At 41.2% G+C, this 57,671-nt stretch carries 46 protein-coding genes, 4 tRNA genes and 1 pseudogene (2 of these 51 running past the window's edge); 23 read left to right on the top strand and 28 right to left on the bottom strand.

Features of this window, described 5'->3' with window-relative positions:
• On the bottom strand, positions 1–773 hold the 5' portion of the coding sequence (locus LXL81_RS09215; RefSeq protein ID WP_234646455.1) for a sulfatase. It extends 763 nt beyond the left edge of the window; only the first 773 of its 1,536 coding nucleotides appear in the window; it begins with the start codon at positions 771–773; the stop codon falls past the left edge of the window.
• A 288-nt stretch (positions 774–1,061) separates the two neighbouring features.
• On the opposite strand from LXL81_RS09215, the gene LXL81_RS09210 reads away from it, so the two are divergent.
• The 5 genes from LXL81_RS09210 (at position 1,062) to LXL81_RS09190 (ending at position 5,652) form a co-directional block, all read left to right on the top strand.
• Complete coding sequence (locus LXL81_RS09210) at positions 1,062–1,952, top strand: helix-turn-helix domain-containing protein (protein ID WP_234646452.1); 891 nt, start codon at positions 1,062–1,064, stop codon at positions 1,950–1,952.
• A gap of 74 nt (positions 1,953–2,026) precedes the next feature.
• Complete coding sequence (locus LXL81_RS09205; protein WP_234646451.1) at positions 2,027–2,761, top strand: SDR family oxidoreductase; 735 nt, start codon at positions 2,027–2,029, stop codon at positions 2,759–2,761.
• Between the two features lie 548 nt (positions 2,762–3,309).
• Entirely contained in the window at positions 3,310–4,107 is a 798-nt protein-coding gene (locus LXL81_RS09200) for a glycosyltransferase family 2 protein (RefSeq protein WP_234646449.1), read from the top strand.
• On the top strand, positions 4,091–4,939 hold the full coding sequence (locus LXL81_RS09195) for a glycosyltransferase family 2 protein (RefSeq protein WP_234646448.1): 849 nt from the start codon (positions 4,091–4,093) through the stop codon (positions 4,937–4,939). Before LXL81_RS09200 ends, LXL81_RS09195 begins: the two co-directional genes overlap by 17 nt.
• Before the next feature lie 5 nt (positions 4,940–4,944).
• On the top strand, positions 4,945–5,652 hold the full coding sequence (locus tag LXL81_RS09190) for a glycosyltransferase (protein ID WP_234646447.1): 708 nt from the start codon (positions 4,945–4,947) through the stop codon (positions 5,650–5,652).
• Positions 5,653–5,654: 2 nt separating this feature from the next.
• Here the strand turns inward: LXL81_RS09190 and LXL81_RS09185 are convergent, their stop codons facing one another.
• Genes LXL81_RS09185 through LXL81_RS09175 form a run of 3 tightly spaced genes read right to left on the bottom strand, consistent with a single transcriptional unit; the run spans position 5,655 to position 7,911 of the window.
• The gene (locus LXL81_RS09185) at positions 5,655–6,521 is read right to left on the bottom strand and encodes a glycosyltransferase family 2 protein (RefSeq protein ID WP_234646446.1); all 867 of its coding nucleotides are present in this window, start codon (positions 6,519–6,521) and stop codon (positions 5,655–5,657) included.
• 11 nt (positions 6,522–6,532) lie between these two features.
• Positions 6,533–6,907 (bottom strand): FdtA/QdtA family cupin domain-containing protein, encoded by a 375-nt coding sequence (locus tag LXL81_RS09180; RefSeq protein ID WP_234646444.1) that lies wholly within the window; start codon positions 6,905–6,907, stop codon positions 6,533–6,535.
• Between the two features lie 2 nt (positions 6,908–6,909).
• Positions 6,910–7,911, bottom strand: a complete 1,002-nt coding sequence (locus LXL81_RS09175; protein WP_234646442.1) for a glycosyl transferase — start codon at positions 7,909–7,911, stop codon at positions 6,910–6,912.
• Between the two features lie 176 nt (positions 7,912–8,087).
• Between LXL81_RS09175 and LXL81_RS09170 the strand changes: the two genes are divergently transcribed.
• A complete protein-coding gene (locus LXL81_RS09170) occupies positions 8,088–8,876 on the top strand; it encodes a methyltransferase, TIGR04325 family (RefSeq protein ID WP_234646441.1) in 789 nt (262 codons plus the stop codon).
• An 85-nt stretch (positions 8,877–8,961) separates the two neighbouring features.
• Here LXL81_RS09170 and LXL81_RS09165 read toward each other — a convergent pair.
• Positions 8,962–9,243, bottom strand: a pseudogene (locus tag LXL81_RS09165) (ABC transporter permease); the annotation flags it as partial.
• 137 nt (positions 9,244–9,380) lie between these two features.
• Between LXL81_RS09165 and LXL81_RS09160 the strand changes: the two are divergent.
• The 6 genes from LXL81_RS09160 (at position 9,381) to ilvB (ending at position 17,221) form a co-directional block, all read left to right on the top strand.
• Complete coding sequence (locus LXL81_RS09160; RefSeq protein ID WP_234646440.1) at positions 9,381–10,253, top strand: AraC family transcriptional regulator; 873 nt, start codon at positions 9,381–9,383, stop codon at positions 10,251–10,253.
• Between the two features lie 121 nt (positions 10,254–10,374).
• Positions 10,375–11,739 carry a TolC family protein gene (locus LXL81_RS09155; protein ID WP_234646439.1) on the top strand — a complete coding sequence of 455 codons (1,365 nt, stop codon included), beginning with the start codon at positions 10,375–10,377 and terminating at the stop codon, positions 11,737–11,739.
• Positions 11,740–11,754: 15 nt separating this feature from the next.
• Complete coding sequence (locus tag LXL81_RS09150) at positions 11,755–12,804, top strand: HlyD family secretion protein (protein WP_234646438.1); 1,050 nt, start codon at positions 11,755–11,757, stop codon at positions 12,802–12,804.
• Positions 12,801–14,393, top strand: coding sequence for an MFS transporter (locus tag LXL81_RS09145; protein ID WP_234646437.1), 1,593 nt, complete (start codon positions 12,801–12,803; stop codon positions 14,391–14,393). The genes LXL81_RS09150 and LXL81_RS09145 overlap by 4 nt, the downstream gene beginning before the upstream one ends.
• 230 nt (positions 14,394–14,623) lie before the next feature.
• Positions 14,624–15,409, top strand: coding sequence for an isocitrate lyase/phosphoenolpyruvate mutase family protein (locus LXL81_RS09140; protein WP_234646434.1), 786 nt, complete (start codon positions 14,624–14,626; stop codon positions 15,407–15,409).
• 225 nt (positions 15,410–15,634) lie between these two features.
• Positions 15,635–17,221, top strand: a complete 1,587-nt coding sequence (gene ilvB / locus LXL81_RS09135; RefSeq protein ID WP_310589560.1) for a biosynthetic-type acetolactate synthase large subunit — start codon at positions 15,635–15,637, stop codon at positions 17,219–17,221.
• Between the two features lie 237 nt (positions 17,222–17,458).
• Here ilvB and LXL81_RS09130 read toward each other — a convergent pair.
• Positions 17,459–17,545, bottom strand: a tRNA-Ser gene (locus LXL81_RS09130).
• A 414-nt stretch (positions 17,546–17,959) separates the two neighbouring features.
• Positions 17,960–18,811: a neutral zinc metallopeptidase gene (locus tag LXL81_RS09125; RefSeq protein ID WP_234646432.1), complete on the bottom strand. Its 852-nt coding sequence runs from the start codon at positions 18,809–18,811 to the stop codon at positions 17,960–17,962.
• Between the two features lie 596 nt (positions 18,812–19,407).
• On the opposite strand from LXL81_RS09125, the gene LXL81_RS09120 reads away from it, so the two are divergent.
• Positions 19,408–20,193 (top strand): mechanosensitive ion channel family protein, encoded by a 786-nt coding sequence (locus LXL81_RS09120; protein WP_234646430.1) that lies wholly within the window; start codon positions 19,408–19,410, stop codon positions 20,191–20,193.
• 43 nt (positions 20,194–20,236) lie between these two features.
• Complete coding sequence (locus tag LXL81_RS09115) at positions 20,237–21,595, top strand: Gfo/Idh/MocA family protein (RefSeq protein WP_234646429.1); 1,359 nt, start codon at positions 20,237–20,239, stop codon at positions 21,593–21,595.
• 28 nt (positions 21,596–21,623) lie between these two features.
• Here the strand turns inward: LXL81_RS09115 and LXL81_RS09110 are convergent, their stop codons facing one another.
• The 10 genes from LXL81_RS09110 to LXL81_RS09065 form a co-directional block, all read right to left on the bottom strand.
• The gene (locus LXL81_RS09110) at positions 21,624–22,553 is read right to left on the bottom strand and encodes a Nif3-like dinuclear metal center hexameric protein (RefSeq protein ID WP_234646428.1); all 930 of its coding nucleotides are present in this window, start codon (positions 22,551–22,553) and stop codon (positions 21,624–21,626) included.
• Between the two features lie 309 nt (positions 22,554–22,862).
• A complete protein-coding gene (locus LXL81_RS09105; protein WP_234646427.1) occupies positions 22,863–23,066 on the bottom strand; it encodes a KTSC domain-containing protein in 204 nt (67 codons plus the stop codon).
• 12 nt (positions 23,067–23,078) lie between these two features.
• Complete coding sequence (locus LXL81_RS09100) at positions 23,079–23,777, bottom strand: lipid-binding SYLF domain-containing protein (protein WP_234646426.1); 699 nt, start codon at positions 23,775–23,777, stop codon at positions 23,079–23,081.
• A gap of 279 nt (positions 23,778–24,056) precedes the next feature.
• Positions 24,057–24,344 (bottom strand): HU family DNA-binding protein, encoded by a 288-nt coding sequence (locus tag LXL81_RS09095; RefSeq protein WP_234646425.1) that lies wholly within the window; start codon positions 24,342–24,344, stop codon positions 24,057–24,059.
• A gap of 355 nt (positions 24,345–24,699) precedes the next feature.
• Positions 24,700–25,863 (bottom strand): PepSY domain-containing protein, encoded by a 1,164-nt coding sequence (locus LXL81_RS09090; RefSeq protein WP_234646423.1) that lies wholly within the window; start codon positions 25,861–25,863, stop codon positions 24,700–24,702.
• Positions 25,864–25,924: 61 nt separating this feature from the next.
• The gene (locus tag LXL81_RS09085; protein ID WP_234646422.1) at positions 25,925–27,124 is read right to left on the bottom strand and encodes a hypothetical protein; all 1,200 of its coding nucleotides are present in this window, start codon (positions 27,122–27,124) and stop codon (positions 25,925–25,927) included.
• 56 nt (positions 27,125–27,180) lie between these two features.
• Positions 27,181–29,553, bottom strand: coding sequence for a TonB-dependent receptor (locus LXL81_RS09080; RefSeq protein ID WP_234646420.1), 2,373 nt, complete (start codon positions 29,551–29,553; stop codon positions 27,181–27,183).
• Positions 29,554–29,705: 152 nt separating this feature from the next.
• A complete protein-coding gene (locus tag LXL81_RS09075; protein WP_234646419.1) occupies positions 29,706–30,917 on the bottom strand; it encodes a DUF4374 domain-containing protein in 1,212 nt (403 codons plus the stop codon).
• Positions 30,918–30,930: 13 nt separating this feature from the next.
• Positions 30,931–31,596 carry a hypothetical protein gene (locus LXL81_RS09070; RefSeq protein WP_234646418.1) on the bottom strand — a complete coding sequence of 222 codons (666 nt, stop codon included), beginning with the start codon at positions 31,594–31,596 and terminating at the stop codon, positions 30,931–30,933.
• Positions 31,597–31,677: 81 nt separating this feature from the next.
• On the bottom strand, positions 31,678–32,217 hold the full coding sequence (locus tag LXL81_RS09065; RefSeq protein WP_234646415.1) for an RNA polymerase sigma-70 factor: 540 nt from the start codon (positions 32,215–32,217) through the stop codon (positions 31,678–31,680).
• A gap of 229 nt (positions 32,218–32,446) precedes the next feature.
• Here LXL81_RS09065 and LXL81_RS09060 point away from each other — a divergent pair, with 229 nt between their 5' ends.
• The 4 genes from LXL81_RS09060 (at position 32,447) to LXL81_RS09045 (ending at position 37,858) form a co-directional block, all read left to right on the top strand.
• On the top strand, positions 32,447–32,635 hold the full coding sequence (locus LXL81_RS09060; protein WP_234646414.1) for a hypothetical protein: 189 nt from the start codon (positions 32,447–32,449) through the stop codon (positions 32,633–32,635).
• A 159-nt stretch (positions 32,636–32,794) separates the two neighbouring features.
• The gene (locus tag LXL81_RS09055; protein WP_234646413.1) at positions 32,795–34,546 is read left to right on the top strand and encodes an SMP-30/gluconolactonase/LRE family protein; all 1,752 of its coding nucleotides are present in this window, start codon (positions 32,795–32,797) and stop codon (positions 34,544–34,546) included.
• Between the two features lie 134 nt (positions 34,547–34,680).
• Positions 34,681–37,194 (top strand): phosphocholine-specific phospholipase C, encoded by a 2,514-nt coding sequence (locus tag LXL81_RS09050; protein WP_234646412.1) that lies wholly within the window; start codon positions 34,681–34,683, stop codon positions 37,192–37,194.
• A 100-nt stretch (positions 37,195–37,294) separates the two neighbouring features.
• Positions 37,295–37,858: a hypothetical protein gene (locus LXL81_RS09045; protein WP_234646410.1), complete on the top strand. Its 564-nt coding sequence runs from the start codon at positions 37,295–37,297 to the stop codon at positions 37,856–37,858.
• Position 37,859: 1 nt separating this feature from the next.
• Here LXL81_RS09045 and LXL81_RS09040 read toward each other — a convergent pair whose 3' ends face one another.
• The 10 genes from LXL81_RS09040 to LXL81_RS08995 all read right to left on the bottom strand — a co-directional run bounded on the left by LXL81_RS09040 (position 37,860) and on the right by LXL81_RS08995 (position 51,303).
• Positions 37,860–38,933 carry an asparaginase gene (locus LXL81_RS09040; protein WP_234646408.1) on the bottom strand — a complete coding sequence of 358 codons (1,074 nt, stop codon included), beginning with the start codon at positions 38,931–38,933 and terminating at the stop codon, positions 37,860–37,862.
• A 17-nt stretch (positions 38,934–38,950) separates the two neighbouring features.
• A complete protein-coding gene (locus LXL81_RS09035) occupies positions 38,951–39,718 on the bottom strand; it encodes a TatD family hydrolase (protein ID WP_234646407.1) in 768 nt (255 codons plus the stop codon).
• 10 nt (positions 39,719–39,728) lie between these two features.
• A complete protein-coding gene (locus LXL81_RS09030; RefSeq protein ID WP_234646406.1) occupies positions 39,729–40,730 on the bottom strand; it encodes a glycosyltransferase in 1,002 nt (333 codons plus the stop codon).
• Between the two features lie 59 nt (positions 40,731–40,789).
• The gene (locus LXL81_RS09025) at positions 40,790–41,413 is read right to left on the bottom strand and encodes a polysaccharide deacetylase family protein (protein WP_234646405.1); all 624 of its coding nucleotides are present in this window, start codon (positions 41,411–41,413) and stop codon (positions 40,790–40,792) included.
• A gap of 161 nt (positions 41,414–41,574) precedes the next feature.
• Complete coding sequence (locus LXL81_RS09020; RefSeq protein WP_234646404.1) at positions 41,575–43,083, bottom strand: glutamate synthase subunit beta; 1,509 nt, start codon at positions 43,081–43,083, stop codon at positions 41,575–41,577.
• A gap of 92 nt (positions 43,084–43,175) precedes the next feature.
• Positions 43,176–47,759, bottom strand: coding sequence for a glutamate synthase large subunit (gene gltB / locus LXL81_RS09015; protein ID WP_409013872.1), 4,584 nt, complete (start codon positions 47,757–47,759; stop codon positions 43,176–43,178).
• Positions 47,760–48,155: 396 nt separating this feature from the next.
• Positions 48,156–48,578 carry an anti-anti-sigma factor gene (locus LXL81_RS09010; protein ID WP_234646402.1) on the bottom strand — a complete coding sequence of 141 codons (423 nt, stop codon included), beginning with the start codon at positions 48,576–48,578 and terminating at the stop codon, positions 48,156–48,158.
• Between the two features lie 51 nt (positions 48,579–48,629).
• Positions 48,630–49,565: a phosphoribosylaminoimidazolesuccinocarboxamide synthase gene (locus LXL81_RS09005; protein ID WP_234646401.1), complete on the bottom strand. Its 936-nt coding sequence runs from the start codon at positions 49,563–49,565 to the stop codon at positions 48,630–48,632.
• An 18-nt stretch (positions 49,566–49,583) separates the two neighbouring features.
• Positions 49,584–50,303, bottom strand: coding sequence for a tetratricopeptide repeat protein (locus LXL81_RS09000; protein ID WP_234646400.1), 720 nt, complete (start codon positions 50,301–50,303; stop codon positions 49,584–49,586).
• Positions 50,304–50,340: 37 nt separating this feature from the next.
• Positions 50,341–51,303, bottom strand: a complete 963-nt coding sequence (locus tag LXL81_RS08995; RefSeq protein WP_234646399.1) for a VWA domain-containing protein — start codon at positions 51,301–51,303, stop codon at positions 50,341–50,343.
• A gap of 130 nt (positions 51,304–51,433) precedes the next feature.
• Between LXL81_RS08995 and LXL81_RS08990 the strand changes: the two genes are divergently transcribed.
• From LXL81_RS08990 to LXL81_RS08980, 3 genes are all read left to right on the top strand, one after another.
• A tRNA-Ser gene (locus LXL81_RS08990) sits at positions 51,434–51,520 on the top strand.
• Between the two features lie 86 nt (positions 51,521–51,606).
• Positions 51,607–51,680, top strand: a tRNA-Pro gene (locus tag LXL81_RS08985).
• Positions 51,681–51,765: 85 nt separating this feature from the next.
• Positions 51,766–51,842: transfer RNA gene (locus LXL81_RS08980), tRNA-Arg, on the top strand.
• Between the two features lie 217 nt (positions 51,843–52,059).
• Here LXL81_RS08980 and LXL81_RS08975 read toward each other — a convergent pair.
• Positions 52,060–52,968 (bottom strand): AraC family transcriptional regulator, encoded by a 909-nt coding sequence (locus LXL81_RS08975; protein ID WP_234646397.1) that lies wholly within the window; start codon positions 52,966–52,968, stop codon positions 52,060–52,062.
• Between the two features lie 205 nt (positions 52,969–53,173).
• Between LXL81_RS08975 and LXL81_RS08970 the strand changes: the two genes are divergently transcribed.
• The gene (locus LXL81_RS08970; RefSeq protein ID WP_234646396.1) at positions 53,174–54,658 is read left to right on the top strand and encodes an arabinose isomerase; all 1,485 of its coding nucleotides are present in this window, start codon (positions 53,174–53,176) and stop codon (positions 54,656–54,658) included.
• Between the two features lie 47 nt (positions 54,659–54,705).
• On the top strand, positions 54,706–57,671 hold the 5' portion of the coding sequence (locus tag LXL81_RS08965; protein ID WP_234646394.1) for a TonB-dependent receptor. The gene runs 145 nt beyond the window's last position; 2,966 of the gene's 3,111 nt are visible here — the first part of the coding sequence; it begins with the start codon at positions 54,706–54,708; the stop codon falls past the right edge of the window.

The raw sequence follows: 57,671 nt of genomic DNA, 5'->3' as shown, positions 1-57,671 counted from the left end.
TATCCCGGAACCTTCTCATAATCAAGATGCACTTTCAGGTCTTCCTTCAAGCGCATCGTTTTTTCAATGCTCATGTCCTGGTCTTTTGCCGCAGCTCTTCCCACATAATCGTCATAAAAAGTTTCGGGCAAGGGGAAATTGATATCGTCATAAGCACCTAAATCCTGTAAATCCGGATACCACTCGCGGTGCACCGATTTTTGGCCAACAACAAGGAAAAACGGCTTTTTCTCATCCCGTTTGTTTATCCAGTCAAGTGAGCTTTCCGTGATCAGATCAGCCACATAACCTTCTTTTCTGATGGTATCGTTTGGGGCGGTGATAAACTGGGGATTGTAATAAATGCCCTGGTCGGGCAAAATATTCCAATAATCAAATCCGGTTGGAAGACTATTTAAATGTAGTTTCCCAATCCAGGCTGTCTGGTATCCACCCTTTTGAAGCAGGTCAGGAAAGAGCTGCTGGGTGATGTCAAACCTGGTTCTGTCATTGTTTTTATATCCATTGATATGACTATATTTTCCGGTAAGTAAAGTTGCGCGGCTTGGCCCGCAAATGGAGTTTGTTACCAGGTTATTTTTAAGTAAAGCGCCTTCCCTTGCTATCCGATCAATATTTGGGGTTTTGGCAAGTTTGTTCCCGTAAGCGCCAATGGCCTGGTAGGCGTGGTCATCGGAGAATATAAAAACAATATTAGGACGCTCTTTTGTCTGCGCAAAAGTGCCGGACGAAAAAGTTATGAGACTCAATAAAACTAAAATTGATTTTTTCATTCTTTAAAATTTAGGAATACAAATTGAAGAAAAGGTGAATTGAAAGGTTGTCATTAGTAACGCCAGTAATAAAATAAAAGTAATTTGGTACAACAATCCACTAAACTTGTAGACAAAGTAAATATGTTAAATGATAAGAATCTAATTTGTAATTATAGTAAAACGACTTTTGGATTTAGGGTAAAGATGCGGCATAAATAATTCCTGCGTCAAAAACAAAGTGTTAAGTTTTGATATAGTGATAAAAATCTGATTGCGTAGTATTAAAAATAATGACTAGTTTCAGTGATGAATACAATAAACTACACCCAACAATTACCAATTTATTCCCTGGAACCGGATGAGATTACGGGCAACAAAAATTTCAGGGTTTATAATTTTGAAGGTGATTTTCCAAGTCTGTCGGATCTTCTGATACCACACCGTAAGAACCATTATCTGTTTGTTTTTATTAAAAAAGCGGAAACACGGCAATGGATTGACATGATGCCATATAAACTTAAAGAGAATACCGTTTACTTTACCGGTCCCGGTCCGGTTATCGTAAAGGAGGAGTTCAATCAGTTATGGAGTAAAGGTATTGCGTTTACAAGTGAGTTTTTATCGTTTCAGGAAGGTGCTTCGCTAAGCAAATTGCCACTGATATTAAATCCTTTTAAAGGTTATGAGCTCTTACTTAATGATGCTGATGTCCGCTTTGTTGAAGATATGATTGATAAAATATCGGTGGAATATCATCGTCCAGGCGAATGGCAACAACGTATGCTGACTGCTTATCTGACCGTTTTGCTTACCTATTTAAGCAGAATTTACACAGCACAATACAATGACCAGGAACCTTCGGCAGAAAAGCTGCTACTGAGTAAATTTCAGGAAAAAATTAATGAGTATTTTCTTGAATGTCATGAGGTAGGGGACTATGCTTCTATGCTCAACATCTCTGCCGGACATTTGAGTGAGGTAGTGAAAACCCAAAGTGGGAAACCTGCCATCAAACATATCCATGACCGGTTGGTGCTGGAAGCCAGAAGAATGCTGGTTCACACGGATAATTCTTTAAAGGAAATAACCTATTATCTGGGTTTTTCAGATGCCTCTTATTTCAACCGTTTTTTTAAACGCGAAACTGGTATAACGCCCGCCGAATACCGGACAACCATCCGTGAAATGTACCATTAATACCGATTGATGTGTCACGTCCGGATGTAATGCTTACGGTACATTTGTACTGTTATAAAATTATAAACTTGGATATGAAAACAGTACTGATAACAGGGGCAAACAAAAGTATCGGCTTCGAAACGGCAAGACAATTACTTCAACAGGGATATTATGTATACCTCGGATGCCGTGATCTTCAAAAGGGTGAACAGGCGGTGAATCAGCTTCATGCGGAAGGTCTAAATCATGTTGAGGCGATTACCATTGATGTTGACGATGTTGAATCAATAAAAACAGCGCGCGAATTTGTGGGTCAGAAAACAAAAGTACTTGACGTTCTGATTAATAACGCAGGAGTGCATGGTGTGCCACAGACGGCTCTGAACACCGATGGCGGTGTTTTCAGAGAAGTTTTTGAGACTAATTTTTTCGGGGTTATAGCAGTTACGCAGGCTTTTATTGATCTGATGAAGCTTTCTTCGGAGCCAAGAATTGTAAATGTTACTTCAGGACTTGGCTCTCTTACGTTGCATAGTGACCCGGAATGGAAATATTATGGAGTGAAACCGGCAGCGTACGTAGCTTCCAAAGCCGCCCTGAATGCTTATACGATTGTCCTGGCTTATGACTTGCGCGATTCTTCGTTTAAGGTAAACGCGGTAGATCCGAGTTACACCGCTACTGATTTTAATAATCATTCCGGCCCCGGAACTGTGCCAGATGCTGCGGCCCGTGTTGTGAAAGCGGCTGTATTAGGTCCGGACGGGCCGACGGGTCAGTTTTTTAGTGACGATAATGTTCCGGAAACAGGAATTAGTCCATGGTAATCATTTCAATTTAGTTACTTATTGACCTTTCATTTGATATGAGAAGCAGATAATCAGAGACGAACTATCTCAAATTTACAGACATACCGGAACATTCTCCGGTATGTCTTTTTTTATAACCTGTGGCAAGGAGAAAAAAAATTAAAAAATTATTCTGTGGTAATTCGTGTACTTTTTAGATATTTACGTAGTCTCTACGTTGAGAAGAATTTTATCCCTAACAATCATAACTCATGCCTCTTAATTATTCCCCGCAATCCCAATTCCTGTTGGTGGCCCAGCTGCTAAAAGAACGAACGTATACACACATATGTAACCAGGTGTTTCTAGATTAATTCGGGGTATTTATCCCAACGCTTTATTTCTTCCCAATTCACAATGGTAACCTGATCAAGCAAATCAATGTTTGATTCCGTTACGTTGTATCTGCGCATTTTTTACAGGTCTGATGTTCCCCAATGTATATCAGGCGCTGAAAATGAGTAGTGTTTTGGTGTGAAAAAAGCTGTATGGATTCAGTTTAGTCACAACACAACTTGCAATTACACATGATCTCCGTTCCGGCGACATCGCTTATTATCGCTACCTATAACTGGGCAGAGGCTTTGCACTGCTGTCTTTTAAGTGTGGCCCGGCAAAAGATTTTGCCAACAGAAGTTATCATTGCCGACGATGGTTCAGATGTCAGAACCCAGGTTGTGATCAGTAAGGCTCAGGAAAATTTTCCTGTTCCGATCATTCATGTCTGGCATGAGGATCAGGGTTTCAGGAAAACAATGATACTCAATAAGGCCATTGCCAGAAGCAGCGGGGATTATTTGATTCAGATAGACGGGGATGTTTTGTTGCACCCTTCATTTATTAAGGATCATCTGGCAGCGGCAGAGGCAGGAACGTTTGTTCGTGGAAGTCGCGCGCGGTTAACCGCTTCTCAAACAGCGACTATGCTGAAAAATCGCAGGACGGCTGTCGGGTTTTATTCTACCGGCGTTTATAACCGGCTTAATGCAGTCCGCCTCCCTGTTTTAAGATCACTTGGCCAGCGCAAGGAAATGGCCAGCAGAAATGTTCGTGGAAGCAATCTCGCTTTTTGGAAGGAAGATTTTCTGCGTGTAAACGGTTACAACAATGCATTGTGCGGCTGGGGGCATGAAGATGAAGAACTGGCGGCTCGTTTTATTAATAACAACATCATTAAAAAAATTGTGAAGCTAAGCGCAGTCCAGTTTCATTTTCATCATCAGGATTTATCCAGGTCAAATGAAGGCTATCACAGCCAGATAATCCAAAATACGTTAGCAACCAAGGCAAAAATCTGTCTAAATGGATATGAAAACCTCTACTAAAAGTTCTCTGATTATTTCAACATACAATTGGCCGGAAGCACTTCGGCTTTGTCTGCTTAGTGTGATAGCGCAGTCGGTTTTGCCGGATGAGGTAATTATTGCTGACGACGGATCGACACAACAAACCATTGAAATCATTGATGCAATGCGGCCAGTTTTCCCGGTCAGGCTGGTGCATATTTGGCATAAGGACGAAGGATTTCAGCTATCAAAAATCCGTAATAAAGCGATTGCGACAAGCGCCTATGACTATATTATCCAGATTGACGGCGACTTGATCCTGCATAAACATTTTATAAAAGACCATCTTAATTTAAGTAAACCTGGTTCTTTCATCACCGGCAGCCGGGTATTGATGAGCCAGCAACTATCCGAAAGACTGCTCCGTTTGCAAAAAACCAATATACAGATTTTTGAGCCGGGTCTAGGCAATCTTTTTAACCGCGTAAATGCCAGCTGGTTGAGCAGATATCTTGCCGATCGTTACAAAACACGGGATATATTTTCGTTACGTGGCTGTAATATGGCATTCTGGAAAGCAGATCTTGTCCGGGTAAACGGTTACAATGAGTGTTTTATAGGATGGGGAAGAGAAGATAATGAAATTGCTGTCAGACTGCTCAATTCGGGGCTCCGGAAACGGACAATCAAATTTGGCGGTATCGTTTTTCATATCCATCATCGGGAAGCAGACCGGAAAGGCTGTCAGGAAAACGAAGGCTATCTTACCTATGCCCTTCAGAATAAATCCGTGTATTGCAGCCAGGGACTCAATCAGTATTTTACAGCATACAGCGAAATAGAGCAGGCTGAAAGTGAATTTAGTATTTAACTTCAATGATTAAGGATCCATTAATTTCAATCATTTTAGTTACCTATAATGCGGAAGAATTTTTACAAAGGTGCCTGGATAGTATTTATATTCAGGCATATACGCCCAATGAGATCATTATTATTGACGGTGGAAGTACGGATAAGTCAATAGAAATTATTCGGGATAATGCCGATAAAATTGCTTTCTGGAAAAGCGAGAAAGATGATGGGATTTATGACGCCATGAATAAGGCTTTGGATTATACCCAGGGCCAATGGATTTATTTTATTGGTGCGGATGATACCCTGACACCAGAATTTTCGGAACTGGCAAAAGAATTGAAAAACGCTGACTGCATTTACTACGGAAGTGTTTACAAAGCCGGTAAAAAATATTTAGGAAAACTTTCACGCTATCACCAGGCCAAAACGGGTATCAATCACCAGGCCATTATTTATCCGTCTCAAATATTCGCTGATAACCGATACGATACCAGTTATAAAATTTCAGCTGACCATGTTTTTAATATGGGTTTCAACCGGCATGAAAAGTATCATTTTGAGTTCAAAGATTTTATTATTGCCAACTTTAATGATACCGGAATCTCATCGCTTCAAAAAGACGCTGTTTTTGAAAGTCGAAAAGGAAGACTGATTATTAAGTATTTTGGCCTTAAAATTTATCTCCGTTTTCAATTTAAAAAGCTTAAAGCAAAGCTATTCAAAAGCTGATGTTATCTTTTGCTAAAAACAAATCCTTCATTTCTGTCAAAGATTATTTTGGGAGGTAATTGAAGGATATTTGCAATGATCTTCTCCCGCCATTTTCGTTTTGGGATTAATTTTGTCAAGCTGATTAACAGCCTGCAAAACCGCAGATGTAAGTTGGGACTGATCTTTTTCTCTTGATCTGTTAACGCATAAACCTGCTCCAAATATTGATTTCTCTGATTAAAACTTTTCTGGTTTTCATTCCTGAACCGAAATCCGGAAAGCATGAAAGACGTGCTGTAAAGCTTCTCGTATCTGAAAAACCGGATCCATAATTCAAAATCGGCTGCCAATGAATAATCTTGCGATATAAAACCGCCTGCTTTTTCCCACAAACCCCGCCTCCAGAATACAGATTCCTGTTGTATAAAATGACCGTTAAATAGCAGTAAACGTGTTTGAGACCAACGTTGCGCATACGGCTGATCATCATAAGTAAATGGATAACCGCTTTCGTCAAAGAAGGTATTGCTGCCCATGAGCCAATGAACCTCTTTGAATTTTTCAAAAAGGTCTACAACCAGAAATAAAGATTTCTTATGGTACATGTCATCCGCATTTAGCCAGGCCATTATTTCTCCGGTAGATTTTGCAAAACCTTTTTGCAGACCATGATACAATCCTTCATCTTTTTCACTGACCCAATACGCAAGCTGGTTTTCGTATTTTTTGATAATCGCCACAGAGTCGTCCGTGCTGCCACCGTCAATAATGATATATTCCAGATTTGGATACCCCTGGCCCAGTACCGACAAGATGGTATCTTCCAGGTATTTTCCCTGATTATAAGAAGGTGTAACAATGGTTATTTTAGGGAAATCTGCGGTCATATTCAAGGAGCTTAAACCGCAGGTAAATAAGACTCATATATATAATCGTCCGGGTCAAAATGCTCAGAGGCCAGTATCATGAGTATGGTCCCGTCTTCAAAGTCGTACATTTTGTGCCAGTCACCTGGTTGGAGTATAAGACATTGACTGGCAGAATTTAAAGTAAATTCCTGCTCTTCCTGACCGGTGTTATTAAAAATCTTACAACTTCCTTTAAGACATATCGCCGCCTGAATGGTTGTTTTATGTCTATGCCCGCCCCGGACAGAATCATCGACACCGTAGATATAGAAAATTCGTTTGATTGTAAATGGAATTACACGCTCGATCACGGTCAGGTTTCCGCGGGTATCAGCGAATGTTGTCAGGTTAATTAATTCGGCCAAGGCTATTGAAGATTGGATTGGAGTGTATGTTTTTTTGAATAATTTTTGTATCGGCCTTTCAACAGATAATGAATCTGTCTTGATAAACTGATCTTAATCCAGGTTAGTTGCAAAAGATTTTCATGGAAAACAGCTGACTTATCTGTGAGTAAGATTTTGGATTCTGCATCACGAAGCGCGTTAGCATAGGCCCCATATATCAATCGAATGGCATCACTATTCAGCAAATATTGCTCAGCTGTAAGTCTGAAACTCTCGCTGGCACTATACCTGAAATCGTGAAAATGATAAAATACAAGTGGAACAGCTTCGGATCCCGGACTTTTAACCATAATCTGACCGGCAATGCGTTCATAGCTATACGTTTTACAATTCCATGGAGCTACGCCGCCACCGGTATGTTGCATTACATGCACACCTTCAAAGCGGGTTGTCCAGTCGTCCAGATATTTTTGGTCGCCAAATTTGCCATCTTCAAAACGGTTATAACACCAGGTTATACAGGCCTTTCTCCACCAATCGAGGACCTTTAAACCTTGTTCAGTATTTTTAAAAGTTATAAACTGAACACAATAGATTCCACTTAATTCCGATTGGTCATAATCCGGATTATACCTGTGTTCGGTAATCAACACGGCATTATTCCCCATTTCATCCGTCAGTATTTTTGGATCGGAAAAGAATAGCAGATCTGCATCGATATAAGTGCAATGGTCCAGGGAAAAAGTATGAATGCAGTGCCAGATCGTAGAGGCAGTACAAGTCCAGCAATATTCACCCGGCGTCCGGCTGGACTTTATGGCAAGTAATTCCGGCGTTTCAAATTCATTGAGTGAAATGATTGTGGCATTTGAAAGATCCATCTTCGAAAGTGTCGCATGGCAATCATCGTCAAATGCAAAGATATATAAGTGGAAATCACTGCTTTGTTTCAGCAGTGAATAATACATCGCCAGTCCCCGTGAGAGATAGAACGAATTGAACAGGGTGCAAAAATTTTGCATGAAAAAATGTAGCGCTGTTAGGGGGTTATGAACTACAAAGATCAAAGAATATTATCATTAAATTCATGTGGTCAGGAATAATAAATTCGAAAAAGACAACATTTCTGACCTGTTGCGACATAATTTGAATTGGAGCCGTATATCTTTAAATTGCGAAGAATCCTTAAAGTGGGCACATGTCAATATTCAGATTTAAAAAGAAAGAGAAAAAGAAAGACGGCTGGTTTGGAAATTATGAAAACTGGGAAGACTTAACGGCCATGTCAGGCGGGTACCAGGCACAAACGATTCTGAATATTACGAAAAATTCTCTGCTCAAAGTTAAAAACGGAGAGGCCGTTTACGAACGGGATTCCGTTTTGTTTGACAAAAAATTATATCCCTATTCCATTATTTCCGCGCTGCTTTATGCCGCTGTTGAATGCGATGGATCTTTGAATGTGCTGGATTTTGGCGGATCACTGGGCAGCACCTATTATCAGGTCAGAGACTTGATTCCTGCTTCGGTAAAACTTCACTGGAGTGTGGTTGAACAAAAGGAATATGTTGCCTGCGGACAAGATTTATTTGAAGATGAAATTCTTAAATTTCATTATACCATCGCCGAAAGTATGTCTTCAAAAAAAGCAGATGTTTTAATCTTATCAAGTGTGGTTCAATATCTGGAAAAACCACATGACTTTCTGAATGAGATTATGGGATACGGTTTTAAGTATATCATCCTTGACCGGACCTCTTTCATCAAAAATAACCAGCCTGACCGGCTGACATTGCAAATTGTACCGACACATATCTATGAAGCGCAATATCCGGCCTGGTTCTTTAATGAAAAAAAGCTGATGCAGCATTTTACTGAATACCATATAAAAACTGAATTTGAATCTTATGTTCCGGGCGAGCAGGATATCGAAATTGATTCAGTAAAAATGGGATATGACAAAGGGTTTTTCCTTGTTAAGAATTGACATTGTACATGTATTTTTTTCTGATAGGACGGAATTTCTGGCTGCATGCTGCAATAGGTTTAAATAGCAGCTGTAAATAAAGTGCTTACTCATTTCGTAAACTTTTTATAGGATTTAGCAACGCGGCTTTTATTGCCTGGAAGCTGACCGTGGCGACAGTGATCAGTAAGGCACCAAGCATTACCAGTGGAAAAATCCACCAAGATAAAGAAGTACGGTAGGTATACTGTTGTAACCAATCCTGCATCAGATAGTATGCAATCGGCATAGCCAGCAGACCTGCGACCAGGACCAAAAACACAAAATCCTTTGACAACATCTGCCACAAATTGCTCACAGAAGCGCCCAGCACTTTTCGAATGCCGATTAGAGAGACAAGGCATTAGCAGTGCAGGAAAAAATATCTTGTTTAAATCATATTTGATATATGATCTGTTACTTGTTCTATTCAAGAAAGACCCGGCTCAAAACAAACAACACACTAAATATTATAATTTTGTGGTGATGGAAGATATAAAAACTTTTACGCTGTCGAGGCATAGCCGGCTTTTCTCTGTCCCTGAAAATGGGAAGGAATATTTGTTTGTGGGATCTGGTGACCATCCGTATCATGAGGAGCCTTACCGGGCAGAAAGTTATGCCATTGCGTATATCAAAGAGGGTGGGGTAAGACTAAATGTGAGCTTGTCTGCCTGGGATGTTGATGCCCCTTCGATTATTACCCTCGCACCATCAGATATTCGGTATTTCAGTAAAAGAAGTGATCTGTTGAAAATGGATGTTATTTTTTTTAAGGATACGTTTTTGCTGGAACGTTATGCAGATCTTTTTTTTCTGTTTAAATATGATTTTTTTGGAAGCAACGATCTTCACGTTTTGCCTCTCACAGACGCATATTTTGTTAAAATCAATAAGATATTTGAGCTGATCCGACTGACGCAGGAAGCGGGGAATTATCATAAGGCCGAGCTTGTGCGCAACTATATTTTTGCGCTTGTTTATGAAATTGATGCCTATTATCGTCAACATCATCCGGAGTCATCTTTTAAAAGAAAAGGACATCTTTTATTCTCGAAATTCAGACAGTTGTTGCGGAGTAATTATATGCGCGAGCGCAAACTGGATTTTTATGCAAACCTGCTTAATTTGACGCCAAAATCTCTTTCGGCAGCCATTAAAAAACAAACAGGCAAATCTGCTGGAAAATGGATTGATGATGCCATTATTCTTGAAGCCAAGGTTTTGCTGCAAAATGAAACGCTTACTGTATCACAGATCACTGGTATGCTCAATTTTTCAGATCAATCGGTTTTTGGTAAATTTTTCAGAGCAAATACAGGTATGTCCCCGGTTGAATACCGGAGGAAATTTAATTGAGCCTCCTCCTTATTCCTGAATCAGACTAAGCCATTTCGACGAACATTAGGGTTATCCGGCCTATTTTTCGCAGTTCTTTTGCTGGAAATTTGTCCTGTTGAAACTTTAACAAAGTTTGAAAATGGGAAAATCATTAATTGATATCTTACGGGAAATCAAGGGAAATTTATCGTTTTTATTGTCAGTTTTCCTTATCGTAAACGCGACAGTGGCAAAGGCGCAGAGACGCACAGGAAATGTTTACAAACTCACTATTTCGGAAGCAGTAGCATTCGCTAAAAGTGAAAACAAATGGGTGAAGGCGGCAAGTCTTGAAGAGCATGCTGCCGGTGAGGACCGGAAAGATGTCTATAAAAGCTTTCTACCGATTATCAATGTAACCGGTTCTTATCAGCGTTATTCAGGTCTGACTCTTTTCACGGACGGATTGAATCACGCGAGCACAAGTCCCAGGAAACCTACGCCGAATGCAGCAGGTCTGGGTGTTGATGCTTTATACAGCATTTATAACGGTGGCAGACAGCGGGCACTCCGGGAAGAGCAAAGTGCACGATCCCGGCTGGCAAAAGTAAATACCCTGGATCAGTCGGGGAATATCGGGTTTGAGACAGCCAGTGAGTACCTTAATCTGGTACGACTGAATGAGCTTCAGAAATTTATCACAGACCAATTGAAAAGGGCACACGCGCGGTTAGAAAATATCAACGCATTGTATAAAAATCAAAAGGTTACTAAAAGTGACGTACTGCGTGCAGAAGTTAATTTGTCGGGTGTGGAACTTTCTATGATGCAAAATGAAAATGACATCAAAATTGCTAATCAAAAACTGGTCGTTTTACTTAATATCCCTGATTCAGTGGTAATATGGCCAATTGATTCAGCAAATATGCCCAAGCCGGAAATGCGGTCGCTGATTCCTCTTGTTGAAACGGCTGGGACTTCATCCTACATTCTGCAAAAGGCAGCCGAAAATGTGGATATACAACAAGCAAGACTTAGGCTTGTCCAAAGTGGCAGTTTACCAAATTTGAGCTTTTATGGTGCTTATGGCGTCAATTATCCAAATTACATTTTCTTTCCACCGGTTGATCAGGCATATGCGATAGGTTTTCTCGGCCTCAAAGCACAGTACAGTATTTCTTCACTTTATCATAACAAAAGCAAGAAAATAGCAGCAGCATTGAGAATGAAAGAAGCAGAAGTGCAGCGCGAGGTCTATGGTGATCGGGTGCGCACAGAAATAAATGCTTTTTATATAAAATATGGTGAAGCACTCACCAGGATCTCTGTCAACGAGCATTCTGTGGAACAGGCCAAGGTCAACTACCGCATCGTCAATACAAAATATTTGAATCAACTTTCCCTGTTGACCGATCTGCTCGATGCGGATAATCTTTACCAGGAATCAAGGTTCAATCTGATCAAAGCGCAAACAGACGCTCTTGGTATTTATTATCATATTCTTTACAGCAGCGGTAATTTATAAAAATGTAATTGAAAGATGGAAAAGCTAAATCACAAAATACACCCGGGTAATATTGTTGTCACGATGTTGGCGGTAGTGGTAATAATTGCGGGATCAGTGTACTTTTTTCAGTATTGGCAGTATAGTGACCATTTTGAAGAAACCAATGATGCGCAGGTGGAATCTTATATTAATCCTGTTTCTGCGAGGGTTGGAGGGTATATTGATCAGGTTCGTTTTAATGAACATCAGTTGGTTAAGAAGGGAGATACACTTGTGGTTCTTGACAGGAAAGAATACAGTGCTCAACTGGCGGCAGCAGAGGCTGGGGTAGAAGATGCGCACGCCCAGCTTGATGTACTTTCCGCAGGTATTCTTTCGGCTCAAAATGGTATGCTCGTAAATCAGGATCAGATTAATGGAGCCCAGGCGCGATACGTGCAGCAACAAAAGGATATCAGCCGATATACGAATCTGGTTCATGAAGAAGCAGCCACAGGTGCCGAATTGGAGCAGGTCAAGGCACGGTACGATGTCGCCGAAAGCGATTTTAGTGCTGCGCGAAATAATCTGAAAACCAGTTTGTCCCGGGTTGCTGAGCTAAAAACGCATTACGGTGTCTTGCATGCGGATATTAAACGAAAGGAGGCGGCATTGGAACTGGCAAAACTTAATTTGTCATACACCATTATACGAGCTTCGTATGCAGGAAGGGTAGGGCGGAAAAACATTTTGGAAGGACAGCAAATCCAGCCTGGTCAGCCATTGGTCAGCATTATTAACGAAGCTGAAAAATGGATCACTGCGAACTTCAAAGAAACACAGGTTGAGGGAATGTATTTGGGCCAGCCGGTGGAAATACGGGTCGACGCTATCAGTAAAAAGATTTTCAGAGGCAGGATTGTAGCTATTGCAGGTTCTACGGGTTCTCGTTTCTCACTATTGCCACCAGATAATTCCACCGGCAATTTTGTCAAAATTATTCAACGGGTGCCGGTGAAAATAGAATTTACCGATGAACAGAGCGGAAAAGTAATTCCAGGTATGAATGTGAGCGTGGCTGCCAAAAAACGAGTAAAGTTATGAAACCGGATTATTTTAAAAATTGGGTAACAAATTGGGAATGGGGAGCAAGAATCGGGTTATTTCTCATGCTGCTTTCCGGACTGGTTCACCTGGGAATGTTCGTAATGACGCAGGGTTACCTTATTGCATACCTGGGAGCGCAGCAAGAGGACGCAGTTTTTGGTATTATGTCAACGTATGCAGGAATTATAACAGCTTTGCCCATTCAATTCCGTTTTTTTAGATTTTTTCAAATCCGGAGCTGTCTTTTGGTAAGCATGATGTTGGGCATAATACTCAACTGTCTTTGCCTGCACTGCCAGGATATCAATTTATTTTTTGCAATCAGGTTTGCGCAAGGAGTTACAGCAAGTAACATAATTGTTTTTACACTGCTATTGATCTTCACGCGTATACGGGCAGAACGGGTTCAAACGATTGCACCGGCCGTCTTTTACGGTACCATGCTCGGTAATTCTGTATTGATCGGCCTGGTAAGTGGGATAATCGTCGAGTCGGCGGATTGGAAAGTGACTTACTATTATCTGATTATGTTTGAGCTTTTGACCATAATCATCGTATTACTGTTGTTGAAGCCGTCATCCGGACATAAACGTTATCCACTTTATCAAATTGATTGGGCCGGGGCAATTCTATTTTCCATTTCCGCACTAACAACAGCTTATACAGTTATTTACGGCTCAAAATATTATTGGTTCGCGGATTCACGGATTGGTTTCAGTAGTACCACTGCTGTGGTTGGATCATCATTGTTTCTGTATAGGCAATATATGGTGAAAAGGCCTGTGATCCATCTCAGTGTTTTCAAATCGATGAATTTTGTGAGTATGATCTGCCTGCTGGCACTTTATTATGGAATTAAAGACAGTATCAATCTGGTTTATAATTATGCTGGCGGGACACTTCGGTGGAGTATACTGGACGTTATTGAACTGGGTCTTTGTAATATTGCAGCGATGGTTGGAGTTCTGGTGATTTGCATTCGACTTTTACTCGCTAAAAAAGTTGAAATTAAATCGCTCCTGATATTCGGATTTGGTTTAATGAGCGTTTTTAACCTTTGGATGTGTATTTTATTAACAACGGATCTGTCATTTAGAGATTTGTTGTGCCCCATACTGATTCAAGGTGCAGCGTCAGGATTCATATTCGTTCCTGTCATGATCAATGTGCTGTCTTCGGCTCCGGCAAATACGGGAATGAGCGGACTGATCATCGCAGCCTGTACCCGTTTCATCGCCACTTTGCATTCTTTCGCTGGATTTTATAACCTCCAGCTGTATTTCAATCAATATTTCAAAGAAGGTTTCCTTGGTTACCTCACATTGGAAAACCAAAACATGATTAGCCGTTTGGATATGTATCGTTCTGTTTATGCTTCCAAAGGTTTTACAACAGAGCAGGCATCCGGATTAGCCCAGGCGGCAATTTCGCAAAGTTTAAACCAGCAGAGCCAACTTTTAACAAACAGGTCTTTGTTCATGATATTTGGATTATTATCGCTCGGTATTGCTGCGTTACTCATGATCATTCCAATTATCAAAAAATGGATCATCGATTGGAATAAAACTGTTCTGCTGACTCAATAAGAAGAAAGGGGCACTGCTATATTTAACAAATTCAATTGTTTGTCAGAAACTACCGGGAATACTTCCCAAAGAAATTTTGGCAAAGTATATTTTGCTGTGAGTCCATATATTGAAAAAATGAAATTTAAAAGAACGATGGGGCAGGAGGATAATTTTGACTGTCTTTACCCTCTGTTTATCTGATTTACAAATTATAAGAATGAGAAATTATGAGCCCGGAATTAAATGATATGACAAATTCTCAATTTACGAAAGGGGAAGTTTTTAAAAAACTGCATAAGAGCCCAGCACTATTTGTGTTGCCCAATGCATGGGATACAAATTCTGCTAAGTTATTAACAAATATGGGATTTTCATCGCTGGCGGCAGCGTTTGTTGGTGGGGAAGATGCTGTGAGAAAGCCTGGGAAGGAGGGAATTGTTACAAATAGAGATCAGACGTTGGCTTCTATCTCTAAAATAGTCAGTGCCACTGGTTTGCCTGTAACGGCTAATCTGGGAAATGGATTCGGAGACAGGCCAGAAAATTGCATGGAAACAATCATGCTGGCGTCAGAAGCTGGTTTGGTAGGTGTTTCAATAGGTGATTCCAGCGGCAAACCGCATAGGCCTGTTTATGATTATATCCATGCTGTTGAACGAATTATTGCCTCTGTCGATGCTGCCCGGAATTTACCTTTTGACTTTACGCTAACGGCAAGTACTGAAAATTACGAACATGGTAGATTTGACCTTGATGATACCATTAAAAGGCTTGTTGCCTATGCCAATGCTGGTGCAGACGTTCTCTTTGCTCCTGGTGTTAAAACAAAAACAGATTTAGCCGAAATAATTAATGCCCTGCATCCCCGTCCTGTCAATGTAGCCATGGACTTTTCAGGAGCGGATTTGACGATTGACAAAGCATTGGAACTTGGTATTCGCAGGATCAGTGTAGGTTCATCCTTTGCCAAGGCGGTTCTGGGTGATTTTTACAGCGAGGCACTCCGATGGAAAGAAAAGGAAATTGGGAAGTAAGCTGATGCCGAACAGGCAGAAAGCGTCAGATTTTATTCAGATAATAGAGAAAGGCTATTTTTAAAAGATGACGTATAGCGGATACAGTAATTTGAAAAAGCAGATGACAATCATCCTCGTGAAGTAAAAAAACAGCCTAATCAAGAAATACTGATTAACAAAGACTTGCATGGCACTATCCAGGAAGCGGGAAAGGAAAAGCTAAACTATATAAATAAACTTGGTATGATCAGGAAAGAATTTAATAGCAAATCAAAAACAGGCGAACCGGGCACCCTTACAGGAAGAGAAATTACAGGTTCGCAGGCAATTCTGGAAGCCTTGATTGAAGAGGGTGTGAATACCATTTTTGGAATTCCGGGAGGAGCGAATATTGCAATGTATGATGCGCTCTATGATTATAAGACGCAGTTAAATCATATCCTGGTGCGTCATGAGCAGGGAGGTGTACACGCTGCGCAAGGTTACGCCCGGGTTTCGGGAAAAGTTGGTGTCGTTTTTGCAACGAGCGGGCCTGGTGCAACCAATCTTCTTACCGGTATCGCAGATGCCCAGATAGACAGTACACCTTTGGTATGCATCACTGGGCAGGTGTATTCGCACATGTTAGGAACTGATTCATTTCAGGAAACGGACGTGATCAATATATCTGCGCCGATCACTAAATGGAATTATCTTGTAACCGACGCCCGGGAAATTCCCGGAATTTTGGCAAAAGCGTTTTACATTGCCCGTAGCGGTAGGCCAGGTCCTGTGCTTATTGATATAACCAAAGATGCGCAGCTCCATAGTTTTAAATATGGCGGGTATACAAAATGTGAGAGTATCCGTAGTTATAAACCACGTCCAACTATTAAGCTGGATGCAATTGCAAATGCCGCTGCCATGATCAATGGGTCAAAGAGGCCAATGATTCTTTGGGGCCAGGGCGTTATACTTGGTGAAGCGGAAAAGGAATTTATAGATTTTGTAGAAAAAAGCGGAATTCCGGCCGCCTGGACCATACTGGGTGCCGGAGCCCTTCCGACAGATCATCTTTTGAATGTTGGAATGCTCGGTATGCATGGCAATTATGCCCCAAATGTAATGACCAATGAATGTGACATTATCGTTGCCATCGGAATGCGTTTTGACGATCGAGTGACCGGAAGATTGGACAAGTATGCCCGACAAGCCAAGGTAATTCATCTGGATATTGATCGCGCTGAGATCGATAAAAATGTAAAGGCAACTATCGCTGTTTGCGGGGATTGTAAGGAGACACTGCCCTTATTAACAGATCTTATTCATGCAAAATCGTATAAGGAATGGGTTGACAAATTTAAGTTGCTGCACGATGAGGAAGTCAATATCGTTATTGAAAATGAACTTAATCCGCCAAATGGGGAAATTACCATGGGTGAAGTTATCAATCAGTTGAATGAATTTACAAGGGGAGATGCAGTTATCGTTTCTGATGTCGGTCAAAATCAAATGGTCACTTGCCGCTATGCTAAATTTAACGATAGTCGAAATAATATAACCAGTGGAGGGTTGGGTACCATGGGTTTTGCTTTACCTGCCGCAATTGGAGCAAAGATAGGCGCACCTCAAAAAGAAGTTATTGCCATTATTGGAGATGGCGGGTTTCAGATGACTTTACAGGAACTGGGAACAATTATGCAAACCAGATTAAGTGTTAAAATCATTATATTAAATAATCGTTTTTTGGGAATGGTAAGGCAGTGGCAAGAGTTATTCAGCAATTCCAGATATTCATTTGTCGATCTTGAAAGCCCTGACTTTGTTGCCTTGGCAGCCCTTATAAAATAGCCGGAAGGTCAATTTCAAAGCGTGAGATGCTAAAAGATGGTTTGATTGAATTGATAGCGCATGATGGATCATTTCTATTGGAAGTGCTGGTTAGTAAAGAAAATAATATTTTTCCTATGATCCCGCAAGGGGCGGGAGTTGGTGAGATCAGGCTGAAATAACCTTTTTTCTTTCCCAAAAGCAAAAAAATCCTGTAAATGGAAATTTACAGGATTTTAAATAGTTTTATGTTTTCAGTAGAGAGGAAGAGATTCGAACTCTCGATACAGTTACCCGCATACACACTTTCCAGGCGTGCTCCTTCAACCACTCGGACACCTCTCTGTTTTTATCAGGGTGCAAAGATAGCTTTTCCGGGGTTATATACAAATCCTGATTTGATTATTTCTTACGCTGATATGCAAAAAACGTTTTTTCCATTTCGTTGCTTTTATTTTTCTCTTCCATAATTACTTCAAGATTTCCATTGACCAGTTGATAAACCAGTCTCAAAAATTTATTCCTTTAATTCAAACACTCCCTTGGAAGAGTAACAGTTTTGTTTTCATAAGGCTAAAAATTTCAACTTGATATGATACGATCCATTTTCTGCGGGAGTATTGGCCGGCTTTTATTTTTCAACATATATTGTATTGTAATATTTTCAATTTCGGTGCTGCCATTAAAAATGTATTTTTCATCCATCAAAAAAGCCCGGACATCAGATCCGGGCTTTTGCAGCATAATTATCACTATCGATTATTGTATATCGTCAAATTTTCCCTGGTTCAGATCTCCCGTATCAAAACCTTTTTTGAACCAATACATTCTTTGCTTGGAGGTACCGTGTGTAAATGCATCCGGCACAACATAACCCTGTGATTCTTTCTGCAATTTATCGTCACCAATGGCATTTGCAGCTGTAAGGGCAGATTCCAAATCTCCTGGTTGCAGAATATTTTCCATCTTTTGTGCGTGATTGGCCCAGACACCAGCTAAAAAATCTGCCTGTAATTCGAGCTTTACTGAAAGTTTGTTATACTCTTCTTCACTTAAACGTTGCCGTTCCTGTTGAAGCTTATCAGTAATTCCCATCAGATTCTGAACATGATGACCAACTTCGTGAGCCACCACATAAGCTACTGCAAAATCGCCCGGAGCATTAAATTTTTCTCTTAACTCATCACAGAAAGAAAGATCAATATATACCTGCTGATCGGCCGGACAATAAAATGGTCCCATGGCTGATGATGCCCCGCCGCAAGCGCTTTGTGAAGAATTCTCAAATATCTGTAAAGTCGGCAATTTATATGTACTGCCGTTTTCTTTATAAACTGCTGTCCACACATCTTCGGTGCTTCCTAAAATGGCTGATACCATATCGGCAGTTTTGTCATCGGGCCGCGGACCTTCCGGGCGCGTTTGAACCTGTTGCTCTGATGACTGACCGTTTTGAATCGTATTCAAAATCGCCGAGGGATCTTGTCCGGTTAAGAGACCGATCACCACCACGATCACCACTCCGATTCCACCCATCGCAACTTTGCCACCACCAGACATTCCACGTCTGTCGTCAACGTTTCCGCTTCTTCGTAAATCCTGCCAATTCATAAATAGTATCGTTTAAATCTATTGAGTGATCAATTCATATTACATTTTTGACTGTAATATTTTCGTTACAAATATCATGTAAATAATATGCCAACGGCCTACAATTAAATATTTTCATACATCATTGCCAAAAAAATTTCTTCCGGTGCGGTTTACGGAAGGGGTAATTTGTCCTCAATTATTACCAAAGTATACCCGCCTTCCAGGTGAAATGCCTTTAAACAGGATTCAGTATGTGTATTATAAAACCTGGCAGAACAAATCAGGCTGTTGATATAACCAGGATTTCTAAATCTATTTTGAAAATAACTATCGCAATTCTGCCACTTTAAGTTTCACAAAAATTAGTAACAATCAATTCTCTCTGATTCAATAGTATACAAATCTACATAGCCCCATTTTTCGGATGGTTTTCTGTTTTTAATTAAAGCATCGCTTTAACTAAAAACTTTACTCCCATTTCCGAATTCGTTTTTAAGAGTTAAATATTCAAAATACGAAACGAACCAAAAATTCACATCCATTATTCCTCAATCATTTTTGGAATGAAAATTTCACGTATAGCCTAAAAGTAAAGATTAAATAATATGTTTCTAATGAAAATAAATGAGTTTTATGATAAGGCTACACTCTGGATACTGGATAAAGGCCCGTCATTTTTGCTGGGAGTAACCGTACTGATTGTTGGCTTCTGGCTTATTAAAATGTTGTCCAGATACATGTCTGCGCATATGGTCAGGAAGGAAATTGACCCTTCATTAACACCTTTTCTTCTTAGCCTTACGATTACTGTTTTAAGAGTTTTGCTGATCATAGCAGGCATGCAGATCATCGGTATACAAATGACAGTTTTTGCTGCATTAATCGGTGCATTAGGTGTGGCGGCTGGTCTCGCCTTGTCGGGAACTCTTCAGAATTTTGCCAGCGGGGTATTGATCTTGTTATTGAAACCTTTTCACGTAGGTGATAACATTCTGGCGCAGGGGCAGGAGGGAACTGTAACGGCAATCAAAATATTTTACACCGTCATCACCACATTCGATAACCGAAAGGTAGTAGTACCCAATAGTAAACTGTCAAATGAGGTCATCATCAACATCAGTGCTTCCGGGAGCAGAAGACTGGATATTGAACTTAAATTTACCAATGCAATAGATTTTAATGAGGTCAAAAAGATAATCGATGACGTCCTCGACAATGCTGTGAATACGCTTAAATCACCGGAAAGAAGGATCGGTATTTCTTCTATTGAATCGGATGGTTATAAGGTTATGGTCAATGTCTGGATCAATGCACACGGATTTATTGATACTAAAATGACGATTCAGGAAAAAATTATGGAAAGTCTCAAATCATCTGGTCTGAAATTGCCCGGTATGTGATTTGTATAGGTGTTGTCCAATACATCTTTCATCAACAATAATCATGAAACAACAATTGGATTCACAAAACAGCGCATCAGAAAATAACGCTGGTTTCTCTTATCTTTCTCGAAAGAGATTTCTTTCTGAGACAAAAAAATATCTTGCGGTCGGTGTGATGGGCGGTCTGGTCATGGAAGGTACCGGAAGCGTTGCCTTTGGGCAAAGTAATATAATGGCCATGTCCCCTCCCGCCCAGGTGCCGGTAGATAAGTCTGAGCCAATTGTTTTGGAAAAATGGAAATCGGAGGTTGACCAGCAATCCGGACCGACACCGACTCCCATGCCGCCAGACCAGAGAATAGGCTATGCTGTTGTTGGATTAGGCCATCTATCACTGGAAGAAATTCTTCCGGCTCTAAATAGTTGTAAAAATTCAAAACTGACTGCCCTCGTCAGCGGCAGTCCTGAGAAGATGAAGAAGGTCGCCAGCCAGTACGGTGTCAAGACAGAAAACTGTTACAGTTATGAAACCTACGACCAGATAAAAAATAATAAAGAAGTTGATGTCATTTACATTGTTTTACCAAATGGACTGCATAAGGAATATACAATTCGCGGAGCAAAGGCCGGTAAACACATTTTATGCGAAAAGCCGATGGCAAATTCTTCGCAGGAATGCAGGGAAATGATCGACGCCTGTGCAAAAGCCGGCGTCAAACTCATGGTTGCATATAGAATCCAGTATCAGCCGCATAATCGGAAATTGAGGGAATTAGTACAAAGTAAAGAGTTTGGATCGCCCAAATTTGTAGAGGCCTCAAATTGCCAGGCAAGTGCAAATCCTGATCACTGGAGACATAAGATCAAGCTGGCCGGTGGAGGTGCCTTGCCGGATATTGGTCTATACTGCTTAAATACGACCAGATTTGTTTTGGGTGAAGAGCCAACCGAGGTTTTCGCCTATCAATATACTACGCCTGGAAATCCGTTGTTCACAGAAGTTGAAGAAATGGTTTCCTGGCAGATGCGTTTCCCAAGTGGTGTAATCGCGAGCTGTTCTACAAATTACAATGTGCACGAAAGCAGACGCTACCGGGTTCTTTGTGAAAAAGGCTGGCTTAATCTGGATAAGGCCTATGCTTATAAGGGCCAGGAATTAACCACCGCCAAAGCCAGCGGGAAACTGGAATTAAATCAAAATATCGGCATGGCAGAAACCGACCAGTTCGCCATTGAAATGGACCATTTTTCTGATTGTATTATGAAAAATACAAAACCTTTTACGCCGGGAGAAGAAGGTTTGCAGGATCATATGCTGATGGAAGCAATATATCAGTCGGCGAAAGATGGCAAACCTGTAAAAATAAAAGCTTCACCGGCAACTGCCAAGCTGCATGGTCCTGAACCAGAGCTGGATTAATCAGATTGGTTCAGGAATTTAAGCTGATTTAAAGCCAGGTAAACGGATCGCCAGATGCCAGATGTGTAATTTTCACGTCTGGCAATTTTGGATGTAGCCATTCTGCAAACCACTCCATACCAGGCTCTTCACTAACTGCATGGCCTAAAACAATTAAAGATATTTTCTGACCAAAGCTCCTTGCATCCCTGATGTATTCAGCTGTTTCCCACTCCGACAATTCTCCAACGATCAGAACATCAGGTTTTTCTTTTTCTGCCGTCGAAACTTGCATCGGCCCGCCCCAGGCTCCGGGAAGAAGTGCGATCCGTTCACAAGACTGATTCATATCACCAATAATTCTTAAACGGGAAATGCTCAGTGATTTTTTTAGGTGTTGAACCAGATTTTGTAATGAAATTGTCGGAATTTTTAGCACTACTTCGCCTGTTTTGAAATACGGAAGCCAGTTAGCCTTTTTGGCCACACCATAACTTACTGCATCTGGTTTTAACGAGTGGCAATAATCGTGAAAACGCCAGATTACCATTTTATGTTTGTCAAGCAATTCCTGTTTCTTCTTCAGGACTTCGTTGTTTTTTACCCAATCCGCTTTGTCATTATGATTGTAAAACGAAGGCTCGTGCGCTATAATAAAGTTTGCATTTAGTTTGATGGCTTCTTCAATAATGGGTATCGTGGGAAACATCGTAGATATGATACCTGTCACAATCTGTTCAGCTTTGCCGGATTTAATGGTATCAACCGTATCTTTCAAAGGAGTCAGACCACCTTCTTTTAATACAAAATCCATTACCTCCTGCACGGTCCATTGCTTTTTAACAGACCAGTTATTCCCTTTTGAAAAGGAGGGACTGATAGTTAAAAGAGCTAATCCGGCAGCAGATTTGATGGAGTTCAGGATAAATTTTCTGCGTTGTAAGACGGAGGTTTCGGCAGCTGGCATTTGGTTTTTCATGTGTTCGGATGGGAATAGTTCAAAAGTTATTCAAGGTATACTTAAATAATTCCTCAGCCAATAAACCAGAATTGTTTGTTTTAATTATGCTTTAAACGGTCGGCTTCGTCATTGATCCCGATGAAGAATTGTACCAGTTATTACCGGAGTCACCGCCAAAAGATTTGAAATAGGCCAATTTGAATTTGGGCAAAACCCGCGATTCTGTATTGCTTGCTATTTGATTTTGTTTGAAAAACTTCTGTGGATAATCTTAAATAGTTTCTATTTATCAGATCGTAAGTAAGAATTTGTGGGTGAAGCAAGCTTTTACCTTAATTCCACCTTATCAAAATCATAATTAGGTTTTATATATTGATTTAAAAAAGTCCCTTTGGAGTCCGAAGCTTTCATCGCTTCATAGACTTTCAAAGGGACTTTTTTGTAATCATAAACCATTCCTGAAACGAAAATAATTCTTAACGTTTCTTGTTCATCGTCATAGATCATCTTTGCAACAACGGATGAAGGCATTGGTTACGGGTGTTATTTAAAATTTTCCAGCTTAGTTTTCAAATCTGCAACCAGCTTTGAGTCTGTGTGCGATGATGTAAGAATGGTATTTGCATCTGAATTATCGTCATAGAACTCGTTATTAGCTTTTGAATCAACAGATAATGCTGCTCCGTTAAGTGTTATTCCGGCAAAAAGCCCTTTGCTTCGTGAATACGAATATACTTCCGCCTCTAACTTATAATCTGTTTGCGCAGAAGAACTTCTGCCAACAGGTCCGGCCGCTACGGATAGATCGCCGCCCAATGTGAAGCTCCCTTTTCCTATTTCTGTCAATGTTTTGCTGTTTTTGAAGACTAAAATAAGATCAGTGGCCTGTACACCAATTTGCGCTCCTACACTTCCTCCTGTTATCGTCACAAATATAGGATCGCTCCACTGGCCGTTTGTTGCTTTTATCATAGCGAGCCCTTTTCCATGTTTCGCGCCAACCATAAGTCCGGCATTGATCATTTTTGGAACAATAATAATTCCCTGAGATATGGAAAGTAATTGCGCCGGTATATTTTCTTTCATCTGACTGAAATCATTCAACACAGATGTAGCAGCCTTGATTTTGTCTTCTTCTTTGTCCTGTGCGAAAGCGGGTGTGTATGACGCAATATTGACCAGCATCGCAACCTGAAGTATCTGAAAACTTAATTTTTTAATAAGCATAATTAGTTCGGTCATGTTTTGATAACATTGTGAAAAACGGTTCCACAACTACCAGAATGCATTAAACTATCGTGCCTGAGATCAAAAGCTTGATGAATTTCTACGAAGGATTTTCCGGAAATTTCCCCAGGTTAAAACCCAGGTTAATCATAACGGTCATGCTTATTGCATTTTAGACATGCAATTTATTTCACATATATAGATTTTGATTTTATATCAGTTTAAGGAACAAAAAAATGGCTCCGCTGTATCAGGCGGGGCCATAAGTATATTAATCCTTAACTAATTTAAAGCTTATTTTGGTTGCCCGTCTTTAACCTGATTGGTGAAATCTGGCGAAGGTTTAAAAAATGGAATAAAACTGGCAGGAACCATTACTGACGATTTCAGAGAAATATTTCTGGCTATTTTTGCAGCTCTTTTTTTGACAATAAAACTACCGAAGCCCCGGATGTAAATATTTTCACCTTCGCTCATCGAGTCTTTCACTGTTGAGAAAAAAGCTTCCAGGATTTGTTCGGTCTCTTCCTTTTGTATTCCGGTCATTTCCACAAGTTTGGAAACGGTTTCTGCTTTTGTCATTTGCTAATTTTTTATAGGGTACGTTATTTTACAAAGCTACAATTTTGCCTTGAAATACAGTAAGTTAATATCAGGAAGAGGTCGAAATTATAAAAAATTTACTGGCAGAAATGAGAACTCAATTTTCGAAGGCGCATAGGTTTACCATCGTAAATCCGGTTAGGAACTGTTTGTTGCAGGAAATTCTGCTTTGTAATCTGGTGGTAATAGCTTAGAAAAACTTGTATGATTTAGCGGTTTAAATAACTCAAAACCAGCGTTGAAACAATATTGCAGTTCGTCTTTTTGAATAACAGACTTTGCTTCGGACCAAACTTCTGAAATTTTACAGTAATGCTGTTAAGACATTTTGTAATCAAACCTCTGTTTTTAGCGATGCAGATTTATTTCTCTTCACTTTTTTTGATTTGGAAAATCTGCTTTTTCCCCACCAGATATAGGCTCCTGAAAGTGGAAGGGTGGCGCAAATCAGGCTTGCCAGAAAATATATAATTTTGGTTGGAATATCTCCGATCGCACCTACGTGTATGGCGTAATTCCTTCGTTTAAGCCAATCCGCGAGTTTCAGTTTATCAATATGAACCTGTGTGGAAGGTAATTCTTTAAGAGTGTATTGATCCAGATAAACATACCGCCATGAGCCGTTATACATATCTGTGCATAATTCAATAGGTTCAGAAGGCTCGTCGGGAAACGAAACGATAATCGCATTTTTATTATAGGTGCCAATCTCTGTGATTCCTCGTTTGAAGGCAAGATCCACATTTTTCAACATTACGTCACCGGCCGCTTTTGTCGTATCGGAAACAGAATTTATATAAGGTGCCGGAGATTTTCCGCCTGAACTTAGCCAGTATACGCCTTGTGAAAACCAGGCAAAACCCATCACCAATCCCGTCATGGTAATGACCAACGCAACGATCAGGGAATAAAATCCCAACACGTTATGAAGGTCATAATTAATCCGTTTAAATTTCGCGCTCCACTTAATTTTAAAACTCTTATCCCTGTTTGACTTATTCCATTTTTTAGGCCACCACAAAATGAGACCCGATATCAGCAGTACAAAAAATATCAGTGTGGCATAACAAACGATAAGTTGGCCAACCTTTTTTTTGCCGATTTTCGCTTCAATCCAAAGTGATGTATGGCCATCAAGAATAAAGTGAAAGAAATCTTCTTCGTTTACAAGCGATACGACATCTGCTGTGTAAGGATTTATGTAAACGGTCGAATCAGAATTCATGCTGACAGTCGCCGTCCTTTCGAGCCCGTAATACCAGATCCCGCTAATTTCCTTACCCGGGAATTTCGCAGACACTTTACTTTTGATGACGGAGGGTAACAGATATTCTGCGTTAGCAGGTCTTTTTACATGAAGCCATGGCTGGGTCAAAGATTTGAATTCCTGCTCAAAAACCAGTATACAACCGGTCAGTGCGACGATAAAAACAATGATTCCGGAAATCAGGCCCAGCCATAAATGTAGCCAGGCATTTATCTTTTTAAAACTTATCATTAGGGCAGGATATTATTAAACTGTCCGGAATTACCGGACAGTTTGCATTCAGTTTTCAAGCTTATCTCATTTTGTCAAGGCGAAGCACCCAGTCATAACCGCCGATCATTTCCATGCCGGTTTTTACTTTTTGCGCAGCGATGTCATAGATATATACATAGTCTTTTCCTGTTTCTGCATTGGTGATCATGTATACTTTTCCGTCTTCCACAATGATGTTTTGTATGTAAGCATCACCGTCGTATGGGATTTCGGGAAGTTTTCTGACGATTTTTCCGGTTTCCAGATCCATAACAGCAAAGGCGTAAATATGCGTTGAGCCGGTAATGGCAGGATCAATGTATTTGTAAATGGCTTTTGTGCCGCCGATATACCACAAGCCGACACCTTCATATCCTATCGAAGTATTATTTACGGTATAACTTGCGTCAATTTCCGTAGTTCCTTTTTTAATGCGATAAATAGCTGATTTTCTGTCTTTTATGCTGCTCCATTCCACATTGGTAGCGAAGTATGTATTTCCGCTTTCATCAACAAATGATGATGACAACCAAAGTTTGTTTGTGCCGGGTCCTGCTGAGGTGCTGCTTTCCAGCGTTTTTTCATATTTCATTGATGCATAATCTACAACACCGATATATGATTTGTTTTCCCACGGATTTGGCCACACGCCTGTATATCCAAATTGTACAAATACTTTTCCGTTTGTATATTCAATATTGCCAAGATTAAAATAATTATATCCCACAGGTATTGCCGGAGCATCCAGCACGCCATTTGTCATTTTCAACGTTTCCGTATCAATCACTGAATACTGTATTTTGTTCTGATCACCATTTGTTCCAATGACGAACAAAGTTTTGTCATTGATCCAGGTAAATCCTGAAACATCAGCCAAATGCGTATAAGGAACTTCAAGGACGGTGCTGTAAAGTTCCTTCTCATATTTGAATTTCGAAAATCTACCGGTAGTTGTGTTGTAATAATAGTAAAACCCACCTTTTGTAATAATTCCGTAAGCAGATTTTCCCGTCACTTCCGCACCATGCCCCGTCAGGTCAATCGAGCCCTCAGTCAAGGAATTTGTCCCTAAAATGTACTGCGTTGTATTTGGCCAGCTGCCGATTTGCAACCATACAGTATATTTTTCCTGTGTTTCGACCACCGGAGCGGGTGTCGGCTCACTATCGTCGCTGCTGCACGAATTCAGAAACGGCACAAGCGCCATTAGAATGATGTATAACTTAAATTTTTTAAACATGATTTTTACGATATGAATAAATGGTAGATGGATATTATGATGAAAGTTTAAGCGTATTATCTCAGGAAATAGCGCATTTTGACAGAAAATGCCCGGCCCGGTTTCTGCAACCGGAAATTGTCAAAAGCCAGATTATTAGTGAAGTTCCGGCATTCCAGGGAAAGGTTATAACGGCCATTGTTCCAGGAATTAGAGATTGAAGCGTTGTGTATGTATTGATCAGGAATTGTACTTTTGCCGGCTTTGCTGCCATAAGCCTCCCAGGTAAGGTAAAACCAGTGCACATACTGCGTGCTCAGATTAAGCTGCATTCTGGAAGCTTTTCCAAGAATATTGTTGCGGCCAATACTCAGATCCGCATTGCCAAAAAGCCATGGCTGATTTGGGATTTTGTTCAAATAAGTAGCTTCCGGAACTCCGCTTGTTGATCCGACAGAATACCTGGTATTATTGATTGCATTCTGATAGCTGATGTTTGTATTGAAATACAGCAGATCTCCATAGTTGTATTTGATATCACCTTCCAGTCCTGTTACTTTCACTTTCGAAGTGTTTTCATAGCGACTTACGCTGGAATTGGATTTGTAAACCACCGAATAAATAAAATCGTTGGCATTGCGGTAAAACCATGAACCTTCAATAAAAAGTTTGTGCTTATTGACTGCAAAACCATAAAATGCACCGATGTTTACATTTTTGCTGGACTCTGGTTTGAGGTCAGGATTGGCGATGACGGTGTAACCATTACCAAACATTTCTCCAACTTCCTGCAAACGATATGCTTTTTCAAAGGACGCCTTAATACCAAGATCCGGAAGGATTTTGAACCTGGAAGCAATTCCGTAACCCTGATATGTCTGCGAATCATTTGCCTTGGCATATTCACCCGATGCAGAAACGTATCTGGACTGCTGAACGCTTAATCCATAGAATTTACCAAATAAGGTATTTGTCAATCGGTCTTTTAATAAATTCTGCTGATAGGCTGCGCCAACAATATTTTTTGAAAGAATTCCGGGTATGTCCGCGTGATCTGTCAGAAGTTCGTCATAGGTTTCATTCTTAATATGATCGAAAGTATAGTTAACATTGAAAGAATGTGCCGCTGACAATTGATATCCCACATTGGCGCGTGCAAATGTCCTTGGACGGTTGATATTTGTAATGGTTTTCGTACCACTGATTTCGGCAAGACTGGTTTTTACCCGCGATCCGTCCCAGTAATATTTATAACTCGAAGTATCTGTTACGACATAATTATCAACAGATCTGGAAGCGAAGAGGTTGGCGTTAAGTCCTTTTACAAAAAGATTATCTTTTTTATAGCGAAGCGATCCATTGTAGGCATGTCCGTTTTTAGTGACGGCACCATAAACCACATCCTGGCGCGTTCCGGTTTGAATATCCTGGTCGGTTCCTGAATAAGAAAATCCTGCGAAAAATAAATCAGCCCACTTTTTATTAATTACCCCCAGTTCAACCTGGCCCATGGCAGATTTGTATTGATCATGGAATCTTCTGAAATCTTTGTTTACATATTTGTACTGCGCCTCATCCCAGATTTCCATACCTCGCATGATGTAGTTGTTATCCGAATAATTAGCGAAGGCACTTGCTTTAATAATCAGGCCTTTTGCGGTGCTATATTGTCCGTTCAATGCCAGTCGGTGCGTATTGAACGAGCCGATGCTGTAACTTGCATCCAGATAGTTATTTATATTCTGGTTCGTGATAATATTCACAGCACCACCCAGAGCGTCGGAGCCAAGACTAACCGGAACCACGCCCTTATAGACTTCCATTCTTTCGGCAAGGTTAACGGGAATGTTGTTAAGCGACATCGTGCTTCCCATCAATTCGAGCGGAACGCCGTCGAGGAAAAATTTCACGGCTTTTCCTGATAGGCCGTTGATGGAGAAGTTGAAATCAGAACCAACACCACCTTCTTCGCGGACACGGATTCCTGCGGTTTTGTTTAAAACCTGGTTTAAATCGGAAGTTGTATTGGCGAATCTTTTGGTTTCAATCGCATTTACCGTAAAGGCCTGTTCACGGACTTCCTGAGTTTCTGTTTTCCCGTGAACCGTAATTTCATCGATATTTCTTGTATCGCTTTTTAATGTAAAATCCGATTTCAAGTGCTGGCCGCTTTTAAGCGTAACTGCTTTTGATTGAGCAATATGGCCAACAGACGATAGTGAAAGGGTGTAGTTGCCTGGTTTTAAGATGTTTAACTGATAATATCCATCTGAATCTGTTTGGGTTCCTATGGAAGTTCCTTTTAAGACAAGCGTTACGCCGGGAATGGACGCACCATCTTCATTCAGAACGATGCCTGAAATAGTAATCGGCGTTTGGGCATGACCAGCACAACTCCAAATGAAAAGATTTACAAGTAGAATGTAGCGTATAAACTTACCTGATTGCATTGGATTAGCTATAAATACTGATTATTAAGAATCAGACCAATTTCAAGGACTGACCTTTTCTAACTCGTAGTAGCATAATCGAATGTTTACCGAAGGAGGGAATTCAAAAAAGTTTAATTTTTTTTTGGTGTAGTATTCAGCGGGTTTTATTCCTAATCTTCATATAACATTTCCATGCGAAGTATATAGTCGACTTCGCCACTCAGTTTTAAACCTTTTGTCAGGTTATCAGTTTCCGGATCGTAAATCCAGATGTAATTTCCACCTGTGTCCGAATTGATGGAAATATAAACTCTTCCATTTTCTACAAGCACACATTGGCGTGAAGTCCCTTTATCCAGTGGAAGGTCAAGTTTTTTGGTAGTTTTTTGTTTTAGATCGAGTACAAAAAATTCTATATGCGGGACCTTATAATGATCCTCAACACCTTTGAAAAGATCTCTCCTTTCACTCCGCAGTATAGCTTTTCCATCACCAATATTCCACAAACCGTAGCCATGATTTTTTATAGATTCGGAAATATTCCAGAAATAAGTGCTGTCAATCGTATCCTCATTCTTCCTAATCCGATACAAAGCTGTCGGCTTATCCGGATGATTTCCTAAGGCAAGTCCCGGACAGGTCAGGAAATAGAAATCACCCTTTTTATCAGAAAACGTATTGGGTTGAGCAGTGTTGGAACCTCCGGGGTAGGTAGATCGGTGGTCTTTTAAGGTTTTTAGCCATTTCAATTCCGGGTAACTTAAAATATCCACATAGGCTGTATCTGTCGTGATAAAGTTTTGGGACGAAATCTGATGATAGCTATATCCTACAAGCAGCTGTTTATTTCTCAACTCAGAAAAACCCACAGACATGGAATTGTATGGAGCCTTTGGCAGGGAGAGGGGCATCTTCCCAACTTCTGCTTTCATGGTTTTAACATTTATCCTCGCATAACTAAGTCTCGAAATTTTTCGATCATAGGAAAGGAGTAGTAGTGTGTCAGGATGCACCCAATTGTAATTATCTAGATAGGTTAGGGGAGGGATGGCAACAGAATCGACAGGGATATACTGATTATTTTCAATTGTATATTTTAAAAAATAATGCGTTTTCCTTTCCAGTCGATAGTAAAATCCATTTTGTACTATGAGATCAAACCAGATCTGTTTTGGATACGTTCTAGCACCATTTTTTACAGGATCGATATATCCGGATGACAAGTCATCCAGCTGGATAATGTATTCCTTATAGTCCTTTGCCATCGTATAAATACTATACTTTTTCCGGTCCAAATTCTGCTTTTCGGAACAGCCCGTTAAAAAGCTGACAGTAAGTATGAGAATTTGTAAAAAGCGGAGATTGCCTTTGGCACGTATCATTGTAACGAACTTTTCAAATATTAAACTGTTCCATAATCTGACGTTTTACAATTGGCGGCAGACCCATCAGCAGTTTTTCATCCATTACAATTAGCTCATTATCTTTTTTGTTTCTATAATTCAGTGCGATGTAAGTTTCGCCTTTCTTAAAGTTAATTTTGCCCCTGCTGGTTTTTTTCGTAGTACATATATCGTTAAAAGACAGGTCGATATCCTTTTTGGGGCTGATCAGTATGGTTCCGCAAAAATCAATCAGGCCTGCGTTTGCATCAATGCGCGCATTACTTTCCGGACCGAGAGAAATGGTATAGTCCCTGGAATCGATTTCTTTGTTTTCTGACAAAGCGGTTTTAACAGACGCTGGTATGGATTCTGTCCTGTTTATTTTTATTATTAAAAATGAAAAAGCAAGTAAAAACAAAACACTTGCAGCAACCGCTGAAAGACGGTATCCGGAAAAATTAATTAATCTGTGTTTTCTGCTTTCAATTGAAGAAGGGAATGAACCGGAAATATCTTTCCACATTTCAGCTTTCACATCTTGTTTATGAAGATTTTCCGGTAGAATTATTTCTGTTATCTCATCGTCATCAAGCAGCCAGTTTTCAACCATAGCGGATTCTTCGGGAGTACATGCTCCGTTATGGTATTTTTCGATAAGCTCTTTACTGACCGCCATGAAACCTCTTTTTAAAAAGCAGAATTACTTTTTAGTAAAAGTAGCATATCTAATGATTTTACGAAGCAGGCAATCAAGAATTCAGACGGAATATTCTGTAAGATGAGATTTAAGGGAAGTAACTGCTTTGGAAATATGGTACTCAACGGCTCTTTCTGAAATGAGCAGGTCCGATGCAATTTCCTTATTAGTCAGACCCTGTTCCCTGCTCATTTTGAATACCTTACGGCATTGGGCCGGCAATGTCTCTATTAAAGAAGCGATTCTTTCTTTAAGGCTGATCACCATCACTTCATTTTCTGTATAATTAGGGGAGGCTACCTGGTTTGCTGCAATATTTTCATGGTGTTGTTCCCTGATCTTTTTATTTCTGATATACTCAAAAACTTTGAACTTGGCAGAACGAACAAGATATCTTTCAACGGACTGGTTAATTTCGAGTTCATCTTTCCGTTCCCAAAGCGATTTGAATATTTCCTGCACCATTCCTTTGGCAGGTTCAATTTCTCCAAGATTGGCATAACATACCGAAAAAACTTTCTCCCAATACAAATTGTAGATTTCCTTAAAGGAATCCTCGTCAATTTTAAATGAGATTTTTTCTGGCTGATCAATATGCATGATAATTCGATGTCGTCTAAGACCGTCTTCCTACAAATATAGGAGCTTATTTATATCTAGTCCAAATAATTTGACAATTAATTGAAATAGTCCCGTTCAACTTTTTTGTGAGATATTAGTTTAGCACATAATCTGAATCCCTTTTGCAGAATACTCTTATGCAATGCAATATGCTTTCCGACTAATCTTTTGTCTATCTTTGCCGTTCTGAAAAATTGAAAATCCGAAAATGGCTGTACAGAAATATAATGACCGCGTAAAGGTTAAAGTGAAAAACCATCCTGATACGTGGATGATACTGGAACATGAAAACATCAGAAAAGGCGCAACGACAAAGTTTACCGGAAAGGTAAAATGCAGAAATACAGTTACGGGTGAAGTGAAATTTTTCAGTGAAAATAGCTGTGAGTTAGCTTAGTCTAATATTATTCTTATAGAGCCGGTACCTGTCAGATGGTTCCGGCTTTTTCGTTTTACAGGGTCTGTGGTTATGGGAACAGGGAATGAAGAATTTATCGGGTAGAGTAGATTCACTACCATCCATAATTATACTACTATATCCTTAACCCTTAAATCCATGAAACGAATCTTAGTCCTTCTGTTCGTATTTTTTGTTCATATTCTGCAAGCCCAAAACCCGGCTGAAAATTATACGGTCGATCCTGCATCAGAAGAACAGCCGAATGTTCCCAAAGGCGAGGTTTTGAAATTTACTTTTGAGAATTCAAAAATATTTCCCGGAACCTGGCGGGAATACTGGGTTTATGTTCCGGCCCAGTACAAAGCGGACAAACCTGCCTGCGTATACATCAATCAGGACGGCATTCAATGGAAAGCGCCGACGGTTTTTGACAATCTGATTCATAAGGGAGAAATGCCGGTTACGATCGGCGTTTTTGTGATGCATGGAAAAGTGAAGGCCGAAAATCCAGACGATGCCCTGGACAGGTTTAACAGGAGTTTTGAGTTTGACGGGTTAGGAGATGCCTATGCCAGATTTATATTGGATGAAATTTTGCCGGATGTTGAGAAACAAAAGACAAGTGATGGCCGGGCTATAAAATTATCAAAAAACGGGAATGACCGGGCAATTGGAGGATCAAGCAGCGGAGCGGTTTGCGCTTTTACAGCAGCTTGGGAAAGACCGGACGCATTCACACGGGTTTTCAGTGCAATTGGTACGTATGTTGGTCTTCGTGGCGCAGACCGTTACCCGACTTTAATACGAAAATTCGAACCCAAACCATTGAGATTATTTCTTCAGGATGGCAGCAATGATCTCAACATATATGGCGGCGACTGGTGGATGGCCAATCAGACGATGCTTCGGGCGTTGACTTTTTCGGGTTATGAAGTCAATCATCAATGGGGTGAGGGCGGTCATAATGGAAAACAGGGCACAGCAGTTTTTCCGGAAGCGATGCGTTATTTATGGAAAGACTGGCCCAAAACTGTCGAGACCGGAAAAAGCCAGAATCAGTTTCTTTCAGCATTATTGCTTCCGGGACAGAACTGGGAGTTGGTTGGAGAGGGATATAGATTTACCGAAGGCCCAACTGTAAATCAGGCCGGTGATTTATTTTTTCAGGATATCCCAAATAGAAAGACATATAAAGTCGGGAATACAAAAAATGTAGAAACGTTCAGTGGAACTTCACATAACGCCAGCGGAACAGAGTTTGATAAGGATGGAAACCGCTATGAAGTTGCCCAGAAAACATTATCGATCATTAAGTATAGTCCGGATGGGAAAAAAACGGATCTTGCCACCAATATTGCCGGTAATGATCTGACAGTTGCATACAACGGCAATATTTATGTGACAATCCCTGATGTAAGAGAAAAACCATCAATAATACTGCTCATTCGCCCTGATGGCGAAAAAGTGGAGGTGGATAAAGGATTGCTTTTTGCCAACGGGCTGGCACTTTCCCCGGATCAGACTTTGCTGTATGTTACAGAATCTGCCTCGCATTGGGTATATGCATATCAGATATTAAAGGACGGAACACTTGGAAGCAAGCAGAAATTTGGCTGGCTGCATGTGCGTGATGCCGATGATAACGCCTGGGGAGACGGCCTAACCTGCGACCGTGACGGAAGGATCTATGTGACAACAAAGGCTGGAATTCAGGTTCTGGATCAAACCGGCAGGGTGAATGCCATTATTCCGACACCCAACGGAAATGCTTCCAATGTGGCCTTTGGCGGTGAGCATTTTGACATACTTTACGTGACTGCAAATGACAAAGTTTACAAGCGAAAGCTAAATACAAAGGGAGCAAATAACTGGGACAAACCGAACAAGCCGGAAGCTCCAAAATTATGATGCCCTTCGTAACATATTTCCAAACCATGTGCCTGTTGGTTAAAAGTTAATCTGCGCGTAACATACCCTTGGATTTCCCGAGATAAATTTGATCTTTTAAATGATGTTTACAAGCATTTAGCATTTTAATTCAGATGAATTCAAGGAGAGATTTCTTAAAGAAAGCCGCACTTTTATCAGGTACTGGTGCAATGGCCAATATGTTGCCGGCGGTTATAGAAAGAGCCATGGCTATAAATCCGGAGCTGGGAAGTACGTTTTACGACGCTGAACATATTGTTTTTCTGATGCAGGAAAACCGTTCTTTCGATCACCAGCTTGGAACTTTGCAGGGTGTCCGTGGTTTTAATGATCCCCGCGCCATTCAGTTGCCGGATAAAAATAAAGTGTGGCTTCAAACCAATAAAGAAGGTGAAACTTATGGTCCTTTTCAACTTAATGTAAAAGATACAAAAGTGGCCTGGATGGGTTCTGTGCCGCATGGCTGGACCGATCAGACGGACGCGATGAATGATGGGAAATATGACAAATGGCTGGATGTAAAAAAAGCCAGAAATAAGGAATACGCAAAAATTCCGTTAACGATGGGTTATTGCGACCGTGTTGATTTTCCATTCTACTATTCTCTGGCGGATGCTTTCACTGTTTGTGATCATAATTTTTGTTCAAGCATAACGGGTACGCACCCAAACCGCCATTATTTCATGACGGGTACAGTACGCGAGAAGAATGAGGTTGATGCGGTTGCGCATTTGTGGAATAACAGTAATTATGAATACCCGGAATTAAGCTGGAAAACCTATCCGGAACGTTTACAGGAAAACGGCGTTTCATGGAAAGTTTACCAGAACGAGCTGACGATGGGTTATGGTTTGAAAGGTGAAGAAAGCGCATGGCTAAGTAACTTTGGCACAAACGTGCTGGAATATTACAAACAATACAATGTAAGGCTGCACGAAGGTGGAATCGCCAATTTGCAGTATAAAAAAGAAAATACTTTGCAGCAGATTGCTGAAATGGAAAAACAGCCTTCCAACGAGAAGGTTAGCCAGCGTCTTGCAGCAGCAAAAAAACTACTTACTTTAATCGAAACCGCACAGACCCGATTCACGACGGAGACCTATAACAACCTTTCTGAACAAGCAAAAGAATTACATAATAAAGCCTTTATAACAAACATCAATGACGCTTATTATCACGAGCTGGAAGCGTTGAAGTATGATGATAAAGGTACTGAAAGAGAATTGAAAGTGCCGAAAGGTGATGTTTTTCATCAGTTTAGAGAGGATGTAAAAAATGGTACTTTGCCAACCGTGTCCTGGTTGATGCCTCCCGCACACTTTTCAGACCATCCCGGCCAGCCGTGGTTTGGTCCATGGTATGTGAGTGAGGCGATGGAAATCCTGCTGGAAAATCCGGAGGTTTGGAAAAAAACGATTTTCATTGTTACGTATGATGAAAATGACGGCTATTTTGATCACATGCCGCCTTATGTTGTTCCAAATCCGTATAAGGAAAATACGGGAAAAGTGTCAAAAGGTATAGACCCGAAAATGGATTTTGCAACCAAAACCCAGCAGACAAATCCTTCCATGCAGGATAGTAATCTTCGGGAAGGTTCCATTGGTTTGGGTTACCGCGTCCCGATGATCATTGCCTCGCCATGGTCTCGCGGAGGTTTTGTAAATTCTGAGGTTTTTGACCATACTTCATCCTTGCAATTTCTGGAAAATTTCCTTGAAAAGAAGTTCAATAAAAAAGTGAAGGAAGAGAATATCACACAATGGAGAAGAACGATCTGCGGTGACCTTACCTCAGTGTTCAGGCCATATAACGGAGAAGCCATAACCAAACCTGAATTCCTGGTAAAAAAACCTTTTATCGAGGGGATACATCAGGCGCAGTTCAATAAAACGCCTGACAATTATAAACAATTGACTACGGCTGAAATTGAGCAGATCAACACGAATCACCATGATTCACCATATTTTCCAAAACAGGAAAAAGGTGTAAGATCGGCTTGTGCCTTGCCATATGAAAATTACGTTCACACAGTTTTTGACAAAAAGAAAAACAGCGTCGAATTATCTTTCAAAGCAGGAAATAAGATTTTTGGGAATAAGGCAACCGGTTCTCCCTTCCGTGTATATGCCATGAATTCCTATCAAAATGATCCTCTGAGGTCATGGGATTACAGTGTTGCCGCAGGAGATTTGATCAAAGACGAATTCAGTCTCTCAGATTTTGAGAAGGAACAATATCATTTCCGAGTTTATGGTCCGAACGGGTTTTACAGGGAATTTGCAGGAGATCAAAAAAATCCGTTGGTTAAACTTACCTGTACATACGAAGCAAGCAGACTTAACCCGTCAAGATTAACCGGTAATGTTGTGATCACCGCTACCAATCATGATTCGAAACCGCATGTTTTGACAATATCGGACAATAGTTACAAAGCTGGAAATCAGAGTAAAGCTATACCTGCCGAAGCGCAGACTTCGATCGTTTTGAATCTTGCGAAAAATTATAACTGGTACGATTTCAGTGTAAAAATAAAGGGTTTTGATACTTATCAGGAGCGTTTTGCCGGTCATGTGGAAACAGGGCAGGTGACCAAAACAGATCCTTTGATGGGCGGAATTGTATAAGTAAATTAAGGTATACTTGACCCTGAACAACTTTTTATTTATCTTTTCAAAATAGATAATAAGGTGGTTCAGGGGAAGTTATTTTAAAAGCCAGAATAAAATGGAAAACTCATTTTTAGCTCAGGAAATTGAAGTGGTTGTGTCAAAAGAAGCGTACTTTACGGCAGAAACGGTTGTTTTCTGGTCATCTTTTACTTTTCCTGACAAAGAGATTTTTGTCAAAACTTTTGCTGCAAAAAACAAAGAATTTCTGGATTTTCTTACGGACCATAAGCTGGAAATAATTCGCACGGTGGATTCTACATCAAGCTACGGCGACGATACTTACAATACACCCGTTTATCAAATTTTGCTGAATCATGATCAGTATCTGCTTTTAGAAAAATACAGAGATAGTCATCCTGAACTGGGAGGAGTGGCTGTCAAACCAGAATTTTCAAAAAACGACAAAGACAAATTGTTTCATGACATCACAGTTCAGGCCTGGCGTGAGGCGGATGAAATCGCAATTAAAAAAGGTCTTGTGCTGAAAAATGAATATAAATCAGAAGAAATTGTTGAAAAGAAAAATCCTTGGGTTATTGGTCCTCCCGGTTCTGCAAGGTACGATCACTTCAAACAACCATTATCAGCGACATACAAATTTGTATTTAAAACACTGTAAATCATAGCGTCATTTCTCCTCTTAATGGTTTTGCCAGCATTTCAACACATTTCATAGTATCCGATTCTTTACCAAAAACATACATCATTTTAGTGATGGCAGCCTCCGCAGTAATGTCCGACCCGCTGACAACACCGACTTGTTTTAGAAATTTACTTGTTTGATAATGTCCCTGAGAGACACGCCCGCCGTCGCACTGCGAAACGTTAAAAATGATCACACCGCGTTCAATTGTTTTTTGAATTTCTTCTAAAAACCAGGGATCAGTAGGAGCATTCCCTGCTCCATATGTTTCCATAACAATTCCCTTAATACCTTCAATGCCCAGAATTGATTTGACAACCTGTTTATTGATACCAGGGAAAAGTTTTAAAAATGCGACATGGGTATCAAGCCCCGTTTGGATTTTCAGTTTTCTATTGGGGGCATAAAGGTTTAAAAATGGAAAATTCCAGTCGATTCTTACACCTGCATTGGCAAGCAATGGGTAATTTTCGGAATGGAAAGCGTTAAAATCAGAACTTTCCTGTTTTTTACTACGATTCCCGCGCAAAAGATGGGAATTAAAATAAATACAGACCTCTGACAAAACTGGCGTACCATCATCTTTGGTCGAGGCGGCCAGTTCCAGCGCAGTGATGAAATTCTCCCTGGCATCAGATCTTGCCACGCCGATCGGCAGCTGAGCGCCGGTAAGAATGACTGGTTTATTTAAATCTTCCAGCAAAAAACTCAACCCGGAAGCCGTATAGGCCATTGTATCTGTTCCATGCAGAATGACGAAACTGTCATACGCATCATAATGGTCAAATATGATTTTGGCAAGTTCAATCCAGATTTCTGGATTCATGTTGGATGAATCGATGGGCTCATTTAATGTCAGGAAGGTAATTTCAAAATCAAGTCTGCGAATTTCCGGGACTTTTTCAATAACCTGATCAAAATTAAACGGAACCAGTTGTTTTCCTTTTGACTCATAAACCATTCCTAATGTTCCTCCGGTGTAGATGACGAGTACGGAAGCGCGCGGTGGCTCGGGAGAAATCGGATTGATATGAATTGTATTGTAAGGCATTTTTGCAAAGAATAATGTTAGCCCGCCAAAGTTAACAGAGATTTTGCCGTTTTGGTAGTAGTGGCAATCACTTCCTCTTTTGTTATCTGTTTAAGATCGGCAACACGCTGTGCAACCAGGTCGATATAAGCAACTTCGTTTCTTTTGCCACGAAAAGGTGTTGGCGCGAGGTATGGGCTATCCGTTTCCAATACAAGGTTTTCCAGATCAACGAACGGGATAACTTTATCCAAACCTCCGTTTTTGAAGGTTGAAACACCGCCGATACCCAACTTAAAACCTAAATCAATGGCCTTTTGCGCGTCCTCCAACGTTCCGATAAAACAGTGAAAAATACCGGTCAGTGACGGATCGGCAAATTTTTCAATCAGGGCAACAGTTTCCTGAAAGGCGTCGCGGCAATGTATATCAATCCAGAGATTATGTTTCCTGGCTAGTTTACATTGATATAAAAAAGCCTCTTCCTGCTGTGCACTGAAGGTTTTATCCCAATATAAATCCATTCCGATTTCTCCAACGGCTATGAATTTATATTTGTTCAGCCATTCTTCTACAATCTCCAACTCCTTTTCAAAACCATCTTTAACATAAGTAGGATGCAGACCGATCATCGGGAGACATTGGTCCGGAAAAGTTTCTGCCAGTTGCATCATGCCGTGTATGGTGGTATGATCGCAATTTGGCATCCATATTTGTTCAATCCCTAAATCCCAGGCACGTTGTAACATTTCAGTACGGTCATCATCATACTTTTCGTCATAGATGTGAGCATGCGTTTCTATCATAATTATCTCATTAATAAGTTCTTTCCTTCCACATGGTTTTACCTGGCAGTATGTGGATGATGAGCATCAAAATACTAATTCCAATGAGGTAAAACCAAAAGAAAAAAACCGTTTTCCATAAATCTTTTTGCTTCAAAATTATAACAGGAACCATCACGATGGCGGTGATTAAAGCATAATTCTGGATAAGCATTCTTATACTTCGTTCAGGATCCCAGATGGCGATAACGGCGATAACCGGGATCAATAGTGCAGAAACAATAAGACAAATTCTCAGAACTAGCGGTGACTGCATAATGCCATGCATCCATCTTTTTCGTTGAATGGTCAGTTCTTTAAAAGAGGCCAGTGGCTCAGAAATGGCTATTACCTCAGGAATATAAGTCTGAACGAAGCCAAATTTATTTTTCACTATGGCCATAAATAGCGCGTAATCTTCTACAATAGAAAATCCGATTCCCTCGTATCCACCAATTGCGTCGTAGGCTTTTCGCGTGACAGCCATGTTGTTGCCCAGACCTGTAATCCCAATATTAAACAATGAAAAAAAACGCATAATGGTTAAGGTGAATAGCCATTCCATCGACAAAAAATCAGCGAAAAATCCGCTTTTCTTCATCCGCGTTAAACCAACAACAATACCCGTATTATCTTTGAAACGAGACAACATCCTGTCGATCCAGGCAGCAGGTACTTCAATGTCGGCATCACAAAAAAACAGATAATCCCCTTTCGTAAAGTGGGCAAGCTGGGCCAGAACATTTGCTTTTCCTTTCAAGCCAGCTGTTTGTCCGGAAATTTTGTAATATTTGAAATGAGGTTTTTCTTTGATAAATGTCTGGATAATTTCGGCGGTATTATCGGAAGAATCATCGTCACCAATACATATTTCCAGATTTTCCTTTGGAAATTGTAATGCGTCAAGCGATTTAAGACAACGTTCAATATTTGCTTCTTCATTACGTGCGGCCAGCAAAATACTTACTTTAACAGAAGGTAATATATTAGACATAAAGTCCGGTTCCGGAATTTTTAAGGATGGTCAAGCACTGCTAACTTATTGAAATTGATTCAACGCATCGGCAAGGCTTTAAACTGATACTCTTTTTTTGAAAAATGCTCCAAAAAGCGAGGCAAAGTATATTGCATATTTTTTGCTGCTTTAAGGCTGTCGTGAAACAAAACAATCGAGCCAGGGCGCGCATATTTAATGGTTTTTTTTAAACAGATTTCAGGTTCCACATTCGCCGAGAAATCTCCGCTCAAAACATCCCACATGATAATTTTCTTGCTTTCCGGAAGCAGCTTTGACTGACTTTTTTTCATTCTTCCGTAAGGCGGGCGAAATAAATTTGTTTCCACATTGAGCTGTTGTTCACACAAACTAATATTAGCCAGATATTCCTCATCTTTACTTTTCCAGCCATTCATGTGATTAAAAGTATGATTCCCGATGGCGTGCCCCTGATCTTTCACTTTTGAAAAAACTAATGGATGTTTTCTGACATTATCACCAATACAAAAAAAAGTTGCCTTGGCTTCATATTGTTTCAAAGTATCCAGAACAAATTCTGTAATCTCAGGAATCGGGCCGTCGTCAAAAGTCAGAAAAATCTCTTTTTCTGTTGTGGGAACGTGCCAGGTATACCGCGGATACAGGGCTTTTAACCAAAAGGGGGAATAATGTAAAAACATTAGTATGTGTGTTTACAGGGAATTCAATAACCAGCTTTCTTATCCAAATATACGGATCATCGCCGGTAATCGTTGATAATTCAGATGGTGATAGCTGATTAACAAAATAAGCCACTCACGATGAATGGCTTATTTTGTTAATTTTATATTACTGACTGAAATCAGGCATGAGCAAAAACAGGGTTCAACATCGAAACTGCTTTTGCTTCCAGGAACGATTCGCCCATCAGATATTCGTCCACAGCACGAGCCGCTTCACGACCTTCACTGATCGCCCAAACAACAAGAGATTGTCCGCGGCGGCAGTCACCAGCTGCGAAAACTTTTTCATTTGTTGTTGACTGATAGCCGTTCGCTTTGATATTACCACGCTCGTCAAATTCCAGGTCAAGATCTTTTAAAAGTCCTTCCTGTTGCGGATGCAAAAATCCTGCTGCCAAAAGAGCAAGTTCACAAGGTAAAACTTGTTCGCTTCCTGCCACTTCTTTCATTTGCATACGGCCCGTTTCCGGATCCTTCTGCCAGTCAAGCTCAACAATTTTCAAACCTGCAAGATTACCGTTTTCATCACCAACGAAAGATTTTGTGTTGATAGACCAATGTCTGTCGCAGCCTTCTTCATGTGAAGTGGAAGTACGGAGCATCATCGGCCAGTTTGGCCAGGGTGTACTTGTATCACGATCTTTTGGAGGAACCGGCATCAGCTCGATCTGCGTTACAGATTTTGCACCGTGGCGATTTGAAGTTCCCACACAGTCAGATCCGGTATCACCGCCACCAATTACTACCACATTTTTTCCGGTAGCCAAAAGCTGTCCATGTGCATATTTCTTACCCTGATGATCAACTTCCGGGAAAATATCAGCCACACGTTTGTTCTGCTGGCTCAAAAATTCCATGGCATAATGAACACCTTTCAATTGGCGGCCTTCAATATTTAAATCTCTTGGAACCGTTGAACCCATGGTTAAAACCACAGCATCATAGTCGTTCAAAAGCTCGTCCGCTTTGATATCCACCCCAACATTCACGTTGGTAATAAATTCGATTCCTTCTTCCTGCATCACAGCCAGGCGGCGGTCGATTACTCTTTTTTCAAGTTTGAAATCAGGGATACCGTAACGTAACAATCCACCGATCTTATCAGCGCGTTCAAGCAAAGAAACTGTGTGACCAGCCTGATTCAACTGATTTGCAGCGGCCATACCGGCAGGGCCTGAGCCAACAACAGCTACTTTTTTACCGGTACGTTTTTGAGGAAATTTTGGTTTTACAAGACCAAGTTCAAAAGCTTTCTCAATAATGGATTTCTCAATAAATTCAATAGCAACCGGTGGTTTGTTGATACCCAAAACACAAGATGCTTCGCAAGGTGCAGGACAAATTCTTCCCGTAAATTCCGGGAAGTTATTTGTCGATGCCAATATTTCATAAGCCAGTCCCCAGTTTCCGTCATAAACAGCGTCGTTAAATTCCGGGATGATATTTCCCAGCGGACAACCGTTATGGCAAAAAGGAATTCCGCAGTCCATACAACGTGCTGCCTGCTCCTTGGATTTTGACTCTATGGGTGCTGTTTCAATTTCTTTATAATCATGAAGACGTTCTTCAACGGCTCTTTTCTTTGGTAATTCCCTTTCAAACTCAATAAATCCGGTTGGCTTTCCCATTCTTATTATTTCCTTGTTAATCGTGATTCAAATAGGGCTGTCTGTTTTCAGTGATCACCGGAGCTAACAGCCAAAAGCTAACGGCTAATTACTCAAAGGTGGTCTACATCAACGACAATGTCCTGATAAACAACGTTCTTATCAGCAATCTGCTGTGCAAGTGTGATACCACGTCCATCCAGTGCTTTTTTGAAGTCATTTGGAAGAACTTTGACAAACTGTCCAATAGATTCCTCCCAGTTTTGTAGCAATTGAAAAGCTACATTACTGGTTGTGTACTGAAAATGTTTTTCAAGCGATTCACGCAGAATAAGCTGATCTTCTTCATTGATAGCATCAACGGCCACCATTTCGAAATTTACCTTTTCACGGAAATCACCAGCTTTATCCAAAACATAAGCCACACCACCTGACATACCCGCGGCGAAGTTTCTGCCTGTTTTACCAAGAATTACGGCCAATCCACCTGTCATGTATTCAAGTCCATGATCTCCAAGTCCTTCCACAACCACTTTTGCTCCTGAATTTCTTACGCAGAAACGTTCACCAGCTGTGCCGCGAATATAAGCCTCACCGGATGTTGCACCATAAAATGCTACGTTACCGATGATGATATTTTCTTCCGGCTTGAATTTAGAATCACGGTCCGGATAAACGATCAGTTCCGCTCCGCAAAGACCTTTTCCAAAATAATCATTGGCATCACCTTCCAGTTCCAGACGAATTCCGGTTGTGTTAAACGCTCCGAAACTTTGTCCCGCCGTTCCACGGAAACGGAAATGGATGCTTCCTTTTGGAAGACCGGTACCGCCATGAACTTTTGAAATTTCGTTGGATAACATGGTTCCAACCGCACGGTTCAGGTTATTGATCGGGAATTCACCGTAAACCTCTTCTGAATTTTCAAGAGCCGCTTTCGCCGCTTCAATCAATTTCAGATCGATTATATCACTGATTCCATGATCCTGATCTTCCTGTTTGTATTGGGCAACCGAAAGATCGGCATCCTTGAAAAGGATCGCGTCAAAATTAAGGTTTTTATATTTCCAGTGTTTTAAATCGTTACGTGGTTCAAGGTATTGAACCTGGCCAACCATTTCATTTACAGTACGGAAACCAAGCTGAGCCATAATCTCACGAAGTTCTTCCGCCATAAAAGTGAACATGTTTACGACATGCTCGGGTTTTCCGGAGAATAATGCACGAAGCTCTTTATTCTGCGTTGCAACCCCAACAGGGCAAGTATTCAAATGACACTTACGCATCATGATACAACCTGCCGCTACAAGAGCCGCTGTGGCAACACCCCATTCTTCCGCTCCCAGCATCGCCGCAATCGCTAGATCTTTACCTGTACGAAGCTGACCATCCGCCTGAACGGTAACACGGCCACGCAATTTATTTTTTACAAGAGTCTGATGTGTTTCCGCCAAACCAAGCTCCCACGGAAGACCAGCATGACGAATTGAACTCAAAGGCGAAGCACCCGTTCCTCCGTCATAACCTGAGATCAGAATGTGGTCTGCGTGTGCTTTGGCAACACCGGCCGCAACCGTTCCAACACCTGCTTCAGATACCAGTTTTACGCTGATACGCGCTGCACGGTTAGCATTTTTCAAATCGAAGATTAGCTGAGCCAAATCTTCAATTGAATAAATATCGTGATGGGGTGGGGGAGAAATTAGTCCTACACCAGGAGTCGAATGACGCGTACGTCCGATCCAGTCATCCACTTTATGACCTGGAAGCTGACCACCTTCACCCGGTTTTGCGCCTTGTGCCGTTTTAATTTGCAATTCACCTGCATTACTCAAATAATGGCTGGTTACCCCGAAACGTCCGGAAGCAACCTGCTTGATCTGAGAGTTCATGCTGTCGCCATTCGCCAGTTTTTTGTAGCGAAGTTCATCTTCTCCACCTTCACCTGAATTGGATTTTCCACCAATACGGTTCATAGCAATGGCCAGCGTTGTATGCGCTTCCCACGAGATCGATCCAAAAGACATAGCACCCGTAGCGAAACGTTTGAAAATGTTTTCAACCGGCTCCACTTCTTCGATTGGTATTGGCGTTCCTTTTTTGAAACGTAATAACCCACGAAGCGTCAGTGCTTTTTGAGTCTGATCATCGATCAGTTTAGAGTATTTCTTAAACTCGGCGTAACTGTTATTTTTTGTTGAATGCTGCAACAAGTGAACAGTTTGCGGGTTGAAAATATGTGCCTCACCACGTTGTTTCCATTGGTAAAATCCACCAACTTCCAGACGAGGCGTCATGTTTGGACTTTCGTGGTAAGCCACTTTATGGCGAACCAATACTTCACGCGCAATTTCAGCAATACCCATTCCGCTGATACGGGATATAGTACCTGTGAAAAAGCGGTCAACTACATCTTTGTTCATACCGACGCATTCGAAAATCTGAGCGCCCTGGTAAGACTGCAATGTCGAAATTCCCATTTTAGAGAAAATCTTCAAAAGCTCTTTGTTAACAGCTTTAATGTAGTTGTAATATAATTTATCGTCTGAAAATTCACCATCAATCATGTTCTTACGATTCATGAACGAAAGTGTTTCAAATGCCATATATGGACAAACACCTGCTGCGCCATAACCAATCAGCGTAGCAAAATGGTGCGTTTCCCAAACGTCACCCGCTTCAACAAGCAAACCGACTCTTCCTCTCAAACCTTCACGGATAAGGTGGTGATGAATGGCCGCTGTTGCCAGCAAAGTAGGAATCGGCGCGTGATCAGAATCGATCGCACGGTCAGAAAGAATGATAATTTCAAAACCATCTTCAATCGCTTCTACCGCGTAACGGCAAATTCTTGCCAAGGCACGTTCCAGCGCTTTTCCGCCTTCATCTGCCCGGAAGTAGATGTTGATCGTTTTTGCCTGGAAATGGTTTTTATCAATAAATCTTAATTTATCAAATTCAGTAACGGTCAAAACCGGATGCGGCAATTCTATCTGACGGCAATGCTGAGGCGTTTCAGTCAGGATATTTTCCGTACTTCCAACAAACGAGATCAGCGACATGATCGCTCTTTCACGAATCGAGTCAATAGGAGGGTTTGTTACCTGTGCGAAAAGCTGCTTGAAGTAACTCGACATATGCTGGCTTTGTTCTGAAAGAACGGCCAGAGGAACGTCCGTACCCATCGATCCGATTGCTTCCATACCACTTTGGGCCATAGGAGCAAGGATCATCCGCAAGTCTTCCGAAGTAAATCCAAAAGCCATCTGACGTTTCAGCAACGAAGAATCTTCATATTGTCTGTAAGTACGAATTGGCTGATCAAGATCTTCAACACGCAATTTATTTTCATTCAGCCACTGCTGATAGGGCTGTGCCGAACAGATCTGTGCTTTAATTTCTTCGTCAGGTATGATACGGCCTTGTTCCATATCCACGATGAACATACGACCCGGCTGTAAACGACCTTTGGTAACGACCTTAGCCTGGTCAACTTCCAAAACGCCCGCTTCAGAAGCCATGATGATTGTATCATCATCCAAAACCCAGTAACGTGAGGGGCGCAAACCATTACGGTCAAGCGTTGCACCTACCATTTTGCCATCTGTAAAAGAGATAGAAGCAGGTCCGTCCCAAGGCTCCATGATCGCAGCATGATACTCGTAAAATGCTTTACGTTCCGCATCCATCTGCTCATTGCCATCCCAGGCTTCCGGCACCAACATCATCATTACATGAGGAAGGGAGCGGCCTGAAAGGTGGAGCAGTTCAATAGCATTATCAAGATTCGCCGAATCTGATTGTCCTCTATCACAAATCGGAAGGATCATATCCATTTCCTCCTTGCTGAAATATTCCGACTGGAACGCTTTTTCACCGGCGCGGATCCAGTTCACATTACCTTTAACGGTATTAATTTCACCATTATGGGCAATGTAACGGAAAGGTTGTGCCAATTCCCATTTCGGGAAAGTATTGGTTGCAAAGCGGGAGTGAACAACAGCAAGTGCTGACACCACCGATTCGTTTTCAAGGTCCGGGAAATAATATTTCAGCTGCGCTGTGGTCAGCTGTCCTTTGTAAGATATGGTCCGGCATGACAAAGAAGAATAATAGAAAACTCCTTTTGCACCTTTAACCGTATCGCTGATCAGACGCGCCGAAACCTGGCGAAGTATATAAAGTTTACGTTCAAAAGCGATGTCTTCTGTAACATCGTCCGGACGTTTGATGAAAACCTGTTCTACATAAGGCTCAACAGACAAAGATCCTTCACCAAGCGTATTGTTCAGTGTCGGCACTTTTCTGTAACCCATCAGGGTTAAGCCCAGACGTTTTATCTTTCGGTTTACAATATCCCTGCATTCTTCCCTGACAGTCTCGTCATTCGGAAAAAAGATCATACCTACACCATACTCACCCGCAGGAGGTAACTGGAAACCGATTTTGGAGCATTCTTCTACAAAATACTCGTGGGGAATCTGTATCAGGATACCGGCGCCATCACCGGTGTTTGGATCAAAACCGGTAGCACCCCGATGCTCCATTCTTTCCAGCATGTGGATAGCGTCCGCCACGATCTGATGTGACTTACGACCTTTAATGTTGGCACGGAAACCTATCCCACATGCATCATGCTCAAATTCCGGGCGGTAAAGCCCCTGTTGTTCTACCATTGGTTCTGACATTTGCGACATATATCGAAGAGTGTAGATTTTTTACAAATTCGTGTGTAGAATTTATATAAATAAGCAAATAAAATTAAATGCTTCCCGCTATCGCATTAAGAATAGAGTAAAGCCACGCAAGATAATGATAAAAAATATTTGGTGTAATATCAAAACTGCGAAATTTTATCCAACCTTTACAAATTGGTTGTTTCGTTACAATAAATCTGAAAATACTGATAATTTGACAACGATTCAATCAATTTGTTATAAATTTTTCAAAAGAAAATAGTGGAATTTTTTGTTTTGCTTAATTCGCCACGAATCGTTTAATACCTTGTTAAGATACGAAATTTAAGGTAGAAATAAAAAAACCATCACCGCAGGGATGATGGTTTTGTGCTTAAAAAGAACAGTTCCTGATGATCAGGGCTCGCTTGATTCGCTTACGTTATCATAATCTTCCGCATCATAATCGTCGTCGCCGGCACCGAACTCATTTTCAAGATTATTCATGAAAACTGCATCAATGGCCTCTTCCAGTGTTGGGAGTATATTAAGATCAGGAATTTTTAAAGATTCAAGCAGGTCGATAAAATCATCATCTTTGGTAACGATGACCAACATACCCAGGTCATTGATGCATAACCAGTTTACTTTTCTCAATACCACGGTTCCATTGTTGTCAACGGATTTTGTTACCTGCATATTGACGATGATATTATTAAATCCTTCACGAAACAGCTCACGCGATTTTTCCTCAAACGCGGCTGGAATTTCATCAGCAAACGCCGCCTCTTCAAGGTCGATATAGGCGTACTGTTCTTTTTTTTGTAGGCTGTGATTCATACGAGTTTTTGTTAAAACCAGATGATTTATTAGGTTGAGTTACTGACCAGACTAAGCTAATGCTCTGAGAATGGCCTTTTCTATGCGTTGCAACGGATTGTCTAAATTGTTTTTCTGGAATTTCTTACCTGATACTTTTTCATACAATTCAATATACCGTTCCGAAATCTGTTGGATCCAATCTTCTTCCATGGCCGGTACCGTTTGTCCTTCTTTTCCCTGAAAACCATTTTGAATAAGCCATTCTCTTACAAATTCTTTCGACAATTGTTTCTGAGGCAGACCTAATCTTTGGTTTTCCTCATACGAATCCTTATAAAAATAACGGGAAGAATCCGGTGTGTGGATTTCGTCTATTAAATAAATCGTGCCATTCAATTCCCCGAACTCGTATTTTGTATCTACAAGTATTAAACCCTGGTCCGCGGCCATCTCAGTGCCACGGTTAAATAGTGCCAGTGTGTAACGTTCCAGGTGTTCATAATTATCCTGAGACACAAGTCCGTGACTTAATATTGCTTCTCTTGAAATATCTTCATCATGCCCTTCATGCGCTTTTGTTGTAGGCGTAATGATAGGTGTTGGCAATTTGTCATTTTCTTTCAGTCCGTCTGGCAAAGAAACTCCGCATACTTCTCTTTTTCCAGCTGAGTATTCCCGCCATGCATGTCCTGCCAAATAACCGCGAACAACCATTTCCACAGGAAAAGCATTGCATTTAATGCCCATACTGACATTTGGATCTGGCACTTCCTGTAACCAGTTTGGTACAATATCCGCAGTGGCCGACAAAAAGTGTGCCGCAATCTGATTCAAAACCTGGCCTTTATAAGGAATTGCTTTGGGTAAAATAACGTCAAAAGCAGAAATTCTGTCGGTGGCAACCATGACCAGTTTGTCTTCAAAAGAATATACATCACGTACTTTTCCTTTGTAAAAACCGGTCTGGTTCGGGAATTGAAAATTACTTTCTGGTATGCTGTTCATGGAGTTTTGTAGTAAAAATTACCATTCTATTGTTTCATTTTTTTCAGACTTCTTCGCATATTGTTTTCGTCTGAGCTGGTAAATATATTGGGATTCGTTTGATTTCATGGCATCCAGAATCAAACGCGCCTGTTCTTCCGACATATTCATTGATTTTAAGCTTTTCAAAAGCTGCTCACGTTTGGCTGCTTCTTCCTGCTCAAAACCTTCCGGTTTTGGTTCTGGTTTTGACGGGGTTGGCTTATTTTCACTTGCTTCATTTTTCGCCATTCTGTTGTCCTGGCTGGATTCAGATGGTCGTTCAATCCCTGAAAAATGCGATTTTAAAATAATATAATTTGATCTGGCAACGGTGTTCCTGGGTTCAAGCCTGAGCGACGCTTTCAGCTTTTCCAAAGCAGCTGCCGTGTCTTTTTTTGATACCAAAATTAGCGCGACCTGACAGTTGGCAACCGAGGCTATGGTTTTATCTTTTACGTGGTCCAGAAGTTTATATTGATATAAAGCAGCTTTCAGTTGTCCGGCCTGATAATAGGAGTGAGCCATATTAAGCCGTGCCGCCGGATCAGAAAAAACAGAACCGTAAGTTATCTGGTGATATAATTTTGAGGCATTTACAAATTGCTTTTTCTTGTAAGCCATTTCTGCGCCGATCTTCCTTTCATTCGTCTTGGTAATAGCATCGAACGTCCGGTTGTCCCATAGCAAAAGCAGTAAGTACAATAGTAAGGCGTTCATAACATTCCGGTTTGGAGGCAAAAATAAGAATAGATACTCACAGTCGGAAAGTTCCGATGGTAATTAAAACGTCGAGGATTAACAAAAACAGCGCGGCACCAAGGAAATAATAATATTTGTTACTGACTACAGTTACTGTTCTTGAATCCACGAGTGTTCCGTCAGCGTTGTTGATATCGCTGATCATGCGGTTAATTTCATTCTTTTCATTATTCAGTTCATAATAAGACCCTTTTGTGCTGGTCGCCATGTTTTGTAAAAAATCATCGTCGAGTTTGCTGATCACCAGATTGTCTTTTTCATCTTTTAAGGGTTTTCCCGCAGACGGAATGCTGCTTCCGTTTTTGGTACCCACGGCCGCAACATACATTCCGACGCCAAAGCGACGGATATTGTTATACAACGAACGGTAACAATCGCTTTTATTTTCACCATCTGTAAATACAACGATCATTTTAGAGCGTCCTGTTCGGTCGTTTCCGTCAACCAGCTTTTTATATGCAAGTTCTGTGGCACCGCAAATATTTGTTCCACTGGTTGGCAGAAGTTCTGTTTGTAAGCTTTGGATAAAAAGTTCGAGCGCAGCAGCATCATAAGTTAGCGGTACCTGGACAAATGCTTCATTGGAAAAAACGATCAGGCCAATCCGGTTTGAATGCTGGTTTTGCACAAAATGGTTGATTTCAAATTTAACTTTTTCCAAACGCGTTGGTGTTACATCTGTTGCGTCCATGGATTTGGAAAGATCTACCAGAATATATATGTCTTTCCCTTTGGACTGAATGGCCTGATCTGCTTCGCCAAAAGACGGTCCAAGCAAACTGACAATGAGTAATGCGAAATATATGGTCCGTAAAAAAAGCTTTAAAATTAAAGTTCTGGCCGTGGTATTCAGCTGACGGGCAATCCGAATGGTTCGGTAAATAAAGGTAACGTAAGCAAGGATGAAGAAAAATATAAAAAAATATTCAGTACTTTCAAAGGGGTAATTCCAGTTCATAATGAACGATTTGACTAATTAAAACTTTTTCAAAAATAGACAATAGAAGCTTGTGACAAACTTTTTTTTTCGAAAACATTTGTTTTTCTGATTTACAACGCGCTATATTTGCAACCCAGAACGGAAAGACGGAGGGATGGGTGAGTGGCTGAAACCAGTAGTTTGCTAAACTGCCGTACTCGCAAGGGTACCGCGGGTTCGAATCCCGCTTCCTCTACACTGTTTCATTATATGCGGGTCGCCGCAAGTTGTTTGATGATTTCAAAATAAATTTGACAATCATCAAAAAGGGTTTTAAGGTTTCGGGGAGTGGCGCAGCCCGGTAGCGCATCTGGTTTGGGACCAGAGGGTCGCAGGTTCGAATCCTGTCTCCCCGACAATTATTACCATTGATCAGTTGGCAGTATCGTTGAGCAGTTTTAAATTGCTCGCTGCATATCACCAACTGTTTTTATTTTAACCGGTCCCGTAGCTCAGCTGGATAGAGCAACTGCCTTCTAAGTAGTAGGTCTTGTGTTCGAATCACAACGGGATCACCAGTAAATCAAGCACTTATCAATTTATTTGGTAGGTGTTTTTTGATTTTTGACAGTACAAACGAAATAATATTACGCTTTCCAGGTTACAGCTGCCTTATCTTTTACTTGTTTAAATATTCTTAGAGCCTCTTTTTGGTATACTCCTTTTTGCCTGTACGACATGCTTTACATAATCTTACAATATCGTACCTTGCCAGTCTCCGTAAACCATTGACCATCAGTTTGTGATTGTACTTTTGAGAAGATTCTTCCGGTAATTGGCAGGAGAAAACCCGACTTTCTGTTTAAATATTTTAGAGAAGTGAAAATCTGAATCAAAACCCAGCTGATCAGAAATATTTCCAATCGATAGATCTGTTTCACTTAAAAGCTGCCTGGCGCGTTTAATCCGCAGGCTTAAATGGTATTGACCGGGTGAGGTGCCCACAATTCTTTTAAATTCCTTACGAAACCAAACATAGCTGACATTCAGTTCTTTCGCCAGTTCTTCAAGGTCCATATTACTTTGTTCGTATTCCTGAATTCTAAATTTTGCATGTAGAATGAGTTGATATCTCTGGCTTTGCTCAGGGTTCTTCATGATCGCTGATGCATAAAGCAAAGCTAAAACCTGAATTGTAAGACAAGAAGACAGTGTACCACAAGAGTCAGAACTAAAACGGACCGTATCCACCAAATGTGTCAGGACCTGTAACAATTCACTATTAAAACCAATTTGAATTAAAGGTTTGTCAGATTGAAAACATGATTGCTCCATCAGATAATCAGCATAGGAGCCCTTGAAACCCACCCAGAATTCTTCCCAACCCGTCTGCTCCGAAGGGCGATAACGATGCCATACGCCTGGAAAAAGCAGAAAAGCTGTACCGGCTTCTATCATCGTCGGCTTTACGCCATCAGCTTCAAAAATTCCCTGGCCGCGCGATATGTAAACTAATTGGAATTCTTCCAGAATACGGCCTTTGTCCCAATCAAATACGTAGTCGCCCGGGTGCTGGTAATCCGGATAGCTAACACCTGGCGGATGAATATTATGGCCCACATTGATGACAGCAACTCCCCAGCTGGGCTGATCAAGAGCCTGCTCAACAATTACCTTTTGATAGTATTTTCTAAACAGAGCCATATAGTATCAAATTGGATAAATTAAAAATCAAAAACAATTGGCAAATCTAATCATTTCAGTGATTTATTTGTACAATAGTTCTTAAATATTTACTTATAAAAAGATTATTGATTGGTATTGCCAAAATATTTGACCAAAGTATTAACTGAATCTAAATCAAAATATATCTTTTTTGATACTAATTTGTTTTTTTTGATATTGTCCGATGCATTCAATACTGCAAAATTCCGTTCACAAAGCGTTTTCGCACCCGCCTGACGGGTATCAACATGTACTCAAAGTAGGCCTGTTCGGTATTGGTCTGGATACTTATTGGCCGCAGTTTGAAGGCCTGAAACAGAGACTATCAGGCTACCTGCAATTCGTTGAACAAAGTTTGGGAAAACCGTACACCAGCGTTATAAATCTGGGTGTTATAGACAATGCACAACAAGCCATTAAGGCCGGGCACCAGTTTCGCCAGGCCGATGTAGAAATAATATTTATTTACGCCACTACCTATGCGCTTTCGGCAACAGTATTGCCTGTTGTTCGCCGGCTTGGCGTGCCTGTTGTCATTTTGAATCTTTCCCCGGAGCCAGCCATAGATTATGCCAGGATTAATAGTATGAATGACCGTACCCGTATGACCGGGGAGTGGCTGGCGTTTTGTGGATCATGCCCGGTGCCAGAGATCATGAATGTGCTTAAAAGGTCTGGAATTGCTGCTTACCAGGTAACAGGAATGCTTTATGGAGATCCTGTTGTATGGGAACAAACCGATGAATGGATTGAAGCTTCACGGGTAGCCAACAGCATGTCTTATAACAACCTGGGATTGCTGGGCAACTATTATAACGGGATGCTGGATATCTACTCTGACCCGACCTTACAATTAATAACGTTTGGTGGCAATGTTACAATTCTGGAGGTAGATGAACTTTCAGCACTCAGAGAGGCTGTCGGAATAGTCGCCATTCAGGATAGGGTCAGCGAATTTTACGAGCGGTTCGATATTCAGGCCGACTGTTCAATCTATGAACTTGAACGTGCTGCAAGAACTTCGGTTGCTTTGGATCAACTCGTTGACAGGCATGCACTAGGTTCGTTGGCTTACTACCACAAAGGTACTGGCAATCCTTCCAATGAGGACACGATGAGCTCCATCATTCTGGGTACTTCACTGCTTACGGCCAGGGGTATCCCCGTTGCCGGAGAGTATGAAATCAAAAACGTGCAGGCGATGAAAATCATGGACAGTTTCGGAGTAGGAGGGTCCTTTACCGAATACTATGCCATGGATTATACGGACGATGTCATACTTATGGGCCATGACGGACCAGGGCATATTCAGATCGCACAAGGCAAAACCAAGGTAAGGCCACTCGAAGTTTATCACGGCAAGGTAGGGTCCGGCTTATCCGTGGAGATGTCTGTCCGCAATGGGCCTATAACAATGCTGTCCGTCGTGGAAACCATTGCAGGAAAGCTGATGCTGCTTGTTGCCGAAGGCGAATCTGTGGAAGGGCCGATTCTGGAAATAGGGAATACCAACAGCCGGTATCGTTTTTCACCTGGTGCACGTGCATTTGTGGAATTATGGAACGGGCATGGACCAGCACATCATTGCGCTGTTGGAATTGGGCATATCGGTTCAAGGCTAAAAAAGCTGGGTGAGATTCTTAGGATCGAGGTCGTTCAGATATGCTGACAGGGGATGCTTTCAAATAAATTTTTCTAATCAATAACTGTTGTACTATGAAACAAATCGACAAATCAAATGTGGCGGTATCCTGTCGCCAAAGGAGGCTGATGCTATTTTGCAGACTGCTGCTTGCCGGGTTTCTGGTCTTTGGGGCAGATAGACAGGTGGCTGCTCAGACACCAATCCGTGTCACTGGAAGGGTACTGGCATCGGATAATGACGCTGGATTGCCAGGCGTAAATGTGTCTGTTAAGGGAACAACAAGCGGTTCAATTACCGATGCCAACGGTAACTACGAGTTGAGCGTGCCCGATCAGAATGTGACGCTGATATTTTCATTCATTGGTTACGTAAGCCAGGAATTGCCTCTGGACAATAGAACAAATCTGACTGTGACCCTGATTCCGGATGTCAAGGCACTCAACGAAGTCGTGGTAATTGCTTATGGAACCCAGAAAAAAGCTGATGTTACAGGTGCAGTAACCAGTATTAGTGCCAGCGAAATCAAAGATATTCCCGTAACGCAGTTTGCGCAGAAACTTCAGGGTAAAACACCAGGTGTTCAGATCTCGCAGACAACCGGCGTTCCTGGGGGAGGTATGTCAATCCGGATTCGTGGTGCTGCTTCGATCAGCGGAAGTAGTCAGCCGCTTTATGTAGTGGATGGCTTTCCGATTGTGGGTGATATCAGCAACATTAACCCTGACGAGATTGAAACATTTTCAATCCTGAAAGATGCATCAGCAACAGCTTTGTATGGTTCAAGAGCTTCCAATGGGGTAGTATTGATTACATCAAAAAGAGCTGCAAACGGACGGTCCACTATCAGCTTCAACGCAAGTTACGGTGTACAGCAGGTGCCGCAGCGTGGCCGGCCGGATATGATGAACGCGCAGGAATTTGCTCAGTACGAGAATGAAGTTTTTCAGGAAAAAATTCGGCTTGGCCAGGCAACAAGCATTCCGGTCGAGTACCAAAATCCTGCTCAATATGCCGGAAAAGGGACCGATTGGTATGATCTGCTTTTAAGAGATGCTGCCTTACAGAATTACAGTCTGTCGCTGGCCAGCAGTAAAGATAAACTAAGCACGGCAGCAACGGTAGGATACATCAGCCAAAACGGAGTTCTGTTGAATTCCAGCTACAAACGCTATTCGGTTCGCCTAAATTCGGATTATAAGGTCAATAACAAAGTTACCGTTGGTGTAAATCTTGCGCCAAGCTATGCCACCAACGAAGCCCCAAATACAGATGGCAATATTTTCGGCGGAGGTATTATCCAGAGTGCCATTGCCACGTCACCGCTGGCACCTGCGATAAATCCTGACGGGACAATTCCCCTTACTGCAACATCACCCGGTTTATTTCCTAATCCTAACTGGTACAATGTGGTTCAACAGGTTAAGAATAGCAACCGTACAGGACGGATTTTAGCGAATGCTTACGGAACATTGGAAATCATAAAAGACCTGAATTTCAAGTCATCGATTAATATTGATTATACCAATCAGCAATTTAATAATTTCACGCCTTCAACATCGGGCAGCCTGTTTTCTGCTCCACCAATTCAGACAAGTGCCTCCCAATTGAGTAACGTTTTTTATTCCTGGCTGACGGAAAACACCTTGACCTACAAACGCGCTTTTGGCAATCATAATTTTGATGTGCTGGCCGGATATACCGCCCAGAAATTTCGTCAGGATTACAGCAATATCAGTGCAACCGGCTTCGCCAACGATAAGGTTCAGACTCTTAATGCGGGTACGCAGTTCTCCCCAAGTTTTGATCTGCAAGAGTGGTCTCTGGTGTCATTCGTATCAAGACTGAACTATAATTACAAAGGGAAATATCTGCTTTCAGCTTCATTTCGTCGTGATGGTTCGTCACGATTCGCACCAAATACCAAGTACGGTAATTTTCCTGCGGTGTCTGTTGGCTGGAATGTGTCGGATGAATCCTTTATGACAAAAATTCCTGCTATTTCAACTTTGAAGCTTCGGGCTGGTTATGGGCTAAATGGTAATTTCAACATTGGTAATTATGGATATCTTGCGCGTACCGGAGCCAACAACTATCCATTCAATGGTGCGTTGTTCAATGGTACAACCATATCAAACATCGGTAATGATAACCTGAGCTGGGAAAAGTCCAATCAACTTGATGTTGGCCTTGACATCGGCCTTCTGAAAGGCAGGATTTTTCTGACCTACGATTATTTCCATAAAACAACGTCCGACATGTTGCTGGATGTTGGTGTACCCCGCCAGTCAGGATTTGCTACCATAACCGATAATGTGGGAAAATTCGAATTCCGGGGACATGAGTTTGCCGTCAGCACGCAGAACCTAGTAGGGAAGCTTAAATGGTCAACAGATTTCAATATTACGTTTATTAACAACAACGTCCTGAATCTGGGGCCTTATGACCCGGCTTTGCCAAGGGGCGATGCCAATGGTCCGAACATTATCCAGATTGGCAGTCCTATCGGGTCGTTCTTTGGTTACAAATTTCTTGGAGTATACAAAACGCAGGCTGACCTCGACGCTTCGCCCAAATACCTGGGAGGTGACGGGCCATCCACAGTGGGTACTGTGAAATACGCTGATATAAACGGGGACGGGGTTATTACAGTTGCCGACAAAACCATTATTGGAAATCCGAATCCTAAATTTATGTTCGGTATGACCAACAATCTTTCGTATGGCAACTTCGATTTTAGTACGGTCATTGCCGGGCAATACGGCAATGATATTCAAAACCGGACTCTGGAATATATTCAGAACCTGGATGGCGTCTTCAATGTGACCAAAGATGTGGCCAGAAGGTGGAAATCAGAACAGGATCCGGGCGACGGGATTCATCCAAGAGCCGTTGTGAGCACTCCGCTGGCACGGAATACCAATTCACGCTGGGTAAGTAACGGCAGTTATCTGACGATCAAAAACATTACCCTGGGTTATACCATTCCACTTACCAAAAATAACTATTTCAAAAGCATCAGGGCTTATGGAAGCGTGCA

The sequence above is a fragment of the Dyadobacter sp. CY356 genome (genome assembly GCF_021440195.1).
Classification (GTDB): domain Bacteria; phylum Bacteroidota; class Bacteroidia; order Cytophagales; family Spirosomataceae; genus Dyadobacter.
The sequence above is the reverse complement of the archived record's forward strand: the minus strand, read 5'-3'. Positions and strand labels throughout refer to the sequence as shown.

What these genes read in the sequence shown, in the direction of transcription:
- LXL81_RS09210 (WP_234646452.1), top strand. Translation starts at nt 1,062, where the DNA reads ATGAATACAATAAACTACACCCAACAATTACCAATTTATTCCCTGGAA.
- LXL81_RS09205 (WP_234646451.1), top strand. Translation starts at nt 2,027, where the DNA reads ATGAAAACAGTACTGATAACAGGGGCAAACAAAAGTATCGGCTTCGAA.
- LXL81_RS09200 (WP_234646449.1), top strand. Translation starts at nt 3,310, where the DNA reads ATGATCTCCGTTCCGGCGACATCGCTTATTATCGCTACCTATAACTGG.
- LXL81_RS09195 (WP_234646448.1), top strand. Translation starts at nt 4,091, where the DNA reads ATGAAAACCTCTACTAAAAGTTCTCTGATTATTTCAACATACAATTGG.
- LXL81_RS09190 (WP_234646447.1), top strand. Translation starts at nt 4,945, where the DNA reads ATGATTAAGGATCCATTAATTTCAATCATTTTAGTTACCTATAATGCG.
- LXL81_RS09185 (WP_234646446.1), bottom strand. Translation starts at nt 6,521, where the DNA reads ATGACCGCAGATTTCCCTAAAATAACCATTGTTACACCTTCTTATAAT.
- LXL81_RS09175 (WP_234646442.1), bottom strand. Translation starts at nt 7,911, where the DNA reads ATGCAAAATTTTTGCACCCTGTTCAATTCGTTCTATCTCTCACGGGGA.
- LXL81_RS09170 (WP_234646441.1), top strand. Translation starts at nt 8,088, where the DNA reads ATGTCAATATTCAGATTTAAAAAGAAAGAGAAAAAGAAAGACGGCTGG.
- LXL81_RS09160 (WP_234646440.1), top strand. Translation starts at nt 9,381, where the DNA reads ATGGAAGATATAAAAACTTTTACGCTGTCGAGGCATAGCCGGCTTTTC.
- LXL81_RS09155 (WP_234646439.1), top strand. Translation starts at nt 10,375, where the DNA reads ATGGGAAAATCATTAATTGATATCTTACGGGAAATCAAGGGAAATTTA.
- LXL81_RS09150 (WP_234646438.1), top strand. Translation starts at nt 11,755, where the DNA reads ATGGAAAAGCTAAATCACAAAATACACCCGGGTAATATTGTTGTCACG.
- LXL81_RS09145 (WP_234646437.1), top strand. Translation starts at nt 12,801, where the DNA reads ATGAAACCGGATTATTTTAAAAATTGGGTAACAAATTGGGAATGGGGA.
- LXL81_RS09140 (WP_234646434.1), top strand. Translation starts at nt 14,624, where the DNA reads ATGACAAATTCTCAATTTACGAAAGGGGAAGTTTTTAAAAAACTGCAT.
- ilvB (WP_310589560.1), top strand. Translation starts at nt 15,635, where the DNA reads ATGATCAGGAAAGAATTTAATAGCAAATCAAAAACAGGCGAACCGGGC.
- LXL81_RS09125 (WP_234646432.1), bottom strand. Translation starts at nt 18,811, where the DNA reads ATGAATTGGCAGGATTTACGAAGAAGCGGAAACGTTGACGACAGACGT.
- LXL81_RS09120 (WP_234646430.1), top strand. Translation starts at nt 19,408, where the DNA reads ATGAAAATAAATGAGTTTTATGATAAGGCTACACTCTGGATACTGGAT.
- LXL81_RS09115 (WP_234646429.1), top strand. Translation starts at nt 20,237, where the DNA reads ATGAAACAACAATTGGATTCACAAAACAGCGCATCAGAAAATAACGCT.
- LXL81_RS09110 (WP_234646428.1), bottom strand. Translation starts at nt 22,553, where the DNA reads ATGAAAAACCAAATGCCAGCTGCCGAAACCTCCGTCTTACAACGCAGA.
- LXL81_RS09105 (WP_234646427.1), bottom strand. Translation starts at nt 23,066, where the DNA reads ATGCCTTCATCCGTTGTTGCAAAGATGATCTATGACGATGAACAAGAA.
- LXL81_RS09100 (WP_234646426.1), bottom strand. Translation starts at nt 23,777, where the DNA reads ATGACCGAACTAATTATGCTTATTAAAAAATTAAGTTTTCAGATACTT.
- LXL81_RS09095 (WP_234646425.1), bottom strand. Translation starts at nt 24,344, where the DNA reads ATGACAAAAGCAGAAACCGTTTCCAAACTTGTGGAAATGACCGGAATA.
- LXL81_RS09090 (WP_234646423.1), bottom strand. Translation starts at nt 25,863, where the DNA reads ATGATAAGTTTTAAAAAGATAAATGCCTGGCTACATTTATGGCTGGGC.
- LXL81_RS09085 (WP_234646422.1), bottom strand. Translation starts at nt 27,124, where the DNA reads ATGTTTAAAAAATTTAAGTTATACATCATTCTAATGGCGCTTGTGCCG.
- LXL81_RS09080 (WP_234646420.1), bottom strand. Translation starts at nt 29,553, where the DNA reads ATGCAATCAGGTAAGTTTATACGCTACATTCTACTTGTAAATCTTTTC.
- LXL81_RS09075 (WP_234646419.1), bottom strand. Translation starts at nt 30,917, where the DNA reads ATGATACGTGCCAAAGGCAATCTCCGCTTTTTACAAATTCTCATACTT.
- LXL81_RS09070 (WP_234646418.1), bottom strand. Translation starts at nt 31,596, where the DNA reads ATGGCGGTCAGTAAAGAGCTTATCGAAAAATACCATAACGGAGCATGT.
- LXL81_RS09065 (WP_234646415.1), bottom strand. Translation starts at nt 32,217, where the DNA reads ATGCATATTGATCAGCCAGAAAAAATCTCATTTAAAATTGACGAGGAT.
- LXL81_RS09060 (WP_234646414.1), top strand. Translation starts at nt 32,447, where the DNA reads ATGGCTGTACAGAAATATAATGACCGCGTAAAGGTTAAAGTGAAAAAC.
- LXL81_RS09055 (WP_234646413.1), top strand. Translation starts at nt 32,795, where the DNA reads ATGAAACGAATCTTAGTCCTTCTGTTCGTATTTTTTGTTCATATTCTG.
- LXL81_RS09050 (WP_234646412.1), top strand. Translation starts at nt 34,681, where the DNA reads ATGAATTCAAGGAGAGATTTCTTAAAGAAAGCCGCACTTTTATCAGGT.
- LXL81_RS09045 (WP_234646410.1), top strand. Translation starts at nt 37,295, where the DNA reads ATGGAAAACTCATTTTTAGCTCAGGAAATTGAAGTGGTTGTGTCAAAA.
- LXL81_RS09040 (WP_234646408.1), bottom strand. Translation starts at nt 38,933, where the DNA reads ATGCCTTACAATACAATTCATATCAATCCGATTTCTCCCGAGCCACCG.
- LXL81_RS09035 (WP_234646407.1), bottom strand. Translation starts at nt 39,718, where the DNA reads ATGATAGAAACGCATGCTCACATCTATGACGAAAAGTATGATGATGAC.
- LXL81_RS09030 (WP_234646406.1), bottom strand. Translation starts at nt 40,730, where the DNA reads ATGTCTAATATATTACCTTCTGTTAAAGTAAGTATTTTGCTGGCCGCA.
- LXL81_RS09025 (WP_234646405.1), bottom strand. Translation starts at nt 41,413, where the DNA reads ATGTTTTTACATTATTCCCCCTTTTGGTTAAAAGCCCTGTATCCGCGG.
- LXL81_RS09020 (WP_234646404.1), bottom strand. Translation starts at nt 43,083, where the DNA reads ATGGGAAAGCCAACCGGATTTATTGAGTTTGAAAGGGAATTACCAAAG.
- gltB (WP_409013872.1), bottom strand. Translation starts at nt 47,759, where the DNA reads ATGTCGCAAATGTCAGAACCAATGGTAGAACAACAGGGGCTTTACCGC.
- LXL81_RS09010 (WP_234646402.1), bottom strand. Translation starts at nt 48,578, where the DNA reads ATGAATCACAGCCTACAAAAAAAAGAACAGTACGCCTATATCGACCTT.
- LXL81_RS09005 (WP_234646401.1), bottom strand. Translation starts at nt 49,565, where the DNA reads ATGAACAGCATACCAGAAAGTAATTTTCAATTCCCGAACCAGACCGGT.
- LXL81_RS09000 (WP_234646400.1), bottom strand. Translation starts at nt 50,303, where the DNA reads ATGAACGCCTTACTATTGTACTTACTGCTTTTGCTATGGGACAACCGG.
- LXL81_RS08995 (WP_234646399.1), bottom strand. Translation starts at nt 51,303, where the DNA reads ATGAACTGGAATTACCCCTTTGAAAGTACTGAATATTTTTTTATATTT.
- LXL81_RS08975 (WP_234646397.1), bottom strand. Translation starts at nt 52,968, where the DNA reads ATGGCTCTGTTTAGAAAATACTATCAAAAGGTAATTGTTGAGCAGGCT.
- LXL81_RS08970 (WP_234646396.1), top strand. Translation starts at nt 53,174, where the DNA reads ATGCATTCAATACTGCAAAATTCCGTTCACAAAGCGTTTTCGCACCCG.